Source organism: Niallia sp. RD1, from assembly GCF_024219955.1.
Taxonomy (GTDB): domain Bacteria; phylum Bacillota; class Bacilli; order Bacillales; family Cytobacillaceae; genus Niallia; species Niallia alba.
This window is the reverse complement of the sequence record NZ_CP100420.1, coordinates 5,111,861-5,169,531: the sequence shown is the minus strand read 5'-3', so window position 1 is coordinate 5,169,531 and position 57,671 is coordinate 5,111,861. Positions and strand designations below refer to the sequence as shown.

The window sequence follows — 57,671 nt, the reverse complement described above, 5'->3', positions numbered from 1 at the left end:
AAATGCCAAAAATGAAAACTCACCGCGGAGCTGCTAAACGTTTCAAAAAGACAGGCTCTGGTAAATTAAAACGCTCAAAAGCTTATACTAGTCACTTATTTGCTAACAAATCTACTAAACAAAAACGTAAACTTCGCAAAGCTGGATTAGTATCTAAAGGCGATTTCAAACGCATTCGTCATTTATTAGACAACATTAAGTAATTTTTTCAATATAGGAGGGAAATAATATGCCACGTGTTAAAGGCGGTACAGTTACACGCAAACGTCGTAAAAAAGTTCTTAAATTAGCTAAAGGTTATTATGGTTCAAAACATACATTATACAAAGTTGCAAACCAACAAGTAATGAAATCATTAATGTATGCTTACAGAGATCGTCGTCAAAAGAAACGTGATTTCCGTAAATTATGGATTACTCGTATCAACGCAGCTGCTCGTATCAACGGTCTTTCTTATAGCCGTTTAATGCACGGATTAAAAGTTGCTGGTATCGAAGTAAACCGCAAAATGCTTGCTGAACTTGCTGTAAGTGATGAAAAAGCATTTGCTGAATTAGCAACAGTTGCAAAACAAAACTTAAAATAATTATTTTAAAAAAGAAGGTAGCCGATACCTTCTTTTTTTCTATATTTTTGCGAAAAGGGGAGAAAGTGTGATTACATACCTATTAATCTATTTAGTAGTAATTAATATACTCGGCTATTCATTAATGATGATCGATAAAAAAAGGGCGATAAAACATCAGTATCGGATAAGCGAACGTACACTGTGGATTACAGCGATTCTTTTTGGTGCCCTTGGTTTATTCATTGGCATGAAAAACTTCCGTCATAAAACTAAGCATGCTTTATTTAAGTATGGTTTACCTATCTTATCAGTACTAGAATTAGGGATTGTACTTTATGTACTAAATGTTTAGGCATATTCTCTTGTCTTTTCTTATACACTTTAATAACAGCATGATTCTTTAGGGCAGAAGGTGATAAGATGGAAGAGCAGTTATCAGTCCTGTTTGTTATGGTAGAAGTTGGTGGTATTTTAGCACCGATTATATTTATTCTATTCCATACACTACGGCAATTTTTATTTATTCCTCCCATACTAGTCTGTATTGCGGGAGGGGTTCTATTTGGAGTGACGCTAGGTACCATCTATTCTGTTATTGGCTTAACAATCAATTGTCTCTTATTCTATGCAGTTATTCACCGTTTGCCAAAAACACATCGGAAACTATCTACTCTAAAAAAAAGATGGTTTGGGGAATATCGTAATTTGACTCTGGGGCAAATTACTGTATTACGGTTAATTCCAGTATTTCATTATCATTTATTAAATTTTTGCTTGTTGGAAAAAAGGAAAAGTTTAAAAGAATTTGGAAAAAGTTCGTTTATAAGCAATATCCCATTAGCGTTTTTTTATACTATTTTTGGTCAGTTCATTAGCCAGTTTTCGATGACGATGGTAGTTATAATTATGTTTGCTTTGGCCGTACTCGTTTATATTTTACGGGAAAAAATAACAGTAATAAAATGGAGAGAATTTTTTAAAGAAGCCCCGGAGTAAAATAATGGAATAGTGGTAGAAAATAAACATAGAGTCTTGCTCAAAAGCAAGACTCTACGTGTTTTTATACCTCTTTAAATCGTGTCCATTCAATTCTAGCCTTTGGATATATAGACAATAGTGACTGTTCTATATAGGTTTTGTCTTGTTTTGACAACTTTGTATTATATGGATTAGCGGGGAATAGTAAGATGTGATCAACCTCTTTTGCTGTAGCGTATTTTTCCCCTTCCAGCAAATGTCCTTTATAGGTTAGTAAGAGGTTCATTCTAATATTATCCTTATTATCAAACAAATAAAATGTTCCACGCTTTTGCGCGAATGCTAGTCTTCGCTGTGGATTTGTTAGGAATGAAGCGAATCGAAACAACCCGTAAAAAAGAAAAGCGAGTAGAACAAATAACAAAAGCCATTTCATAAAAGAGCCTCCAGTAACTTAATTTTTCAGGATTAACTAATAGAATACGATGGAGTTGAAAAAAGGTTTCACTTTTTGAGAAAAAATATTTAAATAAATAGAAACAAAGAATTGATACATAATATAAGTAAGGGATTCTTTACTATACCCGTATGCATAGGAAGTTAGCCTACTTTGGTGAAAGATACACTTTGGTAGTATCTAATACTTTGTACTATAATTATTTTCTAGTATAATAATGAAGAAGTTATTTTATTAAGGGAGTCGAAGTAATGGTAAAATTAGATGAAACATTAACGATGCTGAAAGATCTTACTGATGCAAAAGGCATACCAGGAAATGAAAAAGAACCAAGAGAAGTAATGAAAAAGTACATAGCAGAATATGCAGATGAAGTAACTACAGATAATTTAGGAAGTTTAATTGCCAAGAAAGTTGGGCAAGAAAATGGGCCGAAAATAATGGTTGCAGGTCATCTTGATGAAGTTGGATTTATGATAACTCGTATTGATGATAAAGGCTTTTTATATTTTCAAACAGTTGGTGGCTGGTGGTCTCAAGTGATGCTTGCTCAACGAGTAACGATTGTTACAAGTAAAGGCGAAATTACTGGGATTACAGGTTCAAAACCGCCACATGTATTAAGTCCTGAAGCAAGAAAGAAACCAATAGACATTAAAGATATTTTTATTGATATCGGTGCATCTTCTAAAGAAGAAGCAATGGAATGGGGTGTAAAACCAGGCGATATGGTTGTTCCATACTTCGAATTCACAGTGATGAATAATGAGAAAATGCTTCTTGCGAAGGCTTGGGATAACCGTATTGGCTGTGCCATCGCAATTGATATATTAAAGAATTTACAAGGCAGCAATCATCCTAATATTGTTTATGGTGTTGGAACTGTTCAAGAAGAGGTTGGTCTTCGCGGCGCAAAAACAGCGGCGAACTACATTGAGCCGGATATTGGTTTCGGAGTAGACGTTGGTATTGCAGGAGATACACCAGGAGTGACAGAAAAAGAAGCGCTAAGTAAGATGGGCAAAGGTCCACAAATTATCTTATATGATGCTTCTATGGTTGCTCATAAAGGATTGCGTGATCTTGTTACAGATACTGCGGACGAGTTAAACATTCCTTATCAATTTGATAGCGTGCCAGGAGGGGGAACAGACTCCGGTTCGATTCATTTAACACATAAAGGTGTTCCATCGTTATCAATTACCATTGCAACACGTTATATTCACTCACACGCTGCAATGCTTCATCGTGACGACTATGAAAATGCGGTAAAATTAATTGTAGAAGTTATTAAGAAATTAGATCGTGAAACAGTAGATGGATTAACATTTTCATAGGATTATTTTAAGGGGAGTTTGATTTTTTAATCGAACTCCCTTTTTACTCTTAATTGGCATTAATAGGACACAAGAAAAAGCCCAAATACACTGATTTGGGCTTCCAGACTGTAGACAAATCCCTAAATTTTAGAAATAGAGGTGTGTATATAGTATATTTATTAGTCTCTTTGAATAGGATGTTGCTTTCCGCTTCAGGGGTTCGCTTTCCGTGGGGCTCGCGCTGAGCCGCTTCGGCCTTTGGCCTGCAGGGTCTCAGCTTCCTCGCTAATCCCACAGGAGTCTCCCCCCTTCCACTCCAAGCAACGCATGAAAATTCCATTTAAGTTTCTAAAAATCTTTTTGTCGACAAACTGAAAACCCAAATACACTGATTTGGGCTTCTGTAATATTGCTATATTAAATTTTAGAATCATTTATAGGAGGAATTTGTGTATTTAAAATGGCCGCTTTCCGTGCTTTAAGTAAGCGATTTATATTAATGACAATCGTTTTGATAGCAGCGTATGTTGGTACAGCAAGAATCATTCCTAAAATGCCTGCTAAATTTCCTGCCACTAATAAAAGGATAATGATTGTTGCTGGATGAGTATCCAATCTTTTTCCAAGAATTAATGGTGATAAAATATTCCCTTCAATTTGTTGAGCGATGGTAATAACGATAATAACAAGCAACGCTTGTGTTGGTGAGGTGAAAAGGGCAATGATAACAGCCGGCGCTCCACCAATTAATGGCCCAACATATGGAATGATATTTGTAACAGCAACAACTAAAGCCATTACAAGTGCATAATCAAGGCCGATAATCCAATAACCAATTAAAGATAAGGTTCCCACAAACAGTGCCACAATAACTTGTCCTTGAATATAGGCAGCGATTGTTTCGCTTGTATCTTTAATGATTTTTAAGCCTTCTTTTCGATAAGAAGATGGAAAGAATTTCGATAAGGCCTCTGGAAATTTACTACCATCTTTAAAGCAATAGAAAAGCAAAAATGGTACTGTCACAATCGTTATCGTGATATTTGTCATGGTACTAATGATTGAGCCAATTCCATTTGTTATATTGCTTGGAATCGTTTGAGCATATGCTTTTAAGTTTTCCGTAATATCCTCTATTTTTACATATTCTTGGTTCATAATCCATTTGTACTGTTTTGTATCATTTAAGTATTGGAAATATTTAACTGCATCATCTGCATATTTGGGAATATTGCTGAACAATTCACTGACCTGCTTACTAATCATCGGCACAATACTACCAATAGCTAAAATAATAATTCCGATCACGCCAACATAAAGAATAATAATGGCGAGTGTTTTAGGAATTTTATTTTTTTGCAAAAATTTAACGATTGGATTAAGCAAAAAGTATAAGAAACCAGTAATGATAATTGGCACAAAAAGGGTGGAGAACAATACGGCAACTGGCTTAAATAAGAATGAAATTTTGGTGCATAGATAAATAATCGCAGCAATGATGAGAATCTGCAGTAACCAATAATGAAATTTCTTCTTTGTCAAAATTTTTCACCTTTTTCATATTTTGTATAGCAAGTATAGCATACTCATTCTATTTCCTGTAAAGATTGTGATCATTATTCATAAACATTATACCATTCTTTAAATTTATCCCACTCTTAACGGACAGTAAGACTCCCCCCACTGATGGAAGTTTCACTTAATACTCCTATTAACGAGATGAGAGAGAGAAAAGTTTCATTAAATTTAAAAATAGCGAAGAGAAAAAAGAATGATGCAATCCCCATCTTTTTTATAAGGACTGTGCCATTCTTTTTATTTGGCTATTTTCGTAAAGTTTGTTGCGATTACCCGCAGCAGGAATACACTTCGCTTTCCGTGGGGCCCACGCTAATCTCGTCGCGTCTTCGTGTATTCCGGCTGCTTCATTTTTCCAACTAATTTTTTTCCTATTTAAAAAACAACAATCCTTTAGAAAACAACCTTTTATTTAAACAAAAGTTATTCCGCATTCATAATTTTTAAATGGGAAATATTTAAGAAATTACGAATGTTTAGCGCGGTAGCACCGAATAAAGATGCTTTAGAACCAAGACTTGAATTTTCAATGATAATATCTTTATTAAAGGAACTTTCCAAGTTATCGCTAATTAATGAAAGTATTTCAGGAATTCTCCGAATGACAGAACTATTCATAAATATAACCTTGGGTGCAAAAAAGGTCATAATATTGTTTATTCCCTTTGAGAGGTTGTAGCAATGTTGTTGAACAATCTCTAGTACGATCGAATCATGAGCGTAATAGAGTTCAGCCAATAAATCTGGAGTAACATCGGATAACTGTTTTCTGTCTTTAAGTTGTTCAAGGAGTACTTTATCGGAACAATATTGTTCTAGACAGCCTTTATTTCCACAGGGACAACTTTTGCCGTTTGGATACAGAATGGAATGTCCAACTTCACCAGCTCTACCGTCTAAACCTGTAAACAATTGCCCATCAATAATAATTCCTGCGCCAATCCCGCTGTGAATACTTAAACTAATTAGGTTATTAAATTCCGTTGAAAAAGTAGACTCTCCTATTGCTGTTAAATTTGCTTCGTTTTCAATATGAATAGGATAAGGATACAGTTTCGTCAATTCTTCATAAAGTTCTATTTTGTCTAAATCATAATAGGGTGTAAATAAGATATTGTTGTCGTTGACAATACCATGAATGGCAATGCCAATTCCGATAATACCATACGTTGTCAGATTGCTTATTTTCTCATATTTATCAATAATACTAGCAATATGGGAAAGGACATTCTCTTTTGTGATAAATGTACCTCTTTCTTTATTATAGAAAACCACTTCTCCGTCTAAATAAGTAACCATTGTTGAAATGAAGTCATAGCCAAGCTCGATGGCAATCGACAGACCTGCTTTCTTATTTAATTGTAGAAGAATAGGTTTTCTTCCACCAGAATGGCTACTTGCTCCGATTCCGATTTCTTCAATAAGTTTATCCTCGAGTAACTTCTTTGTTATATCAGAAACGGTTGCTTTATTTAAACCAATATTGGATGAGAGGCTCGCTCGAGAAATCGGGGCATGTTGAACAATTTGCTCCATTACAAGAGAAGCATTTTGTTCTCTAATTACATATTTATCTGTGACCATTATTTTCCTCCAAACTGATTAATCACCTTTTAACGATGTTCATATTGTTAGGTTACCATACTAATTAAAATACTTCTATCTAATTTCCAAATAAAATTGTAAAAAAGCTATTGTAAGCGCTTGACAAAAAACTCTGTTGGATTTATGATTAATTCAGTTAGTATGTTGAACTAACAAATTAAATGTGGTTTAATAGATTAGTAGAGAAATGGAATTGCTACTTAGAAAAAAGTAAGTTAAAAATGAAAAATATCTTTTATAACAATTAGGAGGGAATTAGAATGGAATTTTTTCCAATGATTAAAAAAGTAAAATATGAAGGAACAAAAACAGAAAATATTTTTGCGTATCGTCACTACAATCCAGAGGAAGTAGTATTAGGAAAAACAATGAAAGAACATTTACGATTCAGCATGGCATGGTGGCATACATTAACACAAGATGGATCCGATCCATTCGGGGCAGCTACAAATGTTCGTAACTGGTTTGGCGAAACGCCAATGGAAACAGCAAAAAATCGAGTAGAAGCTGGCTTTGAATTAATGGAAAAAATGGGCTTTGAATTCTTTTGCTTCCATGATGTAGATATTGCTCCAGAAGGTGAAACTCTTCAAGAGTTCTTAAACAACTTAGATGTAATTACAGATTTAATTAAAGAAAAAATGGATCAAACAGGCATTAAATTACTATGGAATACAGCAAATATGTTTACAAACCCTCGTTTTGTACATGGTGCAGCTTCTTCATCTAATGCAGAAGTGTTCGCATATGCTGCAGCACAAGTGAAAAAAGGATTGGAAATTAGCAAAAAGCTTGGCGGCCAAAATTATGTATTCTGGGGTGGCCGTGAAGGATATGAGTCTCTACTAAATACGGACTTACAATTAGAACAAGATAATATGGCTCGTCTTTTCCATATGGCTGTTGAATATGCAAAAGAATTAAATCATGAAGTTCAATTCTTAATTGAGCCAAAACCAATGGAACCATCAAAACACCAATATGATTTTGATGCAGCTACTACAATGGCATTCTTACAAAAATACGATCTTGATAAATACTTTAAGTTAAACTTAGAAGCAAACCACGCTACATTGGCAGGACATACTTTTGAACATGAAATGGCAGTAGCAAGAAGCTATAATGCACTTGGATCTCTAGATGCAAACCAGGGGGATATAATGCTTGGATGGGATACAGATGAGTTCCCAACTAACATCTATGATACAACTCTAGCAATGTATCAAGTGCTAGAAAATGATGGAATTGCTCCTGGTGGTATCAACTTTGATGCAAAAGTACGCCGTTCTTCATTCTCAATGGAAGATTTAATTCTTGCACATATCGCTGGTATGGATACTTTTGCACGCGGTTTAAAATCAGCGGCAAAATTAAAAGAAGATGGATTCTTCGATAAAGAGATTGAACGCAGATATAAAAGCTATACAACTGGTATCGGTAAATCAATTGTAGAAGGAAAAGAAAACTTAAAAACATTAGCAGAGTATGCATTACAGCATGATCAAATTGAAAACGAACCAAATCATCTAGAATTCTTAAAATCTCGTTTAAACGATTATTTAGTCCTGAGTCCGTGACGTAATTAATAATAAATGTGCCCACAAAGCCTGATATAATAATGTTATCAGCTGATTTATGTTGATAATTTTATTTCACCAGGCAGGTGTTGAAATTGGTTAAGTTTATTTTAGAAGATTCCGATGATACATTAACGACCCATTCGGGTCTAGGTTTAATAGGTTTGCTTTTATCAAAAACAAAATTTTACAAACGTTTTTCATCCTTAAAGGTCCCAGAAATCAAGTCGTCTCCGGCCATTCTTAATGGGGATGTTACCACTTCTTATGTGGGTCTATTGTGCCAAGGTAAGAATGATTTCGACCATATCGAAGAATTTCGAGATGATCCCTTCTTTTATCGTGCATTGGATATTCAAGTGGTTCCATCAAGTCCCACACTACGGCAACGACTCGATCAAATTGCCAAGGTGACTGGATGGAAATCCATTGTTCTGGAAGAATCGGCTAAACTAATACGGCAATTTGATTCTCCTGTCACTCCAACAATTACTAGTGACAAAAAATCATACGTACCTCTGGATATTGATGTATCGCCATTTGATAACTCAAATACTAAGAAAGAAGGGGTTAGTCGCACATACAAAGGATGTGACGGGTATTCCCCTAACTTCTCCTATTTGGGTCAAGAAGGCTACGTTGTAAATGTGGAACTTCGGGAGGGAAGCACACACGTTCAAAAGGATACTGAGAAATTTCTCGAGAAAAGTATTATATATTCTCGGATGATTACTGATCTATCGTTATTGGTCCGTATGGATGCAGGAAACGATAGTGTCGAAAACCTAAAAGTTTGTGTGAATGAAAAGGCCGATTTCATAATTAAACGAAATCCTCGCCGTGAAAAGCCTGAAAACTGGCTCATGGTAGCTGAACAATTCGGTAAATGCGTTCAGGAGCGAGAAGGAAAACGTGTATTCTATGGTGCTTTAGAAACAACTCCAAAGGGAATGAAAAAAGCCATTCGCCAAGTCTATAAAGTAACAGAAAGAACGATTGATAAAAACGGCCAAATCCTCTTAATCCCAGATGTTGAGTTTGAGAGCTATTGGACTACCCTACCTAATGAAACAGAGGAAATAATTAGCCTTTATCACGAACATGCCACTTGTGAACAATTCCACAGTGAATTAAAAACGGATTTAGACCTAGAACGTTTCCCTTCTGGGAAATTTGCCACCAATGAATTAATCTTACATCTTGGATGTTTAACCTACAATCTCCTTCGGATTATTGGCCAAGAAAGCCTGAAATCAGGGGATGCGCCGCTTAAAAGAAAGGTCTTCCGTCGCCGAGTAAAAACGGTTATCCAGAATTTGATTACATTAGCTGCAAAATTGGTAAAGCATTCCCGAAGAATTTACTTAAAGTTTGGAAATCATAGTCCTTGGTTTCCTACTTTTAAACGACTGTATCTTTCATTTACAACATAAGCCTAGGAAACTGAATAGGTAATAAGACCTGAAAAAAATTATAGGTAAGCAGGTTTTATTTAGTGTACACAAAAAACAATCAATCCAACTTAAATTAGTACGAATGGCAAGAAAATAAGGAATTCCTAAAATTATCGGAAGAATTATTTTTTATCACGGATTCAGGTTAGTTTAATAGAATATAAAAAATGGCAGTTTTCTAAAACAATAAAAAAATAAAAAGGTAACACCAATAAAGGGGTGTCTCAGGTAGAAGGAGCTGGCATCACAAGTATATTCATTAGTAGTAGCTTATTAAGACAAATCTACTAGATATACATGTTGAAGTCTGAATCTCTAAGTGAGACATCCCTTTGTTCCTTGTTTTCACTCTACTTATGAAAGGAGCAATTAACATGTCATATGTAATTGGAATTGATTTAGGGACTAGTTCATTAAAAGGCTTACTAGTGGATAAAGAAGGAAATGTGCTTATAACAAAAAGCTCTGAATACGAGCTTTTAACTCCACAGCCAAAGTTTAGTGAGCAAAATCCTAATGTTTGGATTGAAGCATTAGATATTGTGCTAAAAGAAATTATTGAAGCGTTTCCAGAAGCAGCGTCCAAGACGGAAGGGATTAGCTTTTCTGGACAGATGCATAGCTTAGTTTTATTAGATGAAAATGGAGCACCGCTAAGAAACGCCATTTTGTGGAATGATGTAAGAACAAGTAAGCAATGTCAAAATATAATGGATAAAGCAGGACAGGAAGTTATTCACATCACGAAGAATAAAGCGTTAGAAGGTTTTACTTTGCCTAAACTGCTATGGGTAAAAGAAAATGAACCGACTATATGGGAACATGCTAAGCACTTCCTATTACCTAAAGATTATTTAGGTTTCTATTTAACCGGCAATAAGCAAATGGAGTATTCAGATGCTGCAGGAACATTATTACTAAATGTAGAAGAAAAGGTTTGGAGCGAATCAATTGCTGAATTATTTGAGCTACCGCTATCCATTTTCCCTAAGCTTGTAGAGTCCTCTGAGCAGATAGGCATAATCAAAAAAGAGCTTGCAGAGAAGTTTGGGTTTACAACCGACATTGCTGTTTTTTCAGGTGGTGCTGATAACGCTTGTGCAGCAGTAGGCGCTGGGATCGTAGAAGAAGGGATGGGATTAGCTAGTATCGGGACATCTGGTGTATTCCTTTCTTATGAACCAGATGGACAACAGGATTACGAAGGAAAAGTTCATTATTTCAATCATGCGATAAAGAACAGTTTTTATTCTATGGGTGTAACATTATCTGCTGGATATAGTTTAAACTGGTTTAAAAATACATTTGCCGCAGATAAAAGCTATGACCAGCTTCTTTCTAATATGGATAATGTAGCAATTGGTTCGGATGGTTTATTGTTTACTCCTTATATTATGGGAGAAAGAACACCATATACAGATAGCCAAATTAGAGGAAGCTTTATCGGAATGGATACAAGACATACATTAGATAATTTTGCCCGCGCTGTTGTAGAAGGAATCACTTTTTCGTTGAATGATAGTAAGATTCTTATGGAGGAAAATGCGAATAAGCAGTTTACTCGTATTGTCTCTGTAGGGGGAGGAGCGAAAAATAGTGATTGGCTCCAAATACAAGCTGACGTTTTTAATGCACCAGTGGTTAATTTGACAGTGGAACAAGGACCAGGATTAGGAGCAGCTATGATTGCAGCAGTTGGATTAAGCTGGTTTCCAACGATGAATGAATGTGTAGATAAATTTGTCCACTATAAAGAAGAGTTTTTACCAAATCCTGAAAATGTAAAGAAATATAAAAAGGTATATGAGATTTATAAAGGAGTATATGCTGCAACAAAAGAAACTACCCATAAACTCCATGCACTAAATGACTAATTTAACCTAAAAAGAAGGAGATCTCTCCTTCTTTTTAATCATTTTAAACCATTTTCTAATGTTTGCAGCATTTCTGTTTTATCCTCTTCCGATGAATTCTTCCAAATTACTTCAAATAAAACGCCTAAGCCAGGCAACATTTTTTCTTCCCCATTTTGGATAGCATCCACGATTGTATCCTTTAATTCATCCTGAGAATTGCCAGCTACATTATGGATGATCGCATTTCGTAAATTTAAATTCATAAAATAAGCACCCTTCTTTCCATTATTATCTCTCAACGTCAGCTCTAAGAATTTGTAAATGATATAGATAGACGTTTTTGAAGAACATATCTATTTTTTATCATTTCACCAATGACGTTTATTATGTATTTTATTTACGATATAATAAAGGAATATGAAAAAAATTTAAACTTAGGCTGCTAAAATTAGTAACAAACTATACAAACATCCTAAATGAAAGAATATGAGAACAGATAGTGATTATGAAGGAGAATAGTAAGTGAAGCACATACTTTCAGTGAAAAATCCACAAGTTAAAGAATGGAAGAAAAGGTTAACGAAAAAAGAAAGAGAGAAGACAGGAACGTTCTTGGTAGAAGGTTTCCACTTAGTGGAAGAGGCTTTTAAAGCAGAGGCTATTATCGATTTAATTATTTCAGAAGAAATCGATGTACCTTCTTGGGATTACGGAGATATACCAATAACGATTGTAACGAAAGAAATTATTAAGGAATTATCGGATACGGAAACGCCACAAGGAATTTTTGCTTTATGCAGACAACTTGATTATCCAGAAATCTTGTCTACGGCCCAAACCTTTATTGCGATTGATCAAGTACAAGACCCTGGTAACATGGGAACCATTATCCGAACAGCAGATGCAGCAGGGGTGGATGCTGTTATAATTGGAGAAGGGACAGTAGATATTTACAACCCGAAAGTAGTCCGATCAGGGCAAGGCAGCCATTTTCACCTGCCTATTGTAAAAACAAATTTGTCTGCCTTTATTGATGCTTTAAAAGAAAGACATATTCCTGTTTATGGAACAGCCCTTGAAAATGGTAGAAACTATCGAGAAATAGAAAAGACAGATACTTTTTGTTTAATCTTGGGCAATGAGGGTAGTGGTGTAAGCAAACAAGTATTAAGCAAGACAGATACTAATTTGTATATACCAATCCATGGAAAAAGCGAATCCCTAAACGTCGCTGTTGCGGCAGGAATTTTAATGTATTATTTTAAATAGACTGATTTCTAACGGTACGCATTTATTGAGTTGGAAGCAGCATTTGAAAATAAAATAATGTGGGGCGGAAGAGGCACTCGTTCGACTCTTATGGGAAATGCGAGAAAGTCTGAGTTCAAACTAAAAAGGCATTTGAAAACTGAATAGATATATATTATAATTAAAACCAAATTACATGAATAAAGACATTGATGGAGAAAAGTAATAGATGATTTTTAATGTAGGAAGAAAATGCCGTAGACTGAAAGCATTTTTATTAAAAGCATTTATGAAGTTCACCTCCTGAGTCGGCATCGGGACCATTTTTCTTTTAGAAAGGTGTAAAGATGTACCGGTATAGACTACCGTTATCCAAATGAAGTGAACTTGTTTTATATACATACAAGTTAATTAGGGTGGTACCGCGACAATAACCTCGTCCCTTTTTTGGGGATGGGGTTTTTTTATGCCAATTTTCATGCGAAAACAATATATTAAGGAGGAAATGTAATGGAAGATAAATTAAAAGAACTGCAAGCTGAAGCGCTAACACGCATTGAAAACAGTAATGATATGAAAGAATTAAATGAAATTCGTATTGCATACTTAGGTAAAAAAGGTCCGATCACAGAAGTGTTAAAAGGGATGGGCAAACTATCTGCAGAAGAAAGACCAAAAATGGGTGCGTTAGTGAATGTAATTCGTGATGAAATTACTCATCACATTGAAGCAAAACAAAAAGCATTAGAAGAAGCACTTGTTCATGAAAAAATTGCTTCTGAGACAATTGATATTACATTACCTGGACGTCCAGTCGCTGTGGGGAATCACCATCCACTTACAAGAGTAGTGGAAGAAATTGAAGATCTCTTTATTGGTATGGGGTATACCATTGAAGAAGGACCAGAGGTAGAAAATGATTACTATAATTTTGAAGCCTTGAATCTTCCTAAAGATCACCCAGCTAGGGATATGCAAGATTCATTTTATATTACAGAAGAAACATTGCTTAGAACACAAACTTCCCCAATGCAAGCAAGAACGTTAGAGAAGCATAAAGGGAAAGGTCCAGTAAAAATTATTTGTCCTGGTAAAGTATATCGTCGTGATAATGATGATGCGACTCATTCCCACCAATTTATGCAGATTGAAGGGCTTGTAGTAGACGAAAACATTCGTATGAGCGATTTAATTGGGACACTTGAAGTTTTTGCGAAGAAAATGTTTGGAGAAGATAGAGAAATTCGCTTACGTCCAAGCTTTTTCCCATTTACTGAGCCTTCCGTTGAGGTAGATATTTCTTGCTTCATCTGTAAAGGTGCAGGATGTAGTGTGTGTAAAAAAACAGGTTGGATCGAAATCTTAGGAGCCGGAATGGTTCATCCAAATGTATTGGAAATGTCCGGATTTGACTCGAAAAAATATTCTGGGTTTGCTTTTGGAATGGGTCCTGAGCGAATTGCCATGTTGAAATATGGAATTGATGATATCCGTCATTTCTATACAAATGATGTGCGTTTCTTAAAACAATTTTCAGTACCGGAATATTAATAAGGGTGGAGGAGAAAAAATGTTAGTATCCTATAATTGGTTAAATGAATATGTAGATTTAAATGGCATTAGTCCTGATGAATTAGCAGAAAAAATTACAAAGAGCGGTATCGAAGTAGAAGGTGTCGAGATTCTCGATGAAGGTATTAAAAATGTAGTCATTGGTTATGTTGTGGAGCGTGAGCAACATCCAAATGCAGACAAATTGAATAAATGTTTAGTAGATGTTGGAGAGGGCGATCCAATACAAATTATCTGTGGTGCTCCCAATGTAGATAAGGGCCAAAAAGTTGCTGTTGCAAAAGTAGGAGCAGTTCTTCCCGGCAACTTCAAAATAAAAAAAGCAAAGCTTCGTGGGGAAGAATCAAACGGAATGATTTGTTCCTTGCAAGAGCTTGGCATCGAAGGAAAAATTGTTGCTAAAGAATATTCACAAGGTATTTTTGTTTTTCCGAGTGATGTTGAAGTTGGGAAGAATGCATTAGAATATTTACAACGCGACGATGCTGTATTAGAACTAGGCTTAACTCCTAACCGTGCTGATTGTTTAAGCATGCTTGGTGTCGCTTATGAAGTAGCTGCTATCTTAGGGAAAGAAGTAAAATTACCTAATACCGAATACCCAACTACGAATGAGAAGGCATCTGATTATATTCAAGTTTCCGTAGAAGAGAATGAAGATACACCATTATATACGGCAAGAGTAATAAAGAATATTAAAATCGCTCCATCTCCATTATGGATGCAAGGAAAATTGATGGCAGCAGGAATTCGCCCACACAATAATGTGGTAGATATTACAAACTATATTTTATTAGAATATGGTCAACCATTGCATGCTTTTGATTATGATAAAATCGGTTCAAAAGAAATTCTCGTTAGAAAAGCACAAAGCGAGGAGAAAATAACAACACTTGATGAAACAGAAAGAACGTTATCAGCAGATAATTTACTTATCACCAATGGAAAAGACGGAATTGCTGTTGCTGGTGTAATGGGTGGAGCTAATTCTGAAGTGCAAGCTGACACAACAACTGTTTTATTAGAATCCGCTTATTTTGAAAGCAAAGTAATCCGCAGATCATCAAAAGTAATTGGATTAAGAAGTGAAGCGAGTGCTAGATATGAAAAAGGCATTGATCCAAATCGAGTGCGTATAGCTGCAGATAGAGCTTGTCAGTTATTACATTTATATGCAGGTGGAGAAGTACTGGAAGGGGAAGTAGCGGTGGATACATTAACTGCTGAGCCAAAAGTTGTTTCTATTACGCTAGAAAAAATTAATCAAACATTAGGAACAACATTAGAGGCTACTGCAGTAACAGCAATCTTTGATAGTCTTCAATTTACAACACAAGTTGAAGGCAATATCTTTACAGTAACTGTACCAACTAGAAGAAATGATATTGTCATTGAAGCAGATTTAATAGAAGAAGTTGCACGCCTATATGGATATGATCACTTACCGAAAACATTGCCTATTGGAGCATCTACACCAGGTGCCTTAACTCCTTATCAGAAGAAGCGCCGTATGACACGCAGATATTTAGAATCTGCTGGACTTTATCAAGCGATTACGTATTCTTTAACCAATGAAGCAAAAGTCCATAGCTTTGCTTTAGAGAAAAGTAATCCAATCAAGGTTGCGATGCCGATGAGTGAAGAACGTGCATTATTGCGTCAAAGCATTGTACCACAGCTTTTAGAGGTGCTTAAATACAATGCAGCAAGACAAAATGAAAGTATAGCTGTTTATGAAACAGGCGTTGTTTTCTTAGCTAATGGAGAACAGGAGCTTCCAGAGGAAAAGGAACATTTAGCTGGAGCTGTTACTGGAATTTGGAGCACCCATCCATGGCAAGGAGAGAAGAAAGCTGTTGATTTCTTTGTTGTAAAGGGTGTATTAGAAGGCTTGTTCCAAAAATTGGGTGTATCGGAGCAAATCACTTTTGCAAGAGCAGAAATGGAAGGGATGCATCCAGGTAGAACGGCTGAAATCGCCCTTAATGGAGTGGCGATTGGTTTTGTAGGTCAAGTTCACCCTCAAATGCAAAAGGAATTAGATTTAAAAGAAACATATTGCTTTGAATTAGATTTAAGTAAATTATTCGGCGTAGAAGTAGAAGCATTGCATTATACTTCTATCCCACGTTTCCCTTATGTAACAAGAGATATTGCCCTTGTAGTGGATAAACAAATTCTAGCAGGTAATCTTCAAGAAATCATCCAAGTAGCAGGTGGGGAATTATTGAAGGATGTTCAAGTATTTGATTTATATGAAGGAGAAAAAATGGAAGAAGGCAAAAAATCGATTGCATTCTCCTTAACGTATTTCGATCCAGAACAAACGTTAACAGATGAAATAATCAGTAAAGCACATGAAAAAGTACTTGCTGCAGTAAAGGAACAAGCAGGAGCTACTTTAAGAGGCTAACACAATCAAAAATAAAAGACTGCCTTTTGGGGCAGTCTTATCTATTGGATATATTCTTTTAATTTATTTATTTTTAATAGGTAATTCTCATATTTATTATCAATTGAACAATGAATTTGGAAGAAATACTGACCTGCATCTAATATTGATATAAGAAATTCTTTTCTATTCAATATGTAAGAAGTTTCTATAAAAATGATTTTTATATTAGTATCATCTAAATTTTCTAATATAAGTTTTAAGTTTGTTTGAGCTTCTGAAAAACCAAATTTAAAATAGTCTTCTACCCAGTCTATAAAGATAACCCAATTGGTAGGTAAATAAAATGAGAGTTCATCATCTAAAATCAATTTATTGTTTAATTCTAGTCCAATAAATCCATAATATTCACCATTAGTATTCCTAATTATATTTAGTATTTCTTCAGTTTTACTATTATCAGTAATCTCAATGTATCGTTCGTATAAATCACTTTTATTCTCGATTATTCTATATTCACTATTTGGTTTTTGTATATAACTATTTATTTTCATAGAATTCCCTCACTTTTAAGGCAACAAAAATGTGGAAGTTGGGTATATTTGTGTAATTGCTTTCTGAGTAAAGTCAACACCAACTTTATAAGTAATTCCAGAATAAGTATAACTTACACTATAAAACTTTTTGCCGTTTTTTATTGCATTATTTAATGTTGCTGCATTTTTTCCAATTGCCTGGGAAGCTATATGATTTAATGTTTTAGGAGACATATTATTAATAAAAAATGTCTGGTTGAGTGGTGCTCCAATCCCACTATTCCAATAACTCATGTGATGTCTTGTTAACATGTGTTGTAAATCTTGTTTTCTTAACGTAAATACTCTAATCCCTAAATTAACCTTATGGGGAGTGTATTTTGAGACAATTGGAGCCACCTTAGTTAAACTATTTGATGTAATTGTTTTTACCACTGTAGACGTAGGAGTTTTTTTTAATAAATATTTGAAACCGTTAGAAGCAACTCTATATGCTTTAACAGCTATTTTTACACAAGCAGAACAGGTTGCGGCAGCTTTTACTGAATAAGATTCATTAGTAAGAGTTTCTATAATTTCTGTGTCATCAATAACAAGCTCCTCATATGTATCTACTAAACTTTTATAGCCTTTATTATCAATCTTATATACTTGAGTGTTACTTATTTTTTGACCAAATTCGTTCAATGAGTAGGATTCATGATATTCTAAAAGTTGGTCATCCATTGTTAAGCTATAAACTTTTTCTGTTTCACTCTCGTATATTATCTCTGTGGTAGATATCTCTGGAAGTTTGATTTGTTCATTGGTATTCTCATCTTCATTTATAGTTTCTTCTGCAAATACCGGAGTAACGATAGTTGAAAATAAAAGAAAAATAGATGTAAGTATGAGAATAAATTTTAACTTTTCTTTCATGTAAAACTCCCTTTCTTTAATTGTTATTATAAAACATTTATCTGTTTAATATATTTTTTAGTATATATGGAAATTTAAAGAAATGCAATTAATTATTTTTGTTTATACATACAGTTAAGTAAGTTAGTAAAATCCGCATTTGATGTCATTGACATACCTATTTGACGCTTACCTTATAAAAGAAAAAAACATTGAATAAACAAGTCAGAAATTTTAATGAAAATATAGAGAAAATTAGCTAATATTTCATTATTTTTCGCTCTAGTTAACATAAAACGTCCTATACACAGCAATCCAAAAAGCAAAAGGCGGAATTTGCCCCAATATGGACAAATTCCGCCTTTTGGCGTTTGGGAAATATCGAGAAAAATAGCTTCATAATAAAAAAGTCAATCTCTAGATCCCTCCGGTTTCCTTCTAAATGCTACTGCATTATATAATTGACTTTTCACGATGATTGAAAGGAAAGAAGGAAATTCTACTAGATTATCGAAGAGTAAAAGTAGAAGGAGTGAATAAACGCTATGAAAAACGCTAATAGCTTTGGCTATTTTTCTAAAGATGTTGCTGATGATTTAGAAATAACTACTTCTAGTTTAAGAAGATGGTCTATTGAGTTAGAACAGCATGGCTATATAATGGAACGAAATGAAAAAGGACAACGGATTTATTATGAACGCGATTTTAAGGCGTTAAGAGAATTGAAAAAATTATTAGCAAACAACGTTTCTTTTACAGACGCGTTAAATGCTGTTATATCAATGAATATGGACGAAAAAAACGCAACAAAAACGCCTAGCGTTTTCACGGATGAGATCCGTTTATCAAAGAGTGAATTAGAAGAAACGATACAAAGAGTAGTGAAAATAGCAATGGAAGAAGATAGAGAAAATATGTTGAAAGCATTTGAATATAAAATGAATGATGTTGTAGAAAAAAGAGATCGGATCTTAACGATGCAATTACAACAATCATTAGAAGAAAAGAGATTAGAAATAGCAGCTGCCAAAGAAGAAGAAGACGTAAAACCCTGGTGGAAAAAACTCTTCAAGTAAAAAACATTTTTATTGGAGGGGAATAGCAAAAGTTTTCCCTTAATCAATAAATCATGTTGATAGAATCTATTCGAATGACTTCCCTAGCAAGAATAGTTCATGATATGATAGAAACTAGGATTCTTTAGAATGGAGGCATGGGCGTGTCAAATACCCCTAAAAATCGAACAAATGTTGATATATACGGAACACCATATACAATAATAGGGAAAGAACCTTCTAGCCATGTTAGATTGGTTGCCTCCATAGTTGATGAAAAAATGCGTGAAATTCATGTTAAGAATCCCTCACTTGATTTGAATAAACTTGCCGTCCTTACTGCGGTTAATATAGTAAACGACTATATAAATCTAGAGGATCGTGTGAAAGAATTGGAAGAAGAATTAAAAAGAAGAGAAAAGGACTGACCATGTTCATGTTAGACATTATTTTAGTTATATTGCTGCTTTTTGGTCTTCTTAGAGGACTGAAAAGAGGATTTATTATGCAAGTCATACACTTAACAGGTTTTATAGTTGCGTTTATAGTTGCTAATAAATACTATATTCCCTTATCGCAAAAATTAACACTGTGGATTCCGTATCCAAATGCAGGAGAAAGTAGTTTTCTACATTCCCTTATTCAAACAGCAAATATAGAAGAAGTTTTTTATAGAGGCTTCTCCTTTATTGTGATATTTTTTGTTGTGAAAATTATTTGGCAAATTCTTGGTAGTATGATAGACTTTGTTGCCAGTATACCAATCTTAAAGCAGTTAAATACATGGGCTGGTGCTGTATTAGGATTTGTTGAAACATATTTGCTATTATTCCTTCTATTATATATTTCTATTTTAATCCCGGTTGGTTTTATGCAAACTCAATTAAATGAATCCTCTGTTGCAGCATGGATGATAGAAAATACTCCATATTTTTCTGAGAAAATAAAAGATTTATGGTTTGATTATATGGCTTCATAGAAAAGAGGGAACTCTTCTAGCTTTATATGTAGCTAGAAGAGTTTTTTAGTATGCTTTTCACAATACTACTTGATTATAGAATTCTTACAGTTCATGGTATGATAAGTAGGTAGGATTAAAAGAGGAATGTTTATTTTACGTATGTGGGTGATGAAACGATGATTACAAATAAAGAGATTATTCGACTATTAGAACAAATAGCGATATATATGGAGCTTAAGGGAGCAAATCCTTTTAAAATTTCTGCCTTTCGAAAAGCTGCTAATACAATTGAAACAAGTGAAGAGAGTTTAACCGAACTAGAAGATTTAACGGAGCTGCCTGGAATAGGTAAAGGGACAGCGGCAGTTATCGAGGAATACATAAAAGAAGGAAAATCCACAGTTTTACAAGAGTTAAAAGACGAAGTTCCAAAAGGGTTAATACCTTTGCTGCAGCTGCCAGGTCTCGGTGGGAAAAAGATAGCAAGATTATATAAAGAATTATCTGTTGAAAATGCCGATGATTTAAAAAATGCATGTTTAAAAGGGGAAGTACAAGCATTAAAAGGATTTGGAAAAAAGACAGAAGAAAGAATTATGGAGGCACTTCAAAATACTGGAACAAGACCGGAGCGTTTACCAATTGCGTTTATGATTCCAATAGCAGTCTCGATTGAGGAACATCTCGCAAAAATGGAAGGCGTTGTCCAATATTCTAGAGCTGGAAGCTTAAGAAGAGTGCGGGAGACTATTAAAGATTTAGATTTTATTATCGCAACAGACGATTCTAATCAGGTGAAAGAGCAGTTGCTTCAGCTTCCGTCCATTAAAGAAGTAATTGGGGCAGGCTCAACAAAAGTAAGTGTCATTCTAGGATTGGATTATGATGTCTCCATTGACTTTCGATTAGTGAAGCCGAAAGAATTTGCAACAACGCTACATCATTTCACAGGTTCAAAAGAGCATAATGTACGAATGAGACAGCTAGCAAAAGAACGTGGAGAAAAAATAAGCGAATATGGAGTCGAAAATAATGAAACAGGCGAAGTGAAAACCTTTGAAACGGAGGAAGCTTTCTATCATTATTTTGGACTGCCATTCATTCCACCTGAAATTAGAGAAGATGGAAAAGAAGTAGAAAGCTATTCGGAAAATAGCGAGCTAATTTCCTTGGAAGATATTAAAGGCGATTTACATATGCACACAACTGCGAGTGATGGTGCCGATACTTTAGAGGAAATGGTAGAAGCTAACCGTAAATTAGGCTATCAATACATGGCAATTACCGACCATTCTCAATATTTAAAGGTTGCTAATGGATTAACACCGGAAAGAGTACGGAAGCAGATAAAAGAAATTAAAAGGCTAAACGCTAAATATGAGGATATAACTATTTTAGCTGGTGCTGAAATGGATATTTTGCCAGATGGCACTTTAGATTATGATGAGGACTTATTGAAAGAATTAGACATCGTAATTGCATCTATTCATTCTGCCTTTTCACAATCCAGAGATAAGATTATGAATCGATTAAAAGCTGCCATGGAAAACAAGTATGTTGATATTATTGCTCATCCAACGGGAAGAAAAATTGGAAAAAGAGATGGCTATGATGTCGATATGGAAATGCTTATTCAATTAGCGAAAGAAACGAATACAGTTCTAGAACTGAATAGTAATCCTAACCGTTTAGATTTAAATGCAACATATGTCAAAATGGCACAAGATGCTGGAGTGAAGATTGTCATTAATACAGATGCACATTATAAACATGAGCTTCACAATATGGCAATGGGCGTATCTACAGCAAAAAAAGGCTGGATAAAAAAATCAACCGTATTAAATGCAATGTCAAAAGAAGAATTATTAGCCTTCTTATATAAAGGCTAATTAGTTTGTCGACAAAAATATTATTAAATCCGTAAAATGGGATAGCAAAGGAGATTACTCCATGCAGGATAGAGTATTAAAAACATTAGAATTTGATAAAATTAAAGCTCAATTAATTGAGCATGTGTCCTCTTCATTAGGAAGGGATAAAGTTGAGGGGTTAGTCCCATCTACTGATTATAGCGAAGTAGGAAGATGGCAAGATGAAACAGATGAAGCAGCTAAGGTGTATCGTATGCGTGGATCGATTCCTCTTGATGGAATCTATGATATCCGTGCCCATGTGAAAAGATCCTCTATTGGCGGTATGCTTAGTCCATCAGAATTAACGCAAATTTCCAGCACAGTCTATGCAAGTAGACAAATGAAACGTTTTACTGAAGAATTTCATGAAGAAGAGGCTGTCCCGATTCTTTTCACTTTAACAGATAGTATCATCGTACTTGCTGAATTAGAAGAAGAAATAAAGATGGCTATTGATGAACAAGGTGCTGTAATGGATAGTGCAAGTGATGCACTTAGAACATTAAGAAATCAGCTGCGCAGAAATGAAGCAAAGGTGCGAGAGAAATTAGAAAGCATGATTCGTTCCTCCAATGCTCAAAAAATGCTTTCTGATAGCATTATTACGATAAGAAATGATCGCTATGTAATCCCTGTTAAACAAGAATATCGAGGCAACTATGGTGGGATTGTTCATGATCAAAGTGCTTCTGGGCAAACTTTATTTATTGAACCGCAATCTGTTGTTACATTAAATAATGAACTGCAAGCGATTCGTGTCAAAGAACAACAAGAGATTGATCGTATTTTAACACAGTTGACTGCACTTGTTGCTCAATATGAAGAAGAATTATTGCATATTGTCAACGTATTAGCAGATATCGATTTTATGTTTGCAAAAGCAAAATATGCGCATCGTTTAAAAGCGTCAAAGCCGAAAATTAATAATGAAGGCAAGATTATTCTTCTTAAAGCAAAACATCCATTAATCCCGCCTGAAGTAGTAGTGGCGAATGATATTGTTCTAGGGGATACGTATACATCTATTGTTATCACAGGACCAAATACAGGTGGTAAAACAGTAACGCTAAAAACAGTAGGACTTTGTACGCTAATGGCACAAGCCGGTCTGCAGATTCCAGTATTAGACGGTTCGGAAATGGGTGTATTTAAATCCGTCTATGCAGATATTGGAGACGAGCAGTCGATTGAACAATCTTTGAGTACTTTTTCCTCTCACATGGTTAATATCGTAAGTATTCTCGAAAAAGTGGATCATGAGAGTCTTGTTTTATTTGATGAATTAGGGGCGGGTACAGACCCTCAAGAAGGAGCTGCACTTGCTATCTCCATTCTGGATGAAGTAAATAATAGAGGGGCAAGAGTCATCGCAACTACTCATTATCCAGAGTTAAAAGCATATGGGTACAATCGACATGGAGTAGTAAATGCAAGTGTCGAATTTGATATTGAAACATTAAGTCCAACCTATCGATTACTTATTGGAGTACCTGGCAGAAGTAATGCCTTTGAAATTAGTAAACGACTAGGTTTAAAAGAAGACGTCATTAACGCTGCTCGCTCTCATGTAAGTGAAGACAGCAATAAGATTGAGAACATGATTGCCTCCCTAGAGGAAAGCCGTAAGCAGGCAGAACGGGAGCATGAAGATGCGAAAGATCTGTTAAAACAAGCTGAAATGCTTCATCGTGATTTACAGAAGCAAGTAATGGAGTATTACGAGAAGAAAGAAACACTACAAGAGAAAGCCAAAAGGGAAGCAAAAGAAATTATCGAAAATGCTAAAAAAGAAGCAGAAGTTGTTATTGGCGATTTACGAAAAATGCAGCTGGAAAAACGCGTGGAAATAAAAGAGCATGAACTAATTGATGCAAGAAAACGATTAGAGGATGCAACACCACAAATAGAAATGAAAAAACAACAAGTAGTATCCAATAGGAACCATGTATATCAACCTGGTGATGAAGTGAAGGTTCTAACCTTTAATCAAAAGGGACAATTATTAGAAAAGGTTTCCAATAAAGAATGGCAAGTACAAATTGGTATTATGAAAATGAAGGTAAAAGAAAAGGATCTTGAGTTCATTAAAGCACCTAAAGTAGTTGAAACCAAACCTTTAACTACGATAAAGGGAAAAGACTATCATGTTAGTTTGGAATTAGATTTACGTGGCGAAAGATTTGAAAATGCACTTTCGAGAGTTGAAAAATATATCGATGACAGCCTGCTTGCTGGCTACCCTCGTGTATCAATTATTCATGGAAAAGGAACAGGAGCACTTCGTTCAGGAGTTCAGGAATATTTGAAAAATCACAGGGCAGTAAAGAATATCCGTTTTGGGGAAGCTGGAGAAGGCGGAAGCGGTGTAACAGTTGTAGAATTTAAATAATGTTTTTTTAGAAATCTAGCAGAGGAGAAACCATATGAATCAATTTTGGGGAAATGAGTATGTAAAAACAGCAGGGGATTATAGTGTCGTAATTTTAAGTCTTGTTGTATTTTTGGCTATTTTTGAACTTGTAACCAAATATAATAATTGGGATGAAATAAAAAATGGCAATCTAGCAGTTGCGATGGCTACAGGGGGCAAAATGTTTGGAATCATGAATGTATTTAGGCATTCAATTATGCATAATGATTCTTTATTGACAATGATTATCTGGGGTGTATATGGTTTTGGATTATTGTTAATCGGCTATTTCATCTTTGAATTTTTAACACCAAAATTTAAAATTGATGAAGAAATTAAAAATGATAATCGCGCTGTAGGGTTTATCTCGATGATTATTTCTGTTGGTTTATCTTTTGTAGTTGGCGCAGGTATTTCTTAATAGCAATAAGTATATTAGAAAGGGCTATCACTTAGTGATGGTTCTTTTTTGGCTTATCATTAGATTGGCATAACGCATATTTTTTCAATTATGCTGAAAGTAGGCTTATACATAATCCAATGAATAGATTCCTCCATATAATAAGCTAGTACAACAATAGAATTAAATGGAGGAATTGTGTTGGAAACTGAGAAAAGATGGTTAAAACTTTATCCTGACCAAATTGCCAAAAATGTCTACTATCGAGCAGATACTCTCCCACAATTATTAAAATACGCAGCAAGTGAGTATCCGAAACATAAAGCTATTCATTTTATGGGAAAAGAAATTACTTTTAAAACCCTTTATAAACAAATATTGCAATTAGCAGTATTTTTACAAAGCTTAGGTGTGAAAAAAGGGGACAGGGTAGCTGTGATGCTTCCGAATATTCCTCAAACTGTCATTAGCTTTTATGCAATTTTGCAGGCTGGAGGAATTGTTGTTCCGGTAAATCCTCTGTATCAAGAACGAGAAATAGAATTTATCATGAAAGATTCAGGCGCAAAAGCAATCATAACATTAGATATGCTTTATAACAGAGTGGAGAAAGTGAAGGAACAAACAAATCTCGAGCATATTATCATTACATCCATTAAAGAATATTTACCATTTCCTAAAAATATCGTCTATCCATTCATCCAAGCAAAAGAGCTAGGAAAACCCCTAATTATTCCATCATCGAAAGCCATTCATCTTTTTACCAAAGCAATAAAAACAAAAGCAACAGATCTTCAGGAAGTACCGATTAGTTTTGAAGAGGATATCGCGATTCTACAATATACTGGAGGAACGACTGGATTTCCAAAGGGTGTTATTTTAACCCATCAAAATTTAGTTGCCAATACCTCCATGTGCAGACAATGGCTGTATAAGATGGAAAAAGGAAAAGAAAAAATGCTTGCAGTAATGCCGTTATTTCATGTTTATGGGCTTATGACAGTCCTTGTTTTATCCGTAATGGAAGTGTATAAAATGATTCTTGTTCCAAAATTTGATGTAACTGGTCTATTAAAAACGATCGATAAACAAAAACCGACCGTATTCCCAGGAGCGCCGACCATTTACATTGGCTTAATGAATCACCCAGATATTAGCAAATATGATCTTTCCTCCATTAAAGGCGCGATTAGTGGCTCTGCGCCATTACCAGTAGATGTAATTGAGAAATTTGAGGAAAAGACAGGCGGGAAAATTGTAGAGGGCTATGGATTAACGGAAACGTCCCCTGTTACCCATGTGAATTTTCTTTGGGACAATGAAATTGTAAAAGGAAGCATTGGTGTACCATGGCCAGGAACGGATGCAGCTATTTTTTCATTAGAAACAGGCGAAATATTACCGGTAGGTGAAATTGGAGAGCTTGCAATAAAGGGACCACAAGTGATGAAAGGGTATTGGAATAACGAAGAAGAAACAAACAAAGTTTTAAAGGATGAATGGTTATTAACAGGCGATATCGCATATATGGATGAAAATGGCTATTTTTATATCGTTGATCGGAAAAAGGATATTATCATTGCCAGTGGCTTTAATATTTACCCTCGTGAAGTGGAAGAAGTTCTGTATGAGCATCCTGCTATTATGGAAGCATCCGTCGTTGGAGTAAAAGATTCTTATAGAGGAGAAACAGTCAAGGCATTTATTGTAATGCGCAAGGGAATGACGGTTACAGAAGAAGAATTGGATCAGTTTATGCGAAAAAGATTGGCTTCCTTCAAAGTCCCTCGTATTTACGAATTTAGGGAAGAACTTCCAAAAACAGCGGTTGGGAAAATATTGCGAAGACAATTGAAGAAAGAAAGTGAAGAAGGAAATGAGTAAAAAAGGATTGCATATGGTTGTATTATTATCGAGAACCATTTCTCCTGATGCTACTTTCGTACTTGAATCTGGACAAGTTTTTGCAGAGGAAAAGGATTTCATCATTAATCCCCCAGATGCAATAAGTCTAGAAGAGGCTTTACAATTAAAGGAGAGATATGGTGGTCACATCACGGTCGTAATGGTAAGCAAAAAAGAAGGCGAAAAGCAATTAAGAGTAGCTTTGGCTATGGGAGCGGATGAAGCGGTCTTAATAGAATGTAATCCAAACGAACAGGCACCAACTAATATAGCTAAAAAGATTAAGGAGTATATACAGGATGTTGACTATGATTTAATTCTTGCAGGAGATTTTTCTACAGATGGAGCCTCCAGTCAAGTAGGACCTCGTCTTGCAGCTTCATTAGATATCCCATTCTTTACCAAAACAATACGGATCGAAGAAGAAGAAGGAAATGCACTAATTAGAAGAAATACTGATGGGGACATAGAGTCATTTCGTGTTCCTTTTCCTATCTTAATTACCATCCCACAAGGTTTACATGTTCCTCGTCTACCATCCCTTGCCGGAATTATGAAAGCAAAAAAGAAGCCCCTATTATTCAAACAATCACAAGAAAGTCTATCACATAATACTTTAAGCGAATATTCATATCCACAGTTAAAACGTAAACAGACGATGATTCAAGGGGAAACATGGGATAAGGCAGTTACATTAAACAAATTATTAAAATCATTGCAATGAAAAGTTATGGAGGGGTTCATAGTGAAAGATAAAATTGTTATTTTAGGAGAATATCAACAAGATAAGCTTGCCTCCATTACGCTTGAGTGTATTTCAGCAGCAAAGCAATTACAAAGAGAGGCAGACATTATCCTTTTAATAATGGGAGACGACATAAAAAAGGATGAATCTGAATGGCACCAATATGATGTCGATCAAATAGTGATCGTGGAACACCCTTTGCTTTCGAGATTTTTAAATGAAACGTATGCAAAGGCACTATTATCTGTTTGGGACCAACTCAAGCCTACTATCCTTCTAAATGGACACACAGATATTGGAAGATCCCTCTCTCCCTATCTAAGTGAAAAATGGGACCTACCGTTATATTCGAATGTAGAGAGCTTTGACTTTTATGATGGCAAGCTGTCCTTTAATCGCCCTGTTTATTCTGGCAAATTAATCGAAAAAATAGAAGTTAATAATGATTCTGCTTTTCTTGTTACCATTAAGCCAAAAAAATGGTCAGCATCACAAAGGAAAAGGAAATCAAACCCAAGCATTTATAATTTGAAAGTAACAATTGATCAGCCAATCACAGCTTTAATTGGCTTAGAACAAAAAAAGGCTGATGTAATAGGGCTAGTGGATGCGAAAATTATTGTTGGTGCTGGAAGAGGAATACAGAATGAAGAAGGATTTGCTTTAATAAATAAATTAGCAGAAATACTTGGCGGAAAGGTTGGTGTATCAAGAGGGGCTGTAGAATTAGGAATATGCGATGCTTCTATTCAACTTGGACAAACAGGAAAAACCGTCGCCCCAGATGTTTATATCGCTTGTGGTATTTCAGGTGCTATTCAGCATCTTGTTGGCGTCACATCCGCTAAAACAATTATTGCTATCAATAAAGACCCAAATGCTCCTATTTTTGAAGTAGCTGATTATGGGATTGTAGGGGATTTATTTGACATAATTCCTGCTTTAATTAAAGAATGGGACAAAACCGGAACGTTCTAATAATGGTGAATGTATTAAGTACTAGTGGGGGAAAATGATACTTGAAACATATTATTAGTATCATTACTGAAAGCATGGTATACTTTCGATATTGTTAGTTTATCAAATAAGGAGGCAAATAATAAATGGCCATTACACATGCAACAGATCAAACATTCCAAGAAGAAACAGGTTCAGGTGTAGTACTAGTAGACTTCTGGGCACCATGGTGTGGACCTTGTAAAATGATCGCTCCAGTTCTTGAAGAGCTTGATGGAGAAATTGGAGATAGCGTAAAAATCGTTAAAGTCGATGTAGATGAAAACCAAGGATCAGCATCTAAATTTGGCGTAATGAGTATCCCAACTTTACTAGTTCTTAAAGACGGTGAAGTAGTAGATAAAGTAGTTGGATTCCAACCAAAAGAAGCTCTTTCTGAATTATTAGCAAAACATGTTTAATTAATAACTTTCTTCGTTGAAGAGAAAGAAACTGTAAACACACTCAAAATATGTGATAGTGTTTGCAGTTTTTTTATTAAAGGTGGTGACCAGCGTTGTGTGTAGACTGGACCGACCGAAAAGATTGTATATCAAGGGAAGGAAAGTATAAAAAGGAAAGAGTACAAGAGAAAAAAAGGCGTTCTTCAAAACAATGGATAGCGCGAAAATACTTTCATCCTCCTCATCTCCCCATTCGAAAATAAACCGTTCTCATCAAATTATTTCCATTCTATACTTTTTTCTTGATGAATCGACGAAATTCTCTATAATTAGAGAAGATAGTATATATGTTCGTTTGTTTATTGTTTTTAGCTGGGAGGGAAAAACTTGAACGACATCATTAAAAATAAATTAATGATCTTACCTGATCAGCCTGGTTGTTATTTAATGAAGGATCGCCAAGGCACTATTATTTATGTAGGAAAAGCAAAGGTGTTAAAAAACCGAGTCCGCTCCTATTTTACAGGCTCTCATGATGGAAAGACATTAAGACTTGTCAATGAAATAGAAGATTTTGAATATATCATAACCTCTTCCAATATCGAAGCGCTTATTTTAGAAATAAATCTGATAAAAAAGCATGATCCAAAATATAATATTATGCTGAAGGATGATAAAAGCTATCCGTTTATAAAATTGACGGCTGAAAGACATCCACGGCTTATAACCACTCGAAATGTAAAGAAAGATAAAGGGAAATACTTTGGTCCCTATCCTAATGTCCAAGCAGCAAACGAAACCAAAAAGCTTCTTGACCGAATCTATCCTTTGCGCAAATGTAATGTATTACCAGATAGAGTATGCTTATATTATCATTTAGGACAATGTCTTGCACCTTGTGTAAACGAGGTTCCAGAGCAAGAATACAAGATGATGACAGATGATATTACGAAATTTCTAAATGGTGGATATAAAGAGATAAAAAAAGAGCTGTCTGAAAAGATGATGGCAGCATCGGAAGAATTAGATTTTGAACGTGCGAAAGAATATCGCGACCAAATTGCTCATATTGAAGCAACGATGGAAAAGCAAAAGATGATGATGACCGATTTAGTAGATAGAGATATTTTTGGTTATTCCTATGATAAAGGTTGGATGTGTGTTCAAGTGTTTTTTGTCCGCCAAGGAAAGCTAATTGAACGAGATGTTAGCACGTTTCCTATTTATCAAGAGCCAGAGGAGGAAATGTTAACATATCTAGGACAATTTTATGAGAAAGCCAATCATTTTAAACCGAAGGAAATTTATCTTCCAGACGATATCCAAAGCGATATTGTCGAGGAATTATTAAAGGTGAAAGTGATAAAACCGCAAAGAGGGCAAAAAAAGGAACTTGTATTATTGGCTAATAAAAATGCAAAAAACGCTTTGAAGGAGAAGTTTTCCTTAATTGAAAGAGACGAAGAGCGAACAATAAAGGCAGTTGAAAATCTAGGGAAACAAATGGGTATCTATACTCCGCTCCGCATTGAGGCATTTGATAACAGTAATATTCAGGGGACTAACCCTGTGTCAGCAATGATCGTCTTTATTGATGGAAAACCGGCGAAACGAGAGTATCGTAAGTATAAAATCAAATCTGTTAAAGGCCCAGATGACTATGAATCAATGCGTGAAGTTATTCGTAGAAGGTATCAGCGTGTTCTAAAAGAAGGATTGCCGCTTCCCGATTTATTATTAATTGATGGAGGAAAAGGTCACTTGGAAACAGTAAGAGAGGTTTTGCTTGATGAATTAAGCTTAGATATTCCAGTAGCTGGTTTAGTGAAAGATGATAAGCACCGCACCTCTCAGCTTCTATTTGGAAATCCATTAGAGATTATTCCACTGGCGCGAAATAGTCAGGAGTTCTATTTATTACAAAGAATCCAAGATGAAGTTCACCGTTTTGCGATTACATTCCATCGTCAATTAAGAGGAAAAAATGCTTTTCAATCTTTATTAGATGAAATTCCTGGAATTGGGGAAAAACGTAGAAAGCTTCTTTTAAAAACGTTTGGTTCTGTAAAGAAAATGAAGGAAGCTTCAATCGAAGAGTTTTTAGAAATAGGAATTCCAGCAAATGTGGCAGAACAATTACTTGCTAAATTACAGGAATAAAAAATAATAATTGTCGTAATAAAAACACTGTGCTATAATGATGGCAACTTATAACTTAATAAGTGAAGGTAGAGGTGCGAACTTCAAGAGTAATAATTCGGAGAAGAATGAGCTTCAGAGAAGAATTATGAAAGGGATAGATCGCCGAAGTAAGGAAAGTTCTCATTGCTTTTTTTACTGGTTTTGCATTGAATAAATGTAAGACTGTCAAAACAAGGAACTGTTTTGGAGAGCTATCTCACTGTTTGTGCATATTAATACTGTTAATTGGACTGCACGGCAATGAGATATTCTCATTGCTTTTTTTATTGTCTTCATCTATTTTTTCGTTATTTCAGTTTGCCACAGAGAAAATAGTAATACATAAAAGAAAAGCAAGGGGAAATAAAAAGAAACCTCTAAGATTACAAGAAGGTAGGGAATGACTTTGGGATTAGTTGTACAAAAGTTTGGTGGAACTTCAGTAGGCAGCGCAGAAAGAATTCTACATGTAGCAGAAAGAGTAATCAAGGAAAAGAATCGTGGTAATGATGTAGTAGTGGTTGTGTCTGCTATGGGAAAAACAACAGATTCTCTTGTAACACTAGCGAATGAGATAAATCAAAAGCCATCTAAACGAGAAATGGATGTATTACTTTCCACTGGGGAGCAGATTACTATAAGTCTACTGTCTATGGCTTTACAGGCAAAAGGAGTAGAGGCTATTTCTTATACTGGCTGGCAAGCGGGAATAGAAACAGAGGATGTCCATGGCAATGCACGAATATTAAATATTCAAACGGAAAAAGTGCAAGGACAATTACAACAGGGAAAAGTAGTTGTAGTTGCTGGATTTCAAGGAGTCACAGAAACAGGGGATGTAACAACCCTTGGACGTGGTGGTTCAGATACTACGGCAGTTGCTATTGCAGCAGCGTTAAAAGCGGAAAAATGTGATATCTATACAGATGTAACAGGCGTTTTTACAACCGATCCTCGTTTTGTGAAGAATGCGCGAAAACTATTAGCAATTTCCTATGACGAAATGTTGGAACTAGCTAATTTAGGAGCAGGCGTTTTGCATCCAAGAGCAGTAGAATATGCAAAAAACTACCAAGTGCCATTAGTGGTTCGCTCAAGTATGGAACAAGAAGAAGGAACGATCATCGAGGAGGAAGTTTCAATGGAACAAAATTTAGTCGTACGTGGAGTTGCGTTTGAAGATAATATTACGAGTGTTACGGTATTTGGATTAAGAAATCCGCTAACAAGTCTTTCTACTATTTTTACAACACTTGCATCCCATCATATAAATGTAGATATCATTATTCAAAGTTTAACAAATGATCAGTTGACTAACCTATCTTTTTCAATTAAAGATAGTGATTTAGAAGAAACATTGAAAGTGTTAGAAGAAAATAAAGCCGAATTAGGATATGATAAAGTCACTTCAGAACAAGGATTAGCAAAAGTATCGATTGTAGGTTCTGGAATGATTTCTAATCCTGGCGTAGCAGCAGAAATGTTTAAAGTATTATCAACTGAAGAAATTGTTATTAAGATGGTAAGCACATCAGAAATTAAAGTATCTACTGTGATTGAAAAAGAGAATATGGTGAAAGCAGTAGAAACATTACACGATGCGTTTGAATTAGCTAAACTACCTGTGAATGCATAATTAAGACAAAAAGCCCCTTCCTTCTAAAAGTAAAAGCATAGAAGAAGGTGCTTTTTCTTTTAGAAATGCGTTTTAATTTCCATTCTATATTGATAGACGAGATTAAGGGATTTTCAAAAATTAAAAACAAAATAATTTTTATGAAAACGCTTAATTTATATGGTAAGATAGGAAAAGAGGAATATTTTACTATAAAGGAGGTCCTGATATGAAGATGAAGATTTGGGATAGAGTAAATAGGACTACAAAAAACAGTTCAAAAAGATTTAAGATTAAGTTAAAAACAAAAATGATTATTTCTTTTGCCCTAATTTTAATTATTCCAAGTTTAATTATAAGCACGTTTTCTTATATAAAAGCGAGAAATGAAATGGAAAATCAATTTTTAAACACTTCCCATGAAAATGTGAAAATTGTGGACAATATCATTAGAAATATATTAGGTACCAGTATTTATCAAACGGTTATTTATTCGGAGAAAATTAAATTTGATGAACAATCAGAAGAAAGTAACACGACGGTAAGGACAGAATTTGATAAATACATGGAATTGAACCCAGAATTGAGAGCGTTTTCTTTGGTTCGAAAGCAGGAACACTCATCCAATCTCCTAATAGCATTCTTGGTAAAGGCTATGATCCAAGGAAAGATGCATGGTATACAAACGGGATGGAAAAAGAAGGGGTTGTTTATGTTTCTAGTCCTTATACATCAATTGCCACAGGCAGTTTAGTTGTTGCAGTTTCAAAGCAGACGGAGGATAAAAAAGGTGTAGTAGGGATGGAAGTAAGCTTAGAGCGAATAAAAAGCTTAGTTTCAGATGTGAAAATAGGAGATAAAGGCTTTATCATTATTTTTAATCAAGATAAAAAATATATCGTTCATCCTAAAGAAGAAGCAGGTACAACTGCGAAACAGTCTGTGTTCAATCAAATGTTTGACAAAAACGAGGGAAGTATCGATCTAACTGACGGTGGAAATAAATATATTATGCAATATATAACCAATGAAACAGTGGGCTGGAAACTCGCTGGTGTTGTAGATAAATCAGAAATTAATGATATGACTTTTCCTATACTATATCAAACAGTTTTAGTAATAGTGGTCTCTCTATTAGTGAGCGGTTTCTTTATATTCATACTTATCAATTCTTTTATTAAACCATTAAACAAATTAAAGGAATCAGCAATAAAAATGAGTGAAGGAAATTTAACAGAGAAAGTAGACATTCTTAGAGAAGATGAAATTGGCCAAGTAGCTCTAGCATTAAAGAATATGGCTGAAAATCTACATAATATTATAAAAGATGTAAATGAAAAATCGGAACATGTTGCAGCTTCTTCTGAGCAATTGCTTGCAAGCTCGGATCAAACAGCTTCAGCATCTGAATACGTTGCTGGGGCATTGGAAGAAGTAGCAAGTAAGGCTGAAATGCAAAAAGATAATTTAACAAAGAATACTAATGCATTAAAGGACATAGAGAATCATATTAACAAAGTTGCTGAAAGTGCAAAAATTGTTTCCACATTGACAAATGAGACGGTCATACAGGCGCAAGAAGGAGAGAATACAGTAAACAATACGCTGAGCCAGATGAATGAAATTTATCATTCGGTGGAATCATCGAACCAGCAAATACTGTCCTTACAAGAACGCTCGCAAGAAATAGAATCTATTGTAGAGACTATTAGTGGCATAGCTAACCAAACTAATTTGCTTGCCTTAAATGCTGCAATAGAAGCAGCAAGAGCAGGAGAGCATGGAAAAGGATTTGCCGTAGTTGCGACGGAAGTTGGAAAACTTGCCAAGCAGTCCGAACAATCTGCGCAAGAAATCGGTGATATTATTACAAACATTCTTACGAATACAAAAACGACCGTCGAAGGGATGGGGGCAGTTACGAAAAGTGTTCAAAATGGAATAGTGGCATCAAAGCAAACGACAGAAGCTTTTAATGGTATTATTCAGCGCGTAAAAACTATCTCACCACAAATGACGGAAGTTGCTAACCTGTCTAATCAAATAGCAGAGCAGGTACAAGCTGTAAGTGTATCAGCCAATGAATTATTAACTATTTCAAGCGAGAATGCAGCTTACTCAGAGGAAATGGCAAGTTCAACAGAAGAACAATTAGCAGCAATGCAGGAAATAAAAGCAGCAGCCAGCTCATTATCAGATGTAGCTGTCGAACTTCAAGAAAAGATTAATACATTTACTATTTAAAAAAACTCCATATGGCAACAAGGAACTAATAAAAAATTCCTTTCGTCATATGGAGTCATCTCTTTATTCTACTACTGGATCTTTACTATCCCAACGAACCGTAATGGTTATTTTTTTATCTTTTCTTTTTGGGTCTTCAAAGGCCTCAGCAATAACTTTTTTCGTTTGTTCATATTGCTGTGCTAAATAACCTGCTTCAAGTTGAAATGTACATTTCCCTTTTTCTTTTAATCTTTTTTCGATAAGATCACTGGATAATTGATAAGTAATTTCATTTTTTGTTTGTTTAACTACTTCTAAATTTCCCCATCCGACTTTTTGAAAAAAGGTATAAGCTTCTTCTATTGCATCTAAAGGAAATAATCGAGCAATACGTTTACCTGCCCAATACAATAGGTCAGGAGTATCTCGACCTAATAATTCTGGGATAAGTATTTCTCGAATTAATTCGTATCCATATGCGGGAACAGTAAGTGGGTCAGTTTCCACTTGTGTTTTTTCTTCTACGGATGTTAAATCACTCAATATGCTCTCCTCTTTCTACCATTCTATTATATTCACTTAATTACAAGAATTATCTTCTAAAAAAAGTAATCATTTTAAGTATTCACGGTAATTCCACACCATTGTTTAGGAAGAAGTATGGATTCCAAATAAAATAGAATAAAATATATTGTCTAAATAGTATACTGTAAAAACGGAAAAAAATCATAAGAAAAACGAATGATATTTAAATTAGAAAGTTAAAAAAGTACTTACTAGGACAATGTAGTTTGTAACTACACAATATTCTAAGTTGATTAAAACTTCAGGGATTTACAATGTTACCGAATTAAGTATAAAAGCTTTTATTGATAATTCTATTATTTGATTTGCGTGATAAATTTATGCGAATAATAGAAAGGAGGAAATTTTTACTTTTTTTCACATATAGTTAGAAAAAAAGCGAAAGAAAATTTATTTAATGTATCCGTTTTCTTGACCGCATTTTTTTTTAAGAGTACAATTAAATTGTCACTAAATTGTAAGAATTTTTGGTTTTGTTATCGCTTTAGAGGCAAAGGGAGTATGTCATCAATTAGGGGGGGAATTTTATGGCAGCAAATCGAGAGTTTTTATTCAGAAGGCTTCACTCTTTATTAGGGGTGATTCCAGTGGGAGTATTTTTGATCCAACATTTAGTTGTCAATCACTTTGCAACTAGAGGCGCAGAAGCCTTTAACAAGGCAGCTGGCTTTATGGAGCATTTACCTTTTCGGTATTTTTTAGAAATTTTTGTAATATTTTTACCGATATTGTATCATGCAATATATGGAATTTATATTGCGATTACAGCCAAAAATAATACTAAAAACTACGGATTTTTCCGAAATTGGATGTTCTATATTCAAAGGGTGACAGGGATCATTACATTAATATTTATTGTTTGGCATGTATGGGAAACAAGGGTAGCCGCTCAATTAGGGCAAGAAGTGAACTATGAGATGATGAGCGAAAATTTGGCAAACCCTTGGATGCTTATTTTTTATTTAGTAGGAGTTATCTCAACCATTTTCCACTTCTCTAATGGATTGTGGTCATTCTGTGTAAGCTGGGGAATCACTGTTTCTCCTAAATCTCAACGAATTAATACATATGTAACGCTAGGAATATTTGTTGCATTAACAATAGTAGGTGTACGAGCAATATTCGCGTTTGTTTAATAAATAGTAGTTTAGTAGAGCAATAGATGAAGGAGTGAACGTTTGTTATGAAGAAAGGGAAAGTTATCATCGTTGGCGGTGGTTTAGCAGGACTAATGGCAGCAATCAAAGTAGCAGAGACAGGGACTCCTTTAGAATTATTTTCCCTTGTACCTGTAAAAAGATCACACTCCGTTTGTGCCCAAGGTGGAATAAATGGAGCGGTAAATACGAAGGGGGAAGGAGATTCTCCGTGGGAGCACTTTGACGATACAGTGTATGGCGGAGATTTCTTAGCAAACCAGCCACCTGTCAAGGCGATGGCTGAAGCAGCCCCTGGAATTATTCATTTGATGGATAGAATGGGTGTAATGTTTAACCGTACACCAGAAGGGTTACTTGATTTCCGCCGTTTTGGAGGAACACAGTATCACCGAACAGCTTTTGCTGGGGCAACGACAGGACAACAGCTTCTATATGCTTTAGATGAACAAGTTAGAAGATATGAAGTTGATGGGCTTGTAGTTAAGTATGAAGGCTGGGAATTCCTTGGTATTATCACAGATGAAGAAGGTGTATGTAGAGGGATTAAAGCACAGGACTTAAAAACAATGGAGATTAAATCCTTCCCTGCAGATGCTGTTATCATGGCAACTGGAGGCCCTGGAATTATCTTCGGAAAATCTACGAACTCTATTATAAACACTGGTTCAGCAGCATCTGTTGTGTATCAACAGGGAGCCTATTATGCTAATGGGGAATTTATCCAAATTCATCCAACTGCTATTCCTGGTGACGATAAACTGCGTTTAATGAGTGAATCAGCTCGTGGGGAAGGCGGACGTATCTGGACATATAAAGATGGGAAGCCGTGGTATTTCTTAGAAGAGAAATATCCAGCCTACGGAAACCTTGTGCCTAGGGATATTGCGACACGTGAGATTTTCCATGTTTGTGTTGACCAAAAGCTCGGCATCAATGGGGAAAATATGGTGTATCTAGACTTATCTCATAAAAATCCTAAAGAATTAGATATTAAATTAGGTGGCATTATTGAGATATACGAAAAATTCACTGGCGAAGATCCACGTAAACTTCCGATGAAAATTTTCCCTGCGGTTCATTACTCAATGGGTGGATTATGGGTGGATTATGATCAAATGACCAATATTCCAGGTCTATTTGCAGCAGGAGAATGTGATTACTCTCAGCATGGAGCAAACCGTTTAGGAGCAAACAGCTTACTTTCAGCGATTTATGGTGGAATGGTTGTAGGCCCGAATGCAGTTAAATATATAAGTGGATTAAGCAAAAGTGCAGAAGATTTATCTACTTCCTTATATGATTCCGCTATTAAAGAAGAAGAATCTAAATGGCAGGATATTATGAAAATGGATGGAACAGAAAATGCTTATGTTCTACATAAGGAATTAGGAGAATGGATGACCGATAATGTTACAGTTGTTCGTTACAACGATAAATTATTAGCAACAGACGATAAAATTCAAGAGCTGTTAGAGCGATATAAACATATTAATATTAATGATACAGCAAAATGGTCTAACCAAGGGGCAGTATTCACTCGTCAATTACAGAATATGCTTCATCTTGCACGTGTTATCACACTCGGTGCATACAATCGAAACGAAAGCCGTGGAGCGCACTATAAACCAGAATTCCCAGAAAGAAATGACGAGGATTTCTTAAAAACAACAATGGCTAAATTTGTTGGGGAAGATAAGGCTCCTGATCTCCATTATCAAGAAGTCGATACTTCATTAATCAAACCTAGAAAAAGAGATTATTCAAAGCAAAAAGAGGGAGTGAAATAAAATGGGGGAACAAAAAACAGTTACTTTTCAAATTGCAAGACAAGATGACCCTAATTCACCATCTTATGTAGAAGAATTCACTTTGCCATATCGACCTAATATGAATGTGATTTCTGCCCTAATGGAAATTCGCAGAAATCCTGTAACAACCAAGGGAGAAAAAACATCTCCAGTTTCTTGGGATATGAACTGTTTAGAAGAAGTATGTGGGGCATGTTCAATGGTCATAAATGGAAAGCCTAGACAATCCTGTACAGCTCTAATTGATCAATTAGAACAACCGATTCGTTTGGAACCAATGAGAACATTCCCTGTTGTCCGCGATCTCCAAGTAGATCGAAGCCGCATGTTTGATAGCTTAAAGAAAGTCAAAGCATGGATTCCAATCGATGGAACGTATGATTTAGGGCCTGGTCCAAGAATGCCAGAGAAAAAACGCCAATGGGCATACGAGTTATCTAAATGTATGACATGTGGAGTTTGCTTAGAAGCATGTCCAAATGTAAACAGTAAATCTAATTTCATGGGACCAGCACCGCTTTCTCAAGTTCGTCTATTCAATTCTCATCCAACAGGTGAAATGAATAAAGAGGAAAGACTACAAGAGATAATGGGAGATGGTGGACTAGCTAACTGTGGTAACTCTCAAAACTGTGTGCAGTCTTGTCCAAAAGGAATTCCATTGACAACATCTATTGCTGCCTTGAACCGTGAAACAACGTTCCAAGCATTTAAAAACTTCTTTGGAAGTGATCATTAATCAAAAAAGACCGCCATTTGGTGGTCTTTTTTCGGCTAATATTTTTCTTTGAATTGACGATAGGCGAAAATAAATTCAGTTGCTACTGATTTTTCCTCGCTAGCCAGTTCGCTTAAGTTATTCTCTAAATAAATTATAGTAGCTTCTAGATGCTGCAAAGTCTCTGTTAAGATTCGTTTATCTTCCTCTTTTTCCAGATTTGCAACCTTTTGACCATAATCATACTCATACAATGTATCATATACTTCATTATTACTTGCAGATAAAGTGATTTTTCTTTGCAAGCATGGCAAACAAATTCCACATGGTAAGGTAACAGCTGCTTTTCCTTTTCTTTTTATTCGCACACAGTCAATAGTATTTTTGATTTGTAGTTTATATTCTTTTGGTATTTCGTTTATGCCTATTTGTAAAGGTTTATGCAATACAGGAGTTTTGATAGTTAAATTAAGATCCAAGCTTGTATAGAGATCATTTAATAGTTTAAAAGTTTTCGGATGAGTAGATTTGTGCAATACATTCCAATCGATACAAACATTTCTATTGATTTTGCTATTTTGATAGACATATACAGTGCTTCCACCGTTAAAGTACGTTTTCACTGCAGCAATCGATACGAGTAAACAAGTGCTAACGGTTGATAATTTTTTAGAGATCTTCTTATAGATTGTTGAATCTAATGCAATAATCTCACCAGAAGCAGAGACGTTACTTCTTAGAAAAACAGCTAATTTTTCTTGCTTACCCCGCTCATTCTCTTTGTTTATAAGTCGAAGATAATCAGAGGCAATAGGTGAAGCTGAGCAATTATTTTTCGCAACACCGACTAATGATTCCATATCATCGAAAAATAATGTTACTTCATAATTATTAGGAAGATAAAAAGAAGGAGACATTAATTCCACATCAATTTGTTGGAACTGAAGATAAACAGGTTCTTCCATTAACCAATCAAGAAGCATTTCTAAGACATCCCTATTTTTTTCCCAGTGACTTACATGGAAAACGGGAATGATTAAGCAGTTATTCTTTCTTGCCTTTTTCGTTTGTTGTTCAAAGTAAAATAGCCCACCCATAATCGTTACGATATCAATATAGGGAGTGCCTATCCGATCATAATCAAAGTACATATCCTGAAGTAATTCTTTATGTAGGTTTGTTAGAAAATCTATGTTTAAGTCCATTTATATCACCAAAACTTCCTTTGATAACAGAAATTAAACTACTGCATAATTACTCGTTGCTTAAATTATAACATGGATTTTTAAGAAGTTAGGAAAAAGGAGGGAGAATATAGTGGATTTTTCACTCGACCATCTAAATATCAAATGTACACTATCTGTTAATGGGGAAGGTTAATAAATGCTTAATTGTTTTGTTAAATGATTGTAATGGAAAGAAATTTTAAAAACAGAAAAACCCTTCCCTAATTTCTATAAATCCAGTCACTCCAAGGTGTCATCTTACATAATATATTCAGACTATAACTATACCCATCCCAAAGTTCATAGCTGGCAAAGGCAAGGAGGGTTACACTACTTGAAGGAGAATGAATTTACTCACAAGCCATTATTAACCAAAAGAGAAAGAGAAGTATTTGAACTGTTAGTCCAAGATAAAACGACTAAGGAAATCGCGAGTGATTTATTCATAAGCGAAAAAACAGTTCGAAATCATATTTCTAATGCTATGCAGAAGCTGGGCGTGAAGGGGCGTTCACAGGCTGTTGTAGAACTCCTTAGAATGGGAGAACTAGAGCTATAATAAAGAAGATGATCTCGTATAAGCGGGGAGGAAATTCCACTCCTTTGCCGCTTATATGGGTCATCTTCTTTTAATGAGGATACATGGCTAAATGAGGGATGTGTAAATAATATTGTCAAAACTGCTCTTGTTCATAAATTTTACATCTAAATTAATACTCCATTAACTTTTTGTGACTGCTAAACTAGAGTAGACAGTTTTTGCTAGATAAAAAGAAACACTTATTTACCCAAATATACAAATATAAGTACCATCCATTGTAAAATGTTTATATCAAAACATACTCATCAGTGGAGGTAGCAAAAGGTGGATAAGTGGGAAATGTATGTGGAAATACATCAGCTAATAAAAAAGGGTTTTAGCAAGAAAAAGGTAGCAGAAAAACTAGGAATCTCAAGATCAACCGTTCATCGTTATCTAAAAAAGAATCCTTCGGATATGTCTGAGTGGGTAGACTCTCTTCAGTCGAGAAGTAAGAAATTAGATCCTTATAAAGAACTAATTTTATCCTGGCTGAGAGAACATCCAGATATGTCAGCTGCACAAGTAGAAGACTGGTTAAAAGAGAAGTATGAAGATTTTAAAGTAGGTGAAAGTACGGTTCGCTCCTATGTTAAAGAGCTTCGAGACGAATATAAAATAAAAAAGGAAACTTCACCACGAATCTATGAAGCTATACCAGATACACCAATGGGTGAGCAAATTCAAGTTGACTTTGGTCATACTAAGCAAAAAACTAGTGATAATAAAGAAGTTAAACTTAACTTTATTGCCTTTGTATTATCCAATTCTAGGTATAAGTATAAGGAGTGGTTAGATAGGCCTTTTACTACCCAAGATGTGATTGCAGCACATGAGAATGCATTTAGGTGGTACGGAGGGATACCAGGAGAATTAGTATATGACCAAGATAGTTTAATTGTGGTAAGTGAAAATGGAGGAGATTTAATTCTAACGCAAGAGTTCCAACAATATAAAGAATCTAGGAATCTAACCCTTCGTGTTTGCCGTAAGTCGGATCCAGAAAGTAAAGGAAAAATTGAAAATGTAGTTGGTTTCATTAAACATAACTTCGCTAAACACCGAGTCTTTCATAACATTGATTCCTGGAATGAACAAGGATGGGAATGGCTTAATAGAACCGGCAACTATAAAGTTCATCATACAACAAAAAAGAGACCGGTCGAAGTGTTTTCCCTGGAAAGACAACACTTACGACCAGTCACCAAAAATCTAGATGTAAAATATAACTATGAAACTAGTATATCAAGATGCGTCCATAAGGACAATACTATTCGTTATTTATCGAATCGTTATTCTCTTCCATTGGGGACGTTTGGCAAATATGAAACTGTCTGCATTAAGAAAACCGAAGAAAAGGAATTAATCATTTATAGCCATGAAACAGGAGAAATCATCGCAAAACATACTATCCCTGACGGGAAGGGATTATTAATTAAAGACAGAAAACATAGCCGAGATAGAACAAAAGGTATTGATGCATTTATGGATACCGTTGCCCAACAATTTAATGACAGTGAGATAGCTTATGATTATTTACAGACAGTAAAAGATAAATACCCTCGATATATTAGGGATCAGCTCCAAATGATATTAAAAGAGACAAAAGTAAATAACAGGGAAATTCTATCGGCAGCATTAAATGAATGTATAAAAAGGAGCCTTTATGGTGCGACAGATTTTAGCGATGTCGTTGCCTATTTAAAACGACACCGACAAGTTGGAGATACGGTGCATGATACCGCTGAGAATGTAACACACATAAAAGGAGTTTCTGGTTGGATTATGGAGACGGAGGCTCAAAAAAGAGAAGTGGATGCCTACACTGCCATATTGGAAGGTGAACCTGTATGAGTCAGCTAAATCAATTACAAGATTTGATGAAGACATTACGTTTAACAGAAACAGCAAATCACCTTCCTGCATTAATAAGAGAGGCTGAGCAAAAGGATTCGTCCTTTACTCAGTTCCTCTTCGATGTAGCAAAATATGAACAAACTCGAAGAGAAGAAAAGCAATTAGAGAAACGATTTAAATGGGCTACATTTCCTTTCCAGAAGACATTAGAAGAATTCAATTTAAAAGAACAGAAGTCATTAAGCAACAAACAGCTAAATAGATTAAAAGATTTAACCTGGATAGAACAATTACACAATATCATTCTATTGGGGCCACCAGGTTGCGGGAAAACCCACATTTCAATCGGGTTAGGTATCGAAGCGTTAAACCAAGGTTACAAGGTGATCTTTACTACGATGGGAGACCTTATCAATGTATTGAAAACGGAGGAAATCACACGTAAATCACAGACAAGAATGAAAAGAATAAGAGACGCTGACTTAGTTATTATTGATGATTTGATGTTTATGGCGGGGGATCAGCAGGAAGCTAATATATTTTTTCATTTAATCAATGACTTATATAATCAATCGTCCATCATTTTGACATCAAATAAAGCCCCCAAAGAGTGGGGAGAATTATTAGGTGACCAAGCAATTACAACAGCTATACTAGATAGAATTTTACATCGGGTTGAAATAATTCATTTAAATGAAGATAGTTATCGAATGAAACATAGATCGACCATATTTGGGCAAGAAAGTGTTTCAAATTAATGAGCATAAATTGTGTCTTTTTACTTGACGGTCACAGTTGCTTTTACACCTAAAGAAATAGTCATTATGTATATCGTTTTTATGGGTGCATGTGTACTTACTTACCCTATTGTTAATTTACTTGTTCATGCAGTGACAAGGGGTGCTAGTAGATGGAAATAGGCGGTCTAATGGCATTTGCATTTAAAGTCTTCTTAGGAAACCCAGACATTATGATTAGCCTGATCACATGGACTGTATTAACTACTTTATTTCTCACGATCTTAGAGATCAATAAGAAGTTGAAACAGTAGAAGGGGGAGAGAAGCTTTGAATCTTAGTGGTGTATGGAATTGGACATTCTTCTGGAACTCTTTCGGATACTTTCTTAAAACAGTTGCTTCGTTCTTAATGGTTATCGTCGCCATTATTGCAGTAGGTATGCTGTTGAATGTAGTTATTAACGCTATCCGTAACGGAAAACAGACTTAATCCCATGCCAGAAATTAATTTTTTTACAGAAGAAAGAATGGCAGAGTTTTGGGGGTATGTCCAAATGCTCCTTAAAACTTCTATGCCAAGCGTGATGATGGTTGTTGCTTTAATGGCAGTTGGTATGATTATCACAATAGTTATTGCAGCTTTTAAAAAGGCTGCTAGTGACAAAGAAGAAAAAGACGATGATGATTACGAAATACGGCATTATTAGGAATTACTAGCTTTGCTAGATTAATAAAAAAATTAAAAATATTTAAGGGGGAAATTTATTATGTCATTAGATTTCACAGGAGTTACATTACCATTTGACGTTAGCGATCTTGTTACAAGCGGTGCTGCATTACTAGGTTTAGTTGGGGGATTTGTATTATTAGGTTTAGCATTCAAGTTCGTACCAAAACTTATCACGCTTATTGTTAATGCTTTCCGTGGTGGTTCAAGCAGAGGGGCATAATAGCCTTAAACTAAGAAAGGGAGTAGTTAAGGCTACTTCCTTTTTTAATAGGTAGAGGGTGAGGTTTATTATATGTTTAAAAAACTTAGTGTATTAACCCTTCTTATATCGGTGTTTTCCCTTCCTTTAACCACTCTAGCAGCAAGTCTAGATTATGGCTATTTTGGAACAACAAGCGAAACTTCTTATCTGACACCAGATGGAACTAACCATGATGATTATTGGTTAGATGTAACTGTAGACGGAGCAGGAAGCGGAAGGGTGTTGTGGTATGGTGAAGGCTCTGACAATTTGATAGGGAGCAACGCTGTTCCTGGAAGTGTTACCGCACCAGACGGAGCAATCTTTATGAAATTGGTTAGTGATGATGGCGGAGAAATATATGCTGTTATCGCCCATTCCACTAACCCTGCTGCTGAAACAGTTAATTTTACCGCAGGAGATACAAGCAGCGGTGGCGGTGATGCAGGAGGAAGCAATGGAGGAAGCGACAATATATCTTGTACGATTACTAATTCGTGTGCTGTCTTTGATTGTCCAGAATGGGATACCTATATGAGCAAGATTAATCAAATTGCTAGTAATATGCCAGAAATGCCGAATTGGAATGTTGTTGCAGGACAATTTGCAGATGAAATTGCACCAAGAGTGAAAAACGATATGAAGAATCTTTTTGAGGACACAGTAGCGCCACGAATCAAGTCGGATATGAAAAACTTATTCGAGAACACAATGGCGCCGAGGTTAAAGTCAGATATGACAGACGTATTAACAGATACATTAGGAAGCGCTCCTGATCTACCGAGTGAGCCAGAAATGCCAACATTGATGGAGGATATAGACTTGTCGCCACCTACTGGAGAAGAAGCAGAAGGACTAGGGGATTCTACTTTTTCAGAAAATGATATTAAAAATGAATCAATTGAAATAGAAGAACGGAATGATCCGACAGGAGGATTTAATATAGACAATCCATTAGAAACGATAGAAGATCCACCAATTAACGTTCCGAATGAACTAGAGAATAACGCTCCAACACCAACTGAACAGGAGAATCAAGCGCCTACACCAACAGAAGATGGAGCAGAAGCACCAACACCTTCGGAGCAGGAATACAATGCTCCTACACTGACAGAACAAGAGAATAGCGCACCTGTTCCAACCGAGCAAGAAAACCAAGCGCCAACACCAAGCGAGGATAGTTGGGAAGTACCTATACCGAGTGATGATAATTCTTCTTTTCCGATACCTTCTATTGGTGATTCATCATTTCCGGTTCCAAGTAGTTAGTAAAGAAGTAAAGAGAAGGTGATCGTTTGAAAAAAATAGCTTTAATTTTTGGATTGGTTTTTATGTTAGTGCCAATTACTAATGTTTATGCAGCTAGTGGAGGTTTATTAGACGGTAAGAATATAAAAGTAGGTCCGAATATCAATTTAATTTTAGATACTACAAATGATGTGACTGATGGTAATAATTCCACTTTTTATACTCTATCTGGTGGTTCTAGTTTGGATTCTGTTAAAGACCATTTGTTTTTTGAGTTTGAAAATATCATGGATATTAACTCTTATTATGTTCGCGCTTCTGGCAATCAGTTAAGAATGCACTTTTTTGACTATCAAAAAAATTATCTAGGTTATATAAACGAACCTTTAACCTTAGATTCAAAGGTTACTATTACCGAATATAAAAAGGTTAAATATGTTGCGATAAGTAATTATTCATCAACGAATATAAACATTAATGAATTTGATGTTTTAGGAAAACTTTCCCCAGTTGTAAAGGAGGAAGTAACAAACTTAAATTTAGTTAATGAGAATGAAGGGGTGAAGATAACTTGGAAAAATCCTACTAACAACTTTCATTTTGCAGGGATAAAAATTTATCGTAATGGAACTTTATTAACTACCTTGAATAAAGAAACAGAAGTTTTTTTAGATAATAGTATTCAACTCAACTCCTCATACAATTACAAAATTACAGCTCTTTATAGTGGTGATATTGAGACAGAAGGAACGATCCAAATATTAAAACACCAGAACCTTTAATATTAAAAGAAGTAACAGCAGAACCAGACGTTAAACGAGTTGATCTATCTTGGAAATTGCCAAACAACGAAAAATTAAAACACGTAAATATATACAGGGATACAGTTCAAGAACAAACAGCGCTACTAAGATTCTTTTTTGGTGAATCAGTAAAAGCAGCCGAAACAAAAATATTTGAAACAAATGGAACATATTTCAATGACTTAACAGTAGAGCCAGAAACAACCTACGAATATACGCTTTCCATAACAGACACGAGCGGACAGGAGACAGGTTATACCGATATTGAAGTCACTACACTAGAAGAACCGCCACCGGTTTTGACCGAAGGAAACTTGGAAGAAACGGAAACAGGTGATTATAAATTCACTTGGAATGAACCTACAGAAGGAACAGTAAGAATACTTGTAGGTGGACAAGAATATGCAACAGTTGACGCTACTAATAAAGAAATAATTATTCCGAAGGCAGATATGAAATATACAGCTATTGGTGATCCCGATGTATCAGCCATTCCTATTTCTGAAAGTGGAAAAGAAGGAAAGAAAACCAAGCCACCATCTACTATAGACAATGTACAGCTGCCATTTGATTATAAGGAATTGGTTAACGCAGGTTCACAATCACTTTGGATAATAGCACCATTTGTACTATTAGCATTATCTTTCTTGCTTGTACCTAAGTTAAGAAGATTGATAATAAATGCTTTTAAAGGAAAAAAAGGCAAGGAAAAGATAGAAACGGAAAGAAGGACACAATCCGATCGATCAGAAAGAAAAGATAGGTCGCTCTTAAAAAGAGAACGTATGGAAAAAGAAAAGCTTGAAAAAGATAAAAGTCGTATAGAACTAAAAGATACTACTGTAGATAGTAAAGATAGTAGAGAAATAAGGGTACGAGAACGTGCATTCAGACAGCCTAAAATTCGTAAAGAACGAACCATAAAAGAGCCGAGAATAAGTAGGGTTAGCAATGAGCCAAGACGAGAAAGAGAAATAAGGCAAACTGTAAGAGAACCTAGAATGCCAAGAGAAATAAGAAAAGGGAGGTAGTTAGATGTCAATTGAACTTATGCAGGGGATTATCGAAATAGTCTTTAAAGGGAATTTACTCTATTTATCTCCTATTCTTTTTATTCTAATGGTTGTGATTTTTTCCGACCATCTAATAGAGTTGATTAATCGTGCCTTAACCACCAACGAGGGAAGGCGTAGGTATTAATGGGGATCATAGGCGATGCTTTTGGGAAATTGTTTGATCTAATCTGGAGCGTAATTTTATGGTTAGCGGAATTTATTACTCAAGTATTTGAAAATGTTGTAGAAATACTGACTACTATATTTGAATTTATTTATGCATTAATAGACGCTTTTATTTACTTGCTCTATATGGTGGGAGTATTAGCGGTCAAGTTGTTCTTAGTAATATTTAATGCAGCTAAATTACTTTGGTCTTTAGTTGTTGGATTTGGAAGAACATTAGCAAGTTTAAACTATACACCAAGATCAGGCAGCGGAAATGGATATAGTGTAATATTAGGAAGGTTATTCAATGGTTTAAATGCTTTGCAGTTAGATTCTATTGCTTATATTATTCTGTTTTGTTTATGGTTTATCACAGCCATTTCAGCTATTAAACTAATTAGTTCCATAAGGGTAGGTGGCGATTAAATGGAAATGAAAGAATTATTTAGAAGTTTCCTAGACAAGATATTTCAGCCACCTATTACCTTCTTAGATTTAGCAATCGAAAGGCTAGATAGTATTAATTTAGTAACAGCACAAGGAATTAATATAGGTCAATATTTTGCAGTGTTTGGAGATTTGCCGACTTCTTGGCAATTAGTTATTTCATCTATTTTAATCTCTACTGTTTTTCTAGGGGGATTATTAATTTTTAGATCAGTTATGAGAATGTACTATTCGGTTAAAGAGGGGGTTAAGTGGTGGTAGAAGCTTTCATGTATATGTATTTTGTTGGAGCAGGAACAGCGTTAGGAGTTGCGACAGTTGCCTTTATGGGTTGGAAAGTAGTGAAACGTTCAAACAATAAACAAGGAAGAAGAAAAGGAGTAGCAGCCAGATGAGTTTATTTAATAAAAAGAAAGACGATGATGAATATTTATTTGAAACAAGAGATATTTTAATTGTTTTTGATGATGAACAGAAAACGTCAGATATTAGCACAGTTACTCACATTGATCATGAAAGTGTGATTGTAGCAGGGAAATATAAAATACCGTTGTTGGATTGTGTGGTAACAACAGGGTTAGACGGAAGAAACTATTTCTATAACGCTCCTACTCAATCTATTTTAGAAACCAAAAGATTAGCAGATTTAGAGCGCAGCATGGTTCTGGAACAGATCACAGCGTACCGCCCACCTTTACCACCATCTAGCATGGATTGGACAAAAGGTCTTTTGTTTGGAGCGTTAGTGTTATCGATCATCGGGTTAATGTTTTAGGGGGTATGAAAATGAGTGAAGAAATTATTCGGAAAATTTATGAGTTAAAAGGAATAGTACATGCTGCCAATGAGTTAGTAAATCATGACTTTGTGTTTGATCATCCATTAGTAGAAAATATTTCAGCTATTCTAAATGACGTTATCCAATTGATAGAAAAAAAGAGTGTCGGAGAAACGCTCTAGAACGAAATGAAATTTATTTTTATGGGGAGTTGGTCACTAAATGCAACAGAGCAACGCAGAGAAATTGCAATCAGCTATATCGGATGATTTATTTCCACAAGTGCAACACATTTCAGACGTAAAACAAGTTTTAGAAGAAATGAAAAGTACAGCACAAAATTTACGAGAGCCACAAATAAAAGCACTACTACTTTTAAAATCGATGGGAGAAAACAAGTTTCTTCATCCAGAAGGAAATCCATATAAAAAGGTCATAGAATTTATCATGGAAGGAAAAATACATGTTGCTTCTCCAGACTACTATTTAGATGCAATAGAAGCATTAATACCGAAACCACCAAAACCAATTATCATGGCAGAGAAAGGAGCGATTAAGAAGTAATGGCACATCATTTTGTGATACAAGGACCATTAGGATCAGGGAAAACATTTTTAGCTTCTACTCTAGCTCATTGGTGGAAGTTAAAAACAGAAAGAAACGGTGGTCATGTGGAGTTATTCTCCAATTATGATCTATTTGATAGCAGACCAATGACACACTTTACTGACTGGTATGAAGTGGCTAAAGCGCAAGGTAGCATTTGTGTATGGGATGAAGCCTATCTTGTCTTTTCTAATCGAAAATGGACAAAGTATGGGCAAGGAATTTTAACAGATGTACTCATGTTAACTAGGAAAATGAAGTCAGTTCAATTTTACTGCACTCCTTCCATTAACTTTGTGGATTCAAGGGTTAGACAGATTGCAGAAGTTTTAATAACTGCTAGAAAAATAGGAGATAAAGGCTTTTCTTATCACTTTCAAGACTTTCAAACAGGTGAATTTATGATGAAGCAATTTCTTCCTATGTGGAAGGCGAAAAAGATTATGGCATGTCGATTGTATGATACAGAGAATATGGTTCAATACTTTCCGGTTCCCCAGAATGAAAGGGAAGGAGAAAAATTCTTTGCAGAGTTAGAAGATATTCATGATAAAGCTCGAGGGAAAGAAAGGAAGCTGATTATATGAAAATTCAATTTGACACCTTTTCATTAATTCCACCAGATTATAAAAAAGAAGATCCACGAGGATTGTTATATCTGTACCCAAATTCTTTAAATATAGTTGCTTACGCACGTAAAATGCAGCAGTTCTCTTTTTATCAATCGTTGCAAGTAGCAGAGACTCTAGCGAAAAGACAAGGATATATCCTGTTGCCGTGGTCATGTATTCATTGGAAAAGAGCGAAAACCCTAGGTCATGATAGAAAAATAAAGATTGGAAGAAAATCTTATTTCCTTGTAAAAGTGGATGAATTAACCTCAAAAGAAGAAACAAAGCTAAACACTTATTTAGAAGAAATGAATGAGAGTACAGGATGAGAAAACTATTTGTTTTTATCATGAGTATTTTGTTATTTTCTTTTAATAGCTTGGGAGAAGTAAAAGCAGCAAGTCTTCCAGAATTACAGAACAAACTACAGCAAACTGAATCAGAAAGACAGCAACTAAAAACAGAATGGAATAAGGATCAAACTAATCAGCAGCTTTCACAAAAATATAGCAAACTAATAGTAAAGGAAAATGCTTATAAAAAAGCTATTGACCATATAACTAGAGATAGGGAAATTTTAAATTCCGAAAATTCAAAAATATTGAGTGTGAAAGACATTCCAGAAAACTATGTGCCAATATATCAAGCAGCCGCCAATAGATATGGAATTGATTGGACAGTAATAGCAGCGATTCATTATATTGAGACAAGCTTTTCTACTCATGTGACCATGACAAGTAGTGCTGGAGCAATTGGTCATATGCAGTTCATTCAATCAACATTTGAAGCATATGGAGTGGATGGAAACGGAGACGGTAAAAAAGATCCTTGGAATCTACAAGATGCTATTTTTTCAGCAGCCAATTATCTAGCTGCAAATAACTTTAGTGTTAATCAAAGAAAAGCCATATGGCATTATAATCATGCGGAATGGTATGTAAATGAAGTCCTTGCAACAGCAGCATATATTCAAAAAAATAATTGAGGTGAAATAGATGAAACTTACATTAACAGGTCCAGAAACAGAAGTATTAACCGTTCATTTGCACGTAATGAGAAAGAGTATAAAAAGTGTCTTGAAACGAAATTACGGTTATTTAGAAGGTAAAAGACTTATGAAAGTATATGACGAAGTTAAAACTACATTGAAAGATCAACTAGAATATCTAGATGAAAATACAGAATATCCTTTTCTGCTTAATGAGGAAGAAATTGACTTGCTTTACTCCTTCTTACAAGCTTTTTGTCAAAAAGTAGAAGCTGAAATGACAAATAAAATAGAAAACGACCGTGAGAGAAACAAAGCAAAAGATAATTTGAAATTCGATGTGCTAAATGGTGTTAAGGAGAAAGTAACAAATTTATATGTACACATAAATGCAGGTGAAACAGTTGGAGTATAATAGCAGCGCCTTATTAGCAGGGAGATTAATAGATGATACTAGATCGTTAAATTCTTATAATGACCAGATACTTAGAAAGTTAAAGAGTCTTTATTTGAAAAGAAAAATTGATGTATATGAATATAGCCATTTAGTAAATATCCTTACATGTGTCAGTTTGAAATTGGATGATGTGAAAGGGAAATTAAATGCATTAATTGATGTTGAGGTAAGTTCATCTTCTATCGACATAAGAATTTAAAAGTAATATTTATCAAAAACGAACGTTTATGAAAAGAATATATTTTTATGAAAAATCGGTTTGAAAAACCGATTTTCTTTTATCAAAACTATTCTCAAATTCAAATAATCTAAATACAAACAATTAACCATTTTCGAAAGGAGTATATGATGAATATTGGATATTCAAGGGTTCAACAATAGATCAAAATTTGAATATGCAGATAGATGCTTTATAGAAGTATGCTTGTGAGCGAATATATCAAGAGAAGAAGATTACTGGAACTAAAAAGAATCGACTAGAGTTGACAGAGCTAATGACTATATTAAAATCGAGATAAAATTGTTATTTGTAAATTAGATAAGATAAACAGAAGTACAAAGCATTTGATTGAGCTTAATGAGTTTTTTGAGAAGAAAGGAGTGGAGTTTGTTTCCATCCAGGATTCGATTGACACATCCATACCTATGGGGTGGTTTCTCTTTCGGAAATTGGCTAGTATGCTGAGTTAATGTGTTGGAAAGGGAAATTATTAGTGAACAGAAAAAGGCAGGATTGGTAATAGCTTGTTCTAGGGGGAAAAAGAAGGCAGACTAAAAGTTTTTGAAAGGCATCATAGATAAGCTTCAAAGATGTATTATTCAAGTTAATATTCAATAATTGAAATAGTTGGGAAACAGGAATATCTCAGGCCACATTGTATAGAAATATTAACAGAGAAGAAGGTTAGAAAATAATATTACAATCCTCCTATAAAAAGAGGATTGTAACGCAATTAGAATCGATTCAACTAATCAATCATATTGTTTGTATTTAGAAAACTTATATAAAAATTCCCAATATTCATCTGCAAAACCACTTTCTGCCCATAATTCTCCATAAGCATCAATATGAGCTTGTATTATTTGAGTTTTAGTTTTAAAAGGTGCTTCATACCACGGGATTTTTTTACTCATCCTTTGTGTTATTTGGTAATGATAATTGTACTTTGGTATAAAGATAGCTAACATTTTTCCGGAAGTAGTACCTAGTTTACTAGCAAAACGCTTTTCGAAAATATGATGTCTTTCCCATCCTGATCCTTTGTAATTACTTGGGGCAGATATATTTTGTAGGGCACTATATTTTCTTACACCTTTTGCAAGACTAGGCTTAAGCACAGAGGTGCTACCTTCTATCATTCTTTTTACACCACTTACTGCAGGTACACCTGGAAATACAACTGCTGCACCATCTGCTACAACCCAAAATCCATTCCAAAAGGTTTTATTCTTATTATATTCGCTAAGAGAAAGAGAGAAACTTGCAATATCAAATATTGTGTCTATAGCTAAAGGGCTAATAATCGGTTCTGTTGATGTTTTAGAAGTAGATGTAGATAGATAGTATTTTTTGTATTCAAGTTCTCCGACATCATTTGAGTAACTTAAAGTAACGTAAGCCCGAAATAAAAAACAGCGTACCTTCATGGTACGCATGATAAATAGCCGTATTTTTATGATTTTTTATCAAAAATACGGCCTCATCTATCTTCTATTACATGTTGCTTGAATCATTTTAGACCAAGGCATGTATTGATCTAGAATTTCAGGATTTTGATGGATGCCGATATTCGGTAGATCCGTCAAAAGTTTCTTTATATATTCATAGAAATCAATGCCATTACTTTTTGCAGTTTCTGCGATACTCAAACAGATGGCATTCGCTTTTGCACCGGCTTCACTAACACTAAAGAGCCAATTTTTTCGACCAATGACATTGGGGCGGATGGCGTTTTCGGCTGGATTATTATCAATCTCAATGCGGCCATCGTTCAAGAATGCTCTAAGCCCATTTGCTCGATTCAACGTATATTCAGCTGCCTTTGCGAGGGCATTTTTTCCGTAGAATGGTGATGTTTCAATCCAGTTAAGAAATTTGTCAACGATTGGCTTCGAGTATTTTTGGCGTTTTTTTCTGCGCTTGCTCGGAGACAAATGTTTAAATTTCCTTTCTAGTCGATATAATTCATCACAATACTTCACACCAACTTGGCCATTCTTACTGTCGGCTTTCAACCAATAACGACGAACATGAGCCTTATCCGAGAACTTAGATAAGGCACATTATCCAAGAAGTTTGATTATCCGAGAAGAATTACTGTATGTCCTTAAAATACAGCAATTCTTCTCTTTTTTCTTAGATAATTATTTGATACACATTTCGGTTTTCAATTCAGAAAATCTGGAATTCTATTTGACCTTTGAGAAGTTTTTCTTTCATCTATATTTGAAGGGAACCATTTTTCATTCCACTCTTTTAAATGCCTGTTAACCGTGTCTTGGGAAATATCCGCATAAATCTGAGTCGACTGTAGAGATGCATGTCCCAAAAAATTCTTTATCACAACCAGAGGAACACCGGCTTCAAGCATATGGCTGGCAGTTGTATGTCTCATAGAATGAGGTGGATAACTACCAGCAAGAAACATGGACGGTTTTTCTTTTTTAGCAACGGTAATATACTTTTTGAATATTCCCTCTATACAGGAAACCGACATCTGCTCATGCGTTTGGCTTGAAAATATATGCCTTTCAGGTTTATCACTGATTTTTCTGTGCTCAATATACTTCTTAAGTGGGGTGGCACAGGCGATAGGAATACCGATACGGCGGCTCTTTCTGCCTTTCCCCGTAATATTTAGTGTAGCGCCTTTTGGATGAAACTGAACATTTCCGACCGTAAGGTCACATATTTCTTGTGCACGCGCTCCGCTTGCATACATAAGACTTAGCAAGATTTTATCTCTGAGACTAATTTCCCTGTTTTCATTAGGAAGGGCTAAAAGTATTGTGACTTCCTGACGGGTAAAAATCGCTCTTTGCTTATGCTGGCTTTTTTTCATAGGAATCTTATTCACACTATTCCTGAAAACAGAAGCCGCAGCAAAATCCCGGTTTTGTGCATAGGCAGAAAAAGAGTTTATTGCAGACAACCGCTGGTTTTTAGTAGATGCACTGCAACCACGTACCGATTCAATCCATGTAAAAAATTCTGTTAATGTTATATAATCAAGTTTTTCAAAGGTAATTTTGTCAGCTTCGATTCCTTTTTCCTTGTACATGAATTCGATGAGCAGGCGGAATGCATATTTATAGGATTTAACTGTATTGGGACTTGCACCTACGGAACATGGAAGATAGGTGGTAATAAAGGCGTCAAGGAGCCTTAAAAAATCAGATGCTTTATTCATCATAAGACACCTCCGGGAAAACCTGCAGTGTGTAATCCTCAAACAGTTCCATAGCTTCAGGAAATAATTCGCTGCTGAATTTCAGATAACTCTCCGTTTCTTTAAGGTTGTCATGTCCTAGATATATGGATAAATAGGGAACGGAAGCATCAATCGAACGCCCTGACTTTTCAGCTTCTGCAAAGGATTTAAAGGCAAACACATGCCTCAGGCAGTGAAGGCATGGTCCACGTTCCCGTTTTGCTTTACCTTTCAACGATATGCCGGCATATTTCAGTATGGTATTGAGTTTATTACGGGCAGCTTTTACAGAAAGCGGTACTTCCTGTATTGCACTGGGGAACAGTAATGCTTCGGCTTTTCCTATCAACCCCATTGCTAAACAGTATCTAATCAAGATTGATGTCAAAGTCTGATGCATAGGTACTAGCCGTTGCTTGTCTCCTTTTGTCTGTTTTAGAATGAGGATTCCACCATCGAGATCCACATCCTTCATCTTCAAAGCTAGAGTTTCCCCTACGCGCAACCCACAGCCATACATGATTCGGAGCATCATTGGAAACTCAAGCTGGATATAAGGATTCGGTTGGCTCTTTGTAAGGGTAATATTATCGGATAATAAAAAAATCCTTTTTAGTTCCTCGTCAGAAAAAATATACGGAACATAATCATCTGTAACCTTCGGTATTGGAGGCATAAAAACCCTAATTCCAATACTGCTTAAATACCGGAGAAACAGTCGTATAACAATAACCTTATTGGCAATGGAACTGCTTTTTCCTGATAAATTTTTAACCCATTCGGTTATGACACTCTCAGAAATTTCCTTATGTTGAAGATTACAATCTATCAAATAGCTATCGAAGGTGGTAAGATAATGGCAATCATGAGCATAGGCACTTTCACTTAGTACAGCTTCTCTCATTGATAAGAAATCGGCAAACTCAATGTGCAAGATGCTTTTAAAGTCCTGCATAACTTCGCCCTCCATTCAGAAAAGCTTCGAACACACCGGAAGGTGCTGGTACCGCTATTGCATATTCACGTAAACGTTCTATATCAACTTTTGCATAATGCTTTATTGCGTTTGGATCCGTATGTCCAAGCACTTTACGTACAACATCATATGGTACTTGATCATTAACCATGGAGCTAGCGAGAGATGACCGGAATGTATGTAAACCATGCTTTTTATCAGAAATGTCAATGCCGGCTTTTCGAAAATATCGTGTAGTTGCAAATCGAATAGCCGAAGTGGTTATTCCTTGATAAGGAGCATTCTGACGGAGAAATATACGACATTCATCATTAACTGTCGGACGTGCTTTTTCCATGTAATTCATAATAGCTTCTTTTATTTCCGGGAGCAGTGGTAATTCTTGCGGTTGTAGGGTCTTTTCCTGAACTATGTGAATAGAATTGCCCTCAAAATCTATTTCATCAAAAGTCAAGCCTGCGATATCTCCAGAACGCATCCCAAGCCGAGTCGCAAGAAGTAGCATCGCATAATTACGTATTCCGATTTTACTTGACCGGTCTATAGCATTTTCAAACCTGAGGATTTCATCCTCCGAGTATGTAGCAGGGACCATAAATGGTCTTGTATAATGGGGGACAATGGTGGCATAATCGTATTCAATCACGTTTTCTTTGTAAAGATATTTAAGGAACATTCGGATAACCGCCCAAGCGTCCTTATTATGAAACATCAAACAGGCTTTACATATCTGTGTGGAATTTATATATCTTATGTCATTACATCCTAAAGTCATCAAAAAGATCAGAAAATCTCCACAGAATTTTCTTTTTCCTTTAATGGTTCCTGGCCGATTTCCATCCTGCTTACAAAATGACAGGTAATCTTCAAGCAAAACCGCATGGTTTTCTGGCAACTTAACAGATGATTTTTTCCGTTGGGGTGAGTACTCCCTTCCATCACAATAATCGCTTAATCTTCCTATTACTGTACTAATTGTCTTTTGAAAAGAAACACTTATTTCATGAGTGGAAATGTAATCCTCAACAAAAGCTTTCCCGATTTCGGAAGAATACGTAGATATTTCATTTAGCTGCGTATATAGTGCAAGGTTTTTTAATATTCGCCGGTAATTGTTCAGTGTTTCCTTTCCATAGCATTTTAATTGAAGCTCCTCTAACAATCCATGTGTCAGTTGTTCGACTGACTGATTCTCTTTTTCCATAAGATAATCCTCCTATACAATTGTGTATGGTTACATTTCCATCATTGCATAAAGGGATCATAATTATTCGAGAAAAAAGATAAGGAATAATGTGATTATGCGGAAATTCTCAATTCTTCTGGGATAATCAAACTTCTTGGATAATGTGCCCAACAATTTGCGAAGGTAATTCCGCCAATCTTATCATAGGCAGAGTAACCATCACAAATAATTGTACCGGAATACCCCTCCGTGAAACTTTCAAGGACGGACCGAGCCCGTGATAAAGAGCTTTGAAATAGAATAATCAAGGGACCTTGGCTTGGCACACTTCGATATACCCAGTTATAGGCATTGGATTGACCAGATTTCCCATCAGAACGATGAATAATTTGGGAATACGTTTCGTCGACATGTAGAACAGACTT

64 protein-coding genes, 1 riboswitch and 1 other annotated feature (1 of these 66 cut by a window edge) are annotated in these 57,671 nt (G+C 35.3%); of the genes, 50 read left to right on the top strand and 14 right to left on the bottom strand.

Annotation, left to right across the window (positions count from 1 at the left end; all coding sequences use genetic code 11):
- The first annotated feature begins 2 nt into the window (after window positions 1-2).
- The 4 genes from rpmI to NKG37_RS24950 all read left to right on the top strand — a co-directional run bounded on the left by rpmI (window position 3) and on the right by NKG37_RS24950 (window position 1,564).
- Window positions 3-203: a 50S ribosomal protein L35 gene (gene rpmI, locus NKG37_RS24965; RefSeq protein ID WP_016201803.1), complete on the top strand. Its 201-nt coding sequence runs from the start codon at window positions 3-5 to the stop codon at window positions 201-203.
- 26 nt (window positions 204-229) lie between these two features.
- Window positions 230-586: a 50S ribosomal protein L20 gene (gene rplT / locus NKG37_RS24960; protein WP_016201802.1), complete on the top strand. Its 357-nt coding sequence runs from the start codon at window positions 230-232 to the stop codon at window positions 584-586.
- 124 nt (window positions 587-710) lie between these two features.
- A complete protein-coding gene (locus tag NKG37_RS24955; RefSeq protein WP_051993841.1) occupies window positions 711-920 on the top strand; it encodes a DUF1294 domain-containing protein in 210 nt (69 codons plus the stop codon).
- A gap of 68 nt (window positions 921-988) precedes the next feature.
- A complete protein-coding gene (locus NKG37_RS24950; protein ID WP_101730662.1) occupies window positions 989-1,564 on the top strand; it encodes a TVP38/TMEM64 family protein in 576 nt (191 codons plus the stop codon).
- A 64-nt stretch (window positions 1,565-1,628) separates the two neighbouring features.
- On the opposite strand, the gene NKG37_RS24945 is transcribed toward NKG37_RS24950, so the two are convergent.
- Complete coding sequence (locus tag NKG37_RS24945) at window positions 1,629-1,982, bottom strand: sigma-w pathway protein ysdB (protein ID WP_169188949.1); 354 nt, start codon at window positions 1,980-1,982, stop codon at window positions 1,629-1,631.
- 272 nt (window positions 1,983-2,254) lie between these two features.
- Between NKG37_RS24945 and NKG37_RS24940 the strand changes: the two genes are divergently transcribed.
- Window positions 2,255-3,340, top strand: coding sequence for a M42 family metallopeptidase (locus NKG37_RS24940; RefSeq protein ID WP_169188948.1), 1,086 nt, complete (start codon window positions 2,255-2,257; stop codon window positions 3,338-3,340).
- 399 nt (window positions 3,341-3,739) lie between these two features.
- On the opposite strand, the gene NKG37_RS24935 is transcribed toward NKG37_RS24940, so the two are convergent.
- Both NKG37_RS24935 and NKG37_RS24930 read right to left on the bottom strand, forming a co-directional pair.
- Window positions 3,740-4,864, bottom strand: a complete 1,125-nt coding sequence (locus NKG37_RS24935; RefSeq protein WP_016201795.1) for an AI-2E family transporter — start codon at window positions 4,862-4,864, stop codon at window positions 3,740-3,742.
- Between the two features lie 459 nt (window positions 4,865-5,323).
- Window positions 5,324-6,484, bottom strand: coding sequence for an ROK family protein (locus NKG37_RS24930; RefSeq protein ID WP_254415508.1), 1,161 nt, complete (start codon window positions 6,482-6,484; stop codon window positions 5,324-5,326).
- 281 nt (window positions 6,485-6,765) lie between these two features.
- On the opposite strand from NKG37_RS24930, the gene xylA reads away from it, so the two are divergent.
- From xylA to xylB, 3 genes are all read left to right on the top strand, one after another.
- Complete coding sequence (gene xylA, locus NKG37_RS24925; RefSeq protein WP_254415507.1) at window positions 6,766-8,082, top strand: xylose isomerase; 1,317 nt, start codon at window positions 6,766-6,768, stop codon at window positions 8,080-8,082.
- 89 nt (window positions 8,083-8,171) lie between these two features.
- The gene (locus tag NKG37_RS24920; protein WP_118977697.1) at window positions 8,172-9,515 is read left to right on the top strand and encodes an IS1380 family transposase; all 1,344 of its coding nucleotides are present in this window, start codon (window positions 8,172-8,174) and stop codon (window positions 9,513-9,515) included.
- Window positions 9,516-9,910: 395 nt separating this feature from the next.
- Complete coding sequence (gene xylB / locus NKG37_RS24915; protein WP_169188946.1) at window positions 9,911-11,410, top strand: xylulokinase; 1,500 nt, start codon at window positions 9,911-9,913, stop codon at window positions 11,408-11,410.
- A gap of 38 nt (window positions 11,411-11,448) precedes the next feature.
- Here the strand turns inward: xylB and sspI are convergent, their stop codons facing one another.
- Window positions 11,449-11,655, bottom strand: a complete 207-nt coding sequence (sspI, locus tag NKG37_RS24910) for a small acid-soluble spore protein SspI (protein ID WP_101730668.1) — start codon at window positions 11,653-11,655, stop codon at window positions 11,449-11,451.
- A 259-nt stretch (window positions 11,656-11,914) separates the two neighbouring features.
- Between sspI and NKG37_RS24905 the strand changes: the two genes are divergently transcribed.
- The 3 genes from NKG37_RS24905 to pheT all read left to right on the top strand — a co-directional run bounded on the left by NKG37_RS24905 (window position 11,915) and on the right by pheT (window position 16,625).
- The gene (locus tag NKG37_RS24905) at window positions 11,915-12,661 is read left to right on the top strand and encodes a TrmH family RNA methyltransferase (RefSeq protein ID WP_169188945.1); all 747 of its coding nucleotides are present in this window, start codon (window positions 11,915-11,917) and stop codon (window positions 12,659-12,661) included.
- A gap of 179 nt (window positions 12,662-12,840) precedes the next feature.
- Window positions 12,841-13,087: a binding site (T-box leader), on the top strand.
- Between the two features lie 63 nt (window positions 13,088-13,150).
- Window positions 13,151-14,191 carry a phenylalanine--tRNA ligase subunit alpha gene (pheS, locus tag NKG37_RS24900; RefSeq protein WP_254415506.1) on the top strand — a complete coding sequence of 347 codons (1,041 nt, stop codon included), beginning with the start codon at window positions 13,151-13,153 and terminating at the stop codon, window positions 14,189-14,191.
- Window positions 14,192-14,210: 19 nt separating this feature from the next.
- Window positions 14,211-16,625, top strand: a complete 2,415-nt coding sequence (gene pheT / locus NKG37_RS24895) for a phenylalanine--tRNA ligase subunit beta (protein WP_254415505.1) — start codon at window positions 14,211-14,213, stop codon at window positions 16,623-16,625.
- A 41-nt stretch (window positions 16,626-16,666) separates the two neighbouring features.
- Here the strand turns inward: pheT and NKG37_RS24890 are convergent, their stop codons facing one another.
- Both NKG37_RS24890 and NKG37_RS24885 read right to left on the bottom strand, forming a co-directional pair.
- Complete coding sequence (locus NKG37_RS24890) at window positions 16,667-17,158, bottom strand: hypothetical protein (RefSeq protein ID WP_254415504.1); 492 nt, start codon at window positions 17,156-17,158, stop codon at window positions 16,667-16,669.
- A gap of 15 nt (window positions 17,159-17,173) precedes the next feature.
- Window positions 17,174-18,058 carry a hypothetical protein gene (locus tag NKG37_RS24885; protein ID WP_254415503.1) on the bottom strand — a complete coding sequence of 295 codons (885 nt, stop codon included), beginning with the start codon at window positions 18,056-18,058 and terminating at the stop codon, window positions 17,174-17,176.
- A 524-nt stretch (window positions 18,059-18,582) separates the two neighbouring features.
- Here NKG37_RS24885 and NKG37_RS24880 point away from each other — a divergent pair.
- From NKG37_RS24880 to NKG37_RS24820, 13 genes are all read left to right on the top strand, one after another.
- On the top strand, window positions 18,583-19,113 hold the full coding sequence (locus tag NKG37_RS24880) for a MerR family transcriptional regulator (RefSeq protein WP_254415502.1): 531 nt from the start codon (window positions 18,583-18,585) through the stop codon (window positions 19,111-19,113).
- A gap of 143 nt (window positions 19,114-19,256) precedes the next feature.
- On the top strand, window positions 19,257-19,520 hold the full coding sequence (zapA, locus tag NKG37_RS24875) for a cell division protein ZapA (RefSeq protein WP_016201787.1): 264 nt from the start codon (window positions 19,257-19,259) through the stop codon (window positions 19,518-19,520).
- Between the two features lie 2 nt (window positions 19,521-19,522).
- Window positions 19,523-20,071, top strand: a complete 549-nt coding sequence (locus NKG37_RS24870; RefSeq protein WP_318010512.1) for a CvpA family protein — start codon at window positions 19,523-19,525, stop codon at window positions 20,069-20,071.
- Between the two features lie 158 nt (window positions 20,072-20,229).
- The gene (polX, locus tag NKG37_RS24865; protein ID WP_254415501.1) at window positions 20,230-21,942 is read left to right on the top strand and encodes a DNA polymerase/3'-5' exonuclease PolX; all 1,713 of its coding nucleotides are present in this window, start codon (window positions 20,230-20,232) and stop codon (window positions 21,940-21,942) included.
- A gap of 61 nt (window positions 21,943-22,003) precedes the next feature.
- The gene (locus tag NKG37_RS24860; RefSeq protein ID WP_254415500.1) at window positions 22,004-24,355 is read left to right on the top strand and encodes an endonuclease MutS2; all 2,352 of its coding nucleotides are present in this window, start codon (window positions 22,004-22,006) and stop codon (window positions 24,353-24,355) included.
- A 34-nt stretch (window positions 24,356-24,389) separates the two neighbouring features.
- Window positions 24,390-24,797: a DUF350 domain-containing protein gene (locus tag NKG37_RS24855; RefSeq protein WP_016201782.1), complete on the top strand. Its 408-nt coding sequence runs from the start codon at window positions 24,390-24,392 to the stop codon at window positions 24,795-24,797.
- Window positions 24,798-24,977: 180 nt separating this feature from the next.
- The gene (locus NKG37_RS24850) at window positions 24,978-26,660 is read left to right on the top strand and encodes a long-chain-fatty-acid--CoA ligase (RefSeq protein WP_254415499.1); all 1,683 of its coding nucleotides are present in this window, start codon (window positions 24,978-24,980) and stop codon (window positions 26,658-26,660) included.
- Complete coding sequence (locus NKG37_RS24845) at window positions 26,641-27,405, top strand: electron transfer flavoprotein subunit beta/FixA family protein (protein WP_254415498.1); 765 nt, start codon at window positions 26,641-26,643, stop codon at window positions 27,403-27,405. Before NKG37_RS24850 ends, NKG37_RS24845 begins: the two co-directional genes overlap by 20 nt.
- Before the next feature lie 21 nt (window positions 27,406-27,426).
- Window positions 27,427-28,404, top strand: coding sequence for an electron transfer flavoprotein subunit alpha/FixB family protein (locus NKG37_RS24840; protein ID WP_254415497.1), 978 nt, complete (start codon window positions 27,427-27,429; stop codon window positions 28,402-28,404).
- Between the two features lie 125 nt (window positions 28,405-28,529).
- Window positions 28,530-28,844, top strand: coding sequence for a thioredoxin (gene trxA / locus NKG37_RS24835; RefSeq protein WP_016201778.1), 315 nt, complete (start codon window positions 28,530-28,532; stop codon window positions 28,842-28,844).
- Window positions 28,845-29,213: 369 nt separating this feature from the next.
- Entirely contained in the window at window positions 29,214-30,986 is a 1,773-nt protein-coding gene (gene uvrC / locus NKG37_RS24830; RefSeq protein ID WP_101730678.1) for an excinuclease ABC subunit UvrC, read from the top strand.
- 61 nt (window positions 30,987-31,047) lie between these two features.
- Window positions 31,048-31,230: riboswitch (Lysine riboswitch) on the top strand.
- 183 nt (window positions 31,231-31,413) lie between these two features.
- The gene (locus NKG37_RS24825; protein ID WP_254416441.1) at window positions 31,414-32,643 is read left to right on the top strand and encodes an aspartate kinase; all 1,230 of its coding nucleotides are present in this window, start codon (window positions 31,414-31,416) and stop codon (window positions 32,641-32,643) included.
- A 540-nt stretch (window positions 32,644-33,183) separates the two neighbouring features.
- On the top strand, window positions 33,184-34,866 hold the full coding sequence (locus NKG37_RS24820) for a methyl-accepting chemotaxis protein (RefSeq protein WP_367976440.1): 1,683 nt from the start codon (window positions 33,184-33,186) through the stop codon (window positions 34,864-34,866).
- A gap of 63 nt (window positions 34,867-34,929) precedes the next feature.
- Here the strand turns inward: NKG37_RS24820 and NKG37_RS24815 are convergent, their stop codons facing one another.
- The gene (locus NKG37_RS24815; RefSeq protein ID WP_101730681.1) at window positions 34,930-35,391 is read right to left on the bottom strand and encodes a YslB family protein; all 462 of its coding nucleotides are present in this window, start codon (window positions 35,389-35,391) and stop codon (window positions 34,930-34,932) included.
- A gap of 569 nt (window positions 35,392-35,960) precedes the next feature.
- Here NKG37_RS24815 and NKG37_RS24810 point away from each other — a divergent pair.
- Genes NKG37_RS24810 through sdhB form a run of 3 tightly spaced genes read left to right on the top strand, consistent with a single transcriptional unit; the run spans window position 35,961 to window position 39,140 of the window.
- Window positions 35,961-36,569: a succinate dehydrogenase cytochrome b558 subunit gene (locus tag NKG37_RS24810; protein ID WP_016201772.1), complete on the top strand. Its 609-nt coding sequence runs from the start codon at window positions 35,961-35,963 to the stop codon at window positions 36,567-36,569.
- Window positions 36,570-36,616: 47 nt separating this feature from the next.
- The gene (gene sdhA / locus NKG37_RS24805) at window positions 36,617-38,380 is read left to right on the top strand and encodes a succinate dehydrogenase flavoprotein subunit (protein ID WP_016201771.1); all 1,764 of its coding nucleotides are present in this window, start codon (window positions 36,617-36,619) and stop codon (window positions 38,378-38,380) included.
- Between the two features lies 1 nt (window position 38,381).
- Entirely contained in the window at window positions 38,382-39,140 is a 759-nt protein-coding gene (gene sdhB, locus NKG37_RS24800) for a succinate dehydrogenase iron-sulfur subunit (protein WP_016201770.1), read from the top strand.
- Between the two features lie 35 nt (window positions 39,141-39,175).
- Here the strand turns inward: sdhB and NKG37_RS24795 are convergent, their stop codons facing one another.
- Window positions 39,176-40,324: a hypothetical protein gene (locus NKG37_RS24795; protein ID WP_101730682.1), complete on the bottom strand. Its 1,149-nt coding sequence runs from the start codon at window positions 40,322-40,324 to the stop codon at window positions 39,176-39,178.
- Between the two features lie 355 nt (window positions 40,325-40,679).
- On the opposite strand from NKG37_RS24795, the gene gerE reads away from it, so the two are divergent.
- The 23 genes from gerE to NKG37_RS26440 all read left to right on the top strand — a co-directional run bounded on the left by gerE (window position 40,680) and on the right by NKG37_RS26440 (window position 52,343).
- On the top strand, window positions 40,680-40,904 hold the full coding sequence (gene gerE, locus NKG37_RS24790) for a spore germination transcription factor GerE (protein WP_016201768.1): 225 nt from the start codon (window positions 40,680-40,682) through the stop codon (window positions 40,902-40,904).
- A 306-nt stretch (window positions 40,905-41,210) separates the two neighbouring features.
- Window positions 41,211-42,779 (top strand): IS21 family transposase, encoded by a 1,569-nt coding sequence (gene istA, locus NKG37_RS24785; protein ID WP_254415496.1) that lies wholly within the window; start codon window positions 41,211-41,213, stop codon window positions 42,777-42,779.
- Window positions 42,776-43,540 (top strand): IS21-like element helper ATPase IstB, encoded by a 765-nt coding sequence (gene istB / locus NKG37_RS24780; protein WP_254415495.1) that lies wholly within the window; start codon window positions 42,776-42,778, stop codon window positions 43,538-43,540. Before istA ends, istB begins: the two co-directional genes overlap by 4 nt.
- Window positions 43,541-43,692: 152 nt before the next feature.
- Window positions 43,693-43,833, top strand: a complete 141-nt coding sequence (locus NKG37_RS24775; protein WP_224427767.1) for a hypothetical protein — start codon at window positions 43,693-43,695, stop codon at window positions 43,831-43,833.
- A gap of 16 nt (window positions 43,834-43,849) precedes the next feature.
- On the top strand, window positions 43,850-44,011 hold the full coding sequence (locus NKG37_RS24770; protein WP_101730683.1) for a PTS ascorbate transporter subunit IIC: 162 nt from the start codon (window positions 43,850-43,852) through the stop codon (window positions 44,009-44,011).
- Between the two features lie 4 nt (window positions 44,012-44,015).
- A complete protein-coding gene (locus NKG37_RS24765; protein ID WP_101730684.1) occupies window positions 44,016-44,228 on the top strand; it encodes a hypothetical protein in 213 nt (70 codons plus the stop codon).
- Between the two features lie 60 nt (window positions 44,229-44,288).
- Window positions 44,289-44,471: a hypothetical protein gene (locus NKG37_RS24760; protein WP_101730685.1), complete on the top strand. Its 183-nt coding sequence runs from the start codon at window positions 44,289-44,291 to the stop codon at window positions 44,469-44,471.
- Window positions 44,472-44,543: 72 nt separating this feature from the next.
- A complete protein-coding gene (locus NKG37_RS24755; protein ID WP_224427765.1) occupies window positions 44,544-45,761 on the top strand; it encodes a hypothetical protein in 1,218 nt (405 codons plus the stop codon).
- Window positions 45,762-45,787: 26 nt separating this feature from the next.
- Window positions 45,788-46,522, top strand: coding sequence for a hypothetical protein (locus NKG37_RS24750; protein ID WP_254415494.1), 735 nt, complete (start codon window positions 45,788-45,790; stop codon window positions 46,520-46,522).
- Window positions 46,523-46,578: 56 nt separating this feature from the next.
- Complete coding sequence (locus NKG37_RS24745; protein WP_254415493.1) at window positions 46,579-47,574, top strand: hypothetical protein; 996 nt, start codon at window positions 46,579-46,581, stop codon at window positions 47,572-47,574.
- A 4-nt stretch (window positions 47,575-47,578) separates the two neighbouring features.
- Entirely contained in the window at window positions 47,579-47,743 is a 165-nt protein-coding gene (locus tag NKG37_RS24740) for a hypothetical protein (RefSeq protein WP_224427764.1), read from the top strand.
- A 29-nt stretch (window positions 47,744-47,772) separates the two neighbouring features.
- Complete coding sequence (locus NKG37_RS24735; RefSeq protein WP_367976253.1) at window positions 47,773-48,192, top strand: hypothetical protein; 420 nt, start codon at window positions 47,773-47,775, stop codon at window positions 48,190-48,192.
- Window positions 48,193-48,474 (top strand): hypothetical protein, encoded by a 282-nt coding sequence (locus NKG37_RS24730; protein WP_101730689.1) that lies wholly within the window; start codon window positions 48,193-48,195, stop codon window positions 48,472-48,474. It begins immediately after the preceding gene.
- Window positions 48,468-48,608, top strand: coding sequence for a hypothetical protein (locus NKG37_RS24725; protein ID WP_224427769.1), 141 nt, complete (start codon window positions 48,468-48,470; stop codon window positions 48,606-48,608). Before NKG37_RS24730 ends, NKG37_RS24725 begins: the two co-directional genes overlap by 7 nt.
- The gene (locus NKG37_RS24720; RefSeq protein WP_101730690.1) at window positions 48,605-48,988 is read left to right on the top strand and encodes a hypothetical protein; all 384 of its coding nucleotides are present in this window, start codon (window positions 48,605-48,607) and stop codon (window positions 48,986-48,988) included. The genes NKG37_RS24725 and NKG37_RS24720 overlap by 4 nt, the downstream gene beginning before the upstream one ends.
- An 11-nt stretch (window positions 48,989-48,999) precedes the next feature.
- On the top strand, window positions 49,000-49,173 hold the full coding sequence (locus tag NKG37_RS24715) for a hypothetical protein (RefSeq protein WP_224427763.1): 174 nt from the start codon (window positions 49,000-49,002) through the stop codon (window positions 49,171-49,173).
- A gap of 40 nt (window positions 49,174-49,213) precedes the next feature.
- Window positions 49,214-49,555, top strand: a complete 342-nt coding sequence (locus NKG37_RS24710; protein WP_101730691.1) for a hypothetical protein — start codon at window positions 49,214-49,216, stop codon at window positions 49,553-49,555.
- Window positions 49,555-50,184, top strand: coding sequence for a zonular occludens toxin domain-containing protein (locus tag NKG37_RS24705; protein ID WP_101730692.1), 630 nt, complete (start codon window positions 49,555-49,557; stop codon window positions 50,182-50,184). Before NKG37_RS24710 ends, NKG37_RS24705 begins: the two co-directional genes overlap by 1 nt.
- Window positions 50,181-50,537 carry a hypothetical protein gene (locus tag NKG37_RS24700; RefSeq protein ID WP_101730693.1) on the top strand — a complete coding sequence of 119 codons (357 nt, stop codon included), beginning with the start codon at window positions 50,181-50,183 and terminating at the stop codon, window positions 50,535-50,537. Before NKG37_RS24705 ends, NKG37_RS24700 begins: the two co-directional genes overlap by 4 nt.
- Window positions 50,534-51,193, top strand: a complete 660-nt coding sequence (locus NKG37_RS24695) for a lytic transglycosylase domain-containing protein (protein ID WP_224427762.1) — start codon at window positions 50,534-50,536, stop codon at window positions 51,191-51,193. The genes NKG37_RS24700 and NKG37_RS24695 overlap by 4 nt, the downstream gene beginning before the upstream one ends.
- Before the next feature lie 10 nt (window positions 51,194-51,203).
- Window positions 51,204-51,611 carry a hypothetical protein gene (locus tag NKG37_RS24690; protein WP_101730694.1) on the top strand — a complete coding sequence of 136 codons (408 nt, stop codon included), beginning with the start codon at window positions 51,204-51,206 and terminating at the stop codon, window positions 51,609-51,611.
- Window positions 51,601-51,852 carry a hypothetical protein gene (locus NKG37_RS24685; protein WP_101730695.1) on the top strand — a complete coding sequence of 84 codons (252 nt, stop codon included), beginning with the start codon at window positions 51,601-51,603 and terminating at the stop codon, window positions 51,850-51,852. Before NKG37_RS24690 ends, NKG37_RS24685 begins: the two co-directional genes overlap by 11 nt.
- Window positions 51,853-52,217: 365 nt before the next feature.
- Window positions 52,218-52,343 (top strand): hypothetical protein, encoded by a 126-nt coding sequence (locus NKG37_RS26440; protein ID WP_318010500.1) that lies wholly within the window; start codon window positions 52,218-52,220, stop codon window positions 52,341-52,343.
- 282 nt (window positions 52,344-52,625) lie between these two features.
- On the opposite strand, the gene NKG37_RS24675 is transcribed toward NKG37_RS26440, so the two are convergent.
- The 6 genes from NKG37_RS24675 to NKG37_RS24650 all read right to left on the bottom strand — a co-directional run.
- On the bottom strand, window positions 52,626-53,309 hold the full coding sequence (locus tag NKG37_RS24675) for a hypothetical protein (protein ID WP_254415492.1): 684 nt from the start codon (window positions 53,307-53,309) through the stop codon (window positions 52,626-52,628).
- 48 nt (window positions 53,310-53,357) lie between these two features.
- Window positions 53,358-53,888 carry an IS66 family transposase gene (locus NKG37_RS24670; RefSeq protein WP_254415491.1) on the bottom strand — a complete coding sequence of 177 codons (531 nt, stop codon included), beginning with the start codon at window positions 53,886-53,888 and terminating at the stop codon, window positions 53,358-53,360.
- A gap of 152 nt (window positions 53,889-54,040) precedes the next feature.
- Window positions 54,041-55,066, bottom strand: coding sequence for a tyrosine-type recombinase/integrase (locus NKG37_RS24665; protein ID WP_198013198.1), 1,026 nt, complete (start codon window positions 55,064-55,066; stop codon window positions 54,041-54,043).
- Window positions 55,056-56,039 (bottom strand): tyrosine-type recombinase/integrase, encoded by a 984-nt coding sequence (locus NKG37_RS24660; protein WP_254415103.1) that lies wholly within the window; start codon window positions 56,037-56,039, stop codon window positions 55,056-55,058. The genes NKG37_RS24665 and NKG37_RS24660 overlap by 11 nt, the downstream gene beginning before the upstream one ends.
- On the bottom strand, window positions 56,026-57,264 hold the full coding sequence (locus tag NKG37_RS24655) for a tyrosine-type recombinase/integrase (RefSeq protein WP_016203141.1): 1,239 nt from the start codon (window positions 57,262-57,264) through the stop codon (window positions 56,026-56,028). Before NKG37_RS24655 ends, NKG37_RS24660 begins: the two co-directional genes overlap by 14 nt.
- Window positions 57,265-57,359: 95 nt before the next feature.
- Window positions 57,360-57,671, bottom strand: partial view of an IS66 family transposase gene (locus NKG37_RS24650; protein WP_254415490.1) — the 3' portion only. The gene runs 795 nt beyond the window's last position; the window shows 312 of its 1,107 coding nt (coding positions 796-1,107); the start codon falls outside the window, past its right edge; it ends in the stop codon at window positions 57,360-57,362.

Coding starts and splice junctions, on each gene's coding strand:
- rpmI (WP_016201803.1), top strand. CDS start 3: ATGCCAAAAATGAAAACTCACCGCGGAGCTGCTAAACGTTTCAAAAAG.
- rplT (WP_016201802.1), top strand. CDS start 230: ATGCCACGTGTTAAAGGCGGTACAGTTACACGCAAACGTCGTAAAAAA.
- NKG37_RS24955 (WP_051993841.1), top strand. CDS start 711: ATGATGATCGATAAAAAAAGGGCGATAAAACATCAGTATCGGATAAGC.
- NKG37_RS24950 (WP_101730662.1), top strand. CDS start 989: ATGGAAGAGCAGTTATCAGTCCTGTTTGTTATGGTAGAAGTTGGTGGT.
- NKG37_RS24945 (WP_169188949.1), bottom strand. CDS start 1,982: ATGAAATGGCTTTTGTTATTTGTTCTACTCGCTTTTCTTTTTTACGGG.
- NKG37_RS24940 (WP_169188948.1), top strand. CDS start 2,255: ATGGTAAAATTAGATGAAACATTAACGATGCTGAAAGATCTTACTGAT.
- NKG37_RS24930 (WP_254415508.1), bottom strand. CDS start 6,484: ATGGTCACAGATAAATATGTAATTAGAGAACAAAATGCTTCTCTTGTA.
- xylA (WP_254415507.1), top strand. CDS start 6,766: ATGGAATTTTTTCCAATGATTAAAAAAGTAAAATATGAAGGAACAAAA.
- xylB (WP_169188946.1), top strand. CDS start 9,911: ATGTCATATGTAATTGGAATTGATTTAGGGACTAGTTCATTAAAAGGC.
- sspI (WP_101730668.1), bottom strand. CDS start 11,655: ATGAATTTAAATTTACGAAATGCGATCATCCATAATGTAGCTGGCAAT.
- pheS (WP_254415506.1), top strand. CDS start 13,151: ATGGAAGATAAATTAAAAGAACTGCAAGCTGAAGCGCTAACACGCATT.
- pheT (WP_254415505.1), top strand. CDS start 14,211: ATGTTAGTATCCTATAATTGGTTAAATGAATATGTAGATTTAAATGGC.
- NKG37_RS24890 (WP_254415504.1), bottom strand. CDS start 17,158: ATGAAAATAAATAGTTATATACAAAAACCAAATAGTGAATATAGAATA.
- NKG37_RS24885 (WP_254415503.1), bottom strand. CDS start 18,058: ATGAAAGAAAAGTTAAAATTTATTCTCATACTTACATCTATTTTTCTT.
- NKG37_RS24880 (WP_254415502.1), top strand. CDS start 18,583: ATGAAAAACGCTAATAGCTTTGGCTATTTTTCTAAAGATGTTGCTGAT.
- NKG37_RS24870 (WP_318010512.1), top strand. CDS start 19,523: ATGTTCATGTTAGACATTATTTTAGTTATATTGCTGCTTTTTGGTCTT.
- polX (WP_254415501.1), top strand. CDS start 20,230: ATGATTACAAATAAAGAGATTATTCGACTATTAGAACAAATAGCGATA.
- NKG37_RS24860 (WP_254415500.1), top strand. CDS start 22,004: ATGCAGGATAGAGTATTAAAAACATTAGAATTTGATAAAATTAAAGCT.
- NKG37_RS24855 (WP_016201782.1), top strand. CDS start 24,390: ATGAATCAATTTTGGGGAAATGAGTATGTAAAAACAGCAGGGGATTAT.
- trxA (WP_016201778.1), top strand. CDS start 28,530: ATGGCCATTACACATGCAACAGATCAAACATTCCAAGAAGAAACAGGT.
- NKG37_RS24810 (WP_016201772.1), top strand. CDS start 35,961: ATGGCAGCAAATCGAGAGTTTTTATTCAGAAGGCTTCACTCTTTATTA.
- sdhA (WP_016201771.1), top strand. CDS start 36,617: ATGAAGAAAGGGAAAGTTATCATCGTTGGCGGTGGTTTAGCAGGACTA.
- sdhB (WP_016201770.1), top strand. CDS start 38,382: ATGGGGGAACAAAAAACAGTTACTTTTCAAATTGCAAGACAAGATGAC.
- NKG37_RS24795 (WP_101730682.1), bottom strand. CDS start 40,324: ATGGACTTAAACATAGATTTTCTAACAAACCTACATAAAGAATTACTT.
- istB (WP_254415495.1), top strand. CDS start 42,776: ATGAGTCAGCTAAATCAATTACAAGATTTGATGAAGACATTACGTTTA.
- NKG37_RS24775 (WP_224427767.1), top strand. CDS start 43,693: ATGGAAATAGGCGGTCTAATGGCATTTGCATTTAAAGTCTTCTTAGGA.
- NKG37_RS24765 (WP_101730684.1), top strand. CDS start 44,016: ATGCCAGAAATTAATTTTTTTACAGAAGAAAGAATGGCAGAGTTTTGG.
- NKG37_RS24760 (WP_101730685.1), top strand. CDS start 44,289: ATGTCATTAGATTTCACAGGAGTTACATTACCATTTGACGTTAGCGAT.
- NKG37_RS24755 (WP_224427765.1), top strand. CDS start 44,544: ATGTTTAAAAAACTTAGTGTATTAACCCTTCTTATATCGGTGTTTTCC.
- NKG37_RS24740 (WP_224427764.1), top strand. CDS start 47,579: ATGTCAATTGAACTTATGCAGGGGATTATCGAAATAGTCTTTAAAGGG.
- NKG37_RS24730 (WP_101730689.1), top strand. CDS start 48,193: ATGGAAATGAAAGAATTATTTAGAAGTTTCCTAGACAAGATATTTCAG.
- NKG37_RS24720 (WP_101730690.1), top strand. CDS start 48,605: ATGAGTTTATTTAATAAAAAGAAAGACGATGATGAATATTTATTTGAA.
- NKG37_RS24715 (WP_224427763.1), top strand. CDS start 49,000: ATGAGTGAAGAAATTATTCGGAAAATTTATGAGTTAAAAGGAATAGTA.
- NKG37_RS24710 (WP_101730691.1), top strand. CDS start 49,214: ATGCAACAGAGCAACGCAGAGAAATTGCAATCAGCTATATCGGATGAT.
- NKG37_RS24705 (WP_101730692.1), top strand. CDS start 49,555: ATGGCACATCATTTTGTGATACAAGGACCATTAGGATCAGGGAAAACA.
- NKG37_RS24700 (WP_101730693.1), top strand. CDS start 50,181: ATGAAAATTCAATTTGACACCTTTTCATTAATTCCACCAGATTATAAA.
- NKG37_RS24695 (WP_224427762.1), top strand. CDS start 50,534: ATGAGAAAACTATTTGTTTTTATCATGAGTATTTTGTTATTTTCTTTT.
- NKG37_RS24690 (WP_101730694.1), top strand. CDS start 51,204: ATGAAACTTACATTAACAGGTCCAGAAACAGAAGTATTAACCGTTCAT.
- NKG37_RS24675 (WP_254415492.1), bottom strand. CDS start 53,309: ATGCGTACCATGAAGGTACGCTGTTTTTTATTTCGGGCTTACGTTACT.
- NKG37_RS24665 (WP_198013198.1), bottom strand. CDS start 55,066: ATGATGAATAAAGCATCTGATTTTTTAAGGCTCCTTGACGCCTTTATT.
- NKG37_RS24660 (WP_254415103.1), bottom strand. CDS start 56,039: ATGCAGGACTTTAAAAGCATCTTGCACATTGAGTTTGCCGATTTCTTA.
- NKG37_RS24655 (WP_016203141.1), bottom strand. CDS start 57,264: ATGGAAAAAGAGAATCAGTCAGTCGAACAACTGACACATGGATTGTTA.